We start from the raw sequence: 57,297 nt of genomic DNA on the forward strand, positions 1-57,297 counted from the left end.
TCAGCTCCCTATTCCAAATCACCCTCTTTATTCGTTTAAAGGGGGTGTTTTTTTGTCAAAATAACATGCAGTATTAAGATGTTAATTTTATTCTTTTTATATATGCTGCATTAATAACCTACTTGTTACATAGCTTTACGCATTTTCACACTGTAAATTTTTGAATCCTATATACTAATTACATCAATGTCGATCCTTTTTTAACCTTAGGCGAACATTTGATGTTTTCTAAAAAATTACAAATATAATTAAATATCTAGGATAAAAAATGACACAAAAGCCCGTTAAACCAGAGCCAAATATGAATATTCAGCAAGGCAATGCTGGTGAAACTCATCAGCAGGCTGATAATAATTCAACCAATTTGACTACGCAGCAAGGTATTGTTATTGCAGATAATCAGAATTCGCTAAAGGCAGGTCGCCGGGGTCCTGCATTGCTGGAAGATTTTATTTTACGTGAGAAAATTACCCATTTTGACCATGAACGTATTCCTGAGCGTGTTGTACATGCTCGTGGTACGGCAGCCCATGGTTATTTTGAATTAACCAAATCATTAGAGCAATTTACCACAGCTAAGGTATTAACAGAGGTGGGCAAGCAAATCCCATTATTTGCTCGTTTTTCAACGGTAGCCGGTGGTGCGGGATCGATTGATACACCGCGTGATATTCGCGGTTTTGCCGTCAAAATTTATACTAAAGAGGGAAACTGGGATTTAGTAGGTAATAATACCCCAGTATTCTTTATTCAAGATGCTATTAAATTCCCAGATTTAGTGCATGCTGTCAAGATGGAACCGGATCGTGGTTTTCCACAAGCTGCCTCAGCGCATGATACTTTTTATGATTTTATTTCATTGAGCCCAGAAACATTGCACAATTACTTGTGGGCAATGAGCGATCGCGGCATTCCACGCAGCTTGCGTACGATTGAAGGCTTCGGTATTCATAGTTATCGCTTTATTAATGCCCAAGGTGAAAGCACGTTTGTACGTTTTCACTGGCGTCCACGTCTTGAACTGCAATCGCATGTTTGGGATGAAGCGGTGAAAGTGGCAGGTGCTGACCCTGATTATCATCGTCGTGACTTATTTGAAGCATTACAACAAGGTGATGAGGTTATTTGGGATTTTGCTGTTCAGTTGTTCACCCAAGAAAAAGCGGATGAATTCGCTTTTGACCATCTAGATGCTACTAAACTTATTCCAGAAGAATTGGTACCACTCAAAGTAGTTGGTAAGATGGTATTAAACCGTTATCCCGATAACTTCTTTGCTGAGACAGAGCAAGTGGCTTTCTGTCCAGCAAACATCGTACCCGGTATCGACTTTAGTAATGACCCCTTACTACAAGGTCGTTTATTTAGTTATCTTGATACCCAGCTGTCGCGTTTAGGTTCACCAAATTTTGCGCAGTTGCCAATTAATGCACCAAAATGCCCATTCCATAATATGCAGCGTGATGGTCATATGCAGATGCAAATTCCTAAAGGTCGGGTCGCTTATGAACCACAAAGTTTGGAACCAGAAAAACCACGTGAAAATCCCGCAGTAGGCTTTAAATCATTTGCTGAGGATTTAAGCCAAGGCAATGATACCGTTAAAGGTCGTATCCGTGCAGAAAGCTTCGCAGACTTTTATAGTCAACCACGTATGTTCTATCGTAGTCAAACCCCCATTGAGCAGGCGCACATTGCTTCAGCGATTGTGTTTGAGCTTTCAAAAGTTGAGACACCCTATATCCGTGAACGCATGGTTGCGCAGTTGTTAACGGTTGATGAAACATTGGGTAAACGCGTGGCCGATGGGTTAGGGATGAAACCAGTGCCGAAACCGATTGAGCCGGCTGTTCCGGTGCAAGATTTGCCATTATCGCCAGCTTTACAGTTGATTGGCAAAGCTAAACCAACGCTTGAAGGTCGTAAAGTTGCTATTTTAGTCGCAGATGATTCAAATGCAGAAATGCTTGAAAAATATAAAGCGGCGATTACCGCAGCCAAGGCAACACCCTTTATAGTAGCGCCAAAAATTAGTATTACGTTAAACAATGGTGAAACCATTGCTGCTGACGGTCAATTGGCGGGTTCTCCTTCTGTCTTGTTTGATGCAATCGTTAGTATCATTATGCCAGAGCAAGCGAAAAAATTAGCCAAAGTGAGTGAAGCGATTGCGTGGTTTAAAGACGCGCACGCCCATCTAAAAGCGATTGCTTATTGCGGTGCGACGGATGAATTTATTCTAATTCCTCAGCACATTGAGAAAGATGCCAGTGTGGTGGCTTTAAAGGAAATAGATACCTTTATTGAGAAGGCCAAATCGCGTGAATGGGATCGTGAGCCTAATGTGCGTGATTTAGCATAACTCATCAACCCCGCAACAAAAAAGCTAGCTTAATAATAAGCTAGCTTTTTATTTATTTGGCGGAAACGGAGGGATTCGAACCCTCGATACGCTATTAACGTATACACACTTTCCAGGCGTGCGCTTTCGACCACTCAGCCACGTTTCCAATCGAGTTGCAATTCCAAAATATAGGTAATCGCAAAACGGACGCCTATTTTACCCAAAATAATGCCAAATGTCATGTATAATTAATCAATTTTCATCGATGGCTAGAGTTGGTAAGTTATAGCGTATGAGTTGTCATCAGCGTTTTTCCCACAAATCACTGTCACAGATGCTAGTAGTGATAGCTTTATCCTTATTGCCCTTATGGGCACATTCAAGCACCGCTTTAGATTATCGCAAACAGCACCTCAATCAATGCGGCAATACCTATGCTAACCAACAAAGTCCGCAGCCACTCTCGAATCAACCACTTGAGATTTATTATCTATGTCTAAATGGCTTTGCTGTGGGCTATTCGTCACTCAGTAAAACCGCTTTGTGGTCAGCGGAGTATTTGACGCGAGCGCGTATTGAAAAAGCGAGTGAACTAGCTAGGGTTGATAATTTTCACGAGGAAAGTCAGCTGCCTAATCGGGTTAAAGGCTATTTAGCTGATTATCGTAACGTACCTTATGATCGTGGACATCTAGCGCCGAATGCAGATATGAGTACGCTTGAATCACAATATGACAGTTTTAGCCTTGCCAACATTGTACCGCAAAATCCTGTCAATAATCGTAGCACTTGGCGAGACATTGAGTCCCGTACCCGTTACCTAGCGATCAAACACAACCGTATCTATGTGGTGACAGGGGTGGCTTTTATCAGTAATCGGGTTAAGAAAATTAATAACAATATATTAGTACCCAGTCATCTGTACAAAGCGATTTATATTCCAAGTCTACAACAAGCAGGGGTTTATTTTGCACCTAATGATGATAGTCAGCGAGTGGAAATCATTAGTCTGGATGAGCTTGCGGTAAGAATAGGCGTGGATGCCATGCCAGGCTTGTCAGGAAAGGTACAAAAAACGGCAATGTCGCTGCCTATCGATGACTATTCGAGCGCTACAAAAAACAAAAACACGCCAAAATCAGAACCCGATAACCAGCAAATTTTATTAGTCTTAGTTAATTTAGTCTTGACCATTTTTGAATGGATAATCAGCCTATTTAAATCCTAAAAATGGTAATTATACACAAATGACTGATTAGTCAGTTTACGCTTTTGGGATTTTTTCAAAAAATAATCATTTAAAAATCAAATACTTAATTATAAAAAAACGAGAAATTTTGCCCTGTAAGGATGTAGAAAACTATTAGTAACTTTTGCGTATTAAAAAATATCTTTACCTCAAAACCATTTTGGCTATAATGATTGTCAATGGCACTGCATCTCACTTCCCTTACTTTTTTGCAGTGCACTACAGAAGGAACTGTTATGAAAATTTCTCTTAAATCAATCAGCGTTGGTGTTGCTCTTTCTACTTTAAGTGTTGCTGCTATGGCTGCCGATCCAATCGTGGGTACCTGGCAAACTTATGAAGACAATCAACCAAAAGCCCAAGTTCAAATCTCACAAACAGGTAGTACTTTCACCGGTAAAATCGTTGCGGGTAATACTGAAAAAGCAAAATCTTTTGTTGGTAAAACTGTGTTAACAGGCGTTAAAGCAGCGGGTAATGGCAAATATGCGGGTAAAGCAAAAGACCCACGTTGGGGCTTTGGATTAGGCGCAGATATTTCAGTAAGTGGTTCAACCTTGACTTTATCTGTTCCAGTCAAAGGCAGCCAAACTTGGAAAAAAATTAAATAATCGCTACTGATTTGAAATCTCAAAAAAGCTAGATATCACTATCTAGCTTTTTTATTTGTCTAATCCCAAGTTTTGTAGAGTCTTTTAGTATGCTTATATAAAAAAATAGGCTGATTGAATCAGCCTATGTTTACCATTCTTTGTCTATTCGATACGTTCACCATGTACAGCCAAATCAAGACCTGTGTATTCATCTTCATCAGTGACACGTAAGCCCATGGTTAATTGAATCACTTTAGCAATAATGAAAGTCACAATCGCGCAGTAAATGATAACCGCAAACACGCCTTCTAATTGTACCCATACTTGACCCATAGTGGATAAAGCCAGTGGTTTGCCAGTGATAGCAGGACTCACAAAGACACCTGTCAATATGGCACCGACGATACCACCAACGCCATGCAATCCAAACGCATCCAAGCTATCATCAATTTTTAACAGACGTTTGAGATAGTTGACTGCATAAAAGCAAACCAATGAGGTGATGATACCAATCGCTAATGCGCCTGCTACCGTCACAAAACCTGCCGCTGGGGTGATACCGACTAAACCCGCCACTGCGCCTGATGCACCGCCCAATACAGAGGCTTTACCACGGACTAATTTTTCGATGGCAAACCAAGTCAATGCCCCTGCCGCTGCGGCTACTTGCGTGACGAGTAGGGCATTACCTGCCAATGCATTTGCCGCCAACGCACTCCCGCCATTAAAGCCAAACCAACCTACCCAAATCAAACCCGTACCAATTAAGGTTAAAGCCAAGTTTGAAGGTGCCATTGGATCACGGTTATAGCCATTACGTTTACCTAAAACAGCCGCCAACACAATACCTGCTACACCTGCATTAATGTGCACGACCGTACCGCCTGCAAAGTCTAGCGCACCATCTGCCATCAACCAGCCGCCGCCCCAAACCCAGTGACAAATCGGTGCATACACCAATAATACCCAAAGGGCAGTAAACACCATGAAGCTACTAAATTTAATACGTTCAGCAATCGAGCCTGCTAAGATTGCCACAGTGATAATGGCAAAGGTCATTTGAAAAGTGACAAATAACAGGGTGGGTACGGTACCGGTTAAATCACCTAACCCAATATTAGATAACAGGGCATTATCAAAACCGCCAACAAATTGATTAAAATCGCTGCTGCCAAACGCCAGCGAATAACCCAACACAATCCAAATGATAGATACTAACGCCGTGGCACCATAACTGTGTGCCATCGTCCCTAAAATATTCTTTTTGCGCACCATACCTGAGTAAAACAATGCCAACCCTGGAATAGTCATTAGGAGTACTAATGCAGTAGAAATTAATACCCAAGCGGTGTCGCCCGCATTTAGCGTAGGCGTGTCAGCAGCATGAGCCACCAATGGAGATAACAACAATAATGATAAAATTGATTTAGTAGATACTAGTGGCTGTGAAAATTTGGCAAAAGCTGCCCTTGTAATGACGGCATTCATCGTAACCCCCTTAAAATTATTTGAGATAGTCGTTAAGCGGCTTGATAAGTCTGCGTTAATGTTTAAAGGATGGTCGACTTTAAAGTTTAACAAGCGCTGCGGCAACGACAGTCATGATAGTGTTAGATAGCATTAGCGCCCGTTTCACCCGTACGGATACGAATCACTTGTTCTAATGGTGATACAAAGATTTTGCCATCACCGATTTTGCCCGTACTAGCCACGCGAGTGATAGCTTCAATCGCTGCATCAACCATTTCGTCAGTCACTGCAATTTCTAACTTAACCTTCGGTAAGAAATCAACCACATACTCAGCACCACGATACAATTCAGTATGACCTTTTTGACGACCAAAACCTTTTACTTCGGTAACAGTGATACCTTGCACACCAATCTCAGAGAGTGACTCACGCACATCATCTAGTTTGAACGGTTTTAAGATAGCCGTAATTAATTTCATAATAATTTCCTTTTAAGTGCCGCTTATGGTTGGGTTAGTTACTAGCTGCTGTAGTGGCTTAATAGCGGTTACCCTAAACAGCATTCGTATAGCGAGTTGAAAATGGTAGTTTCGATAATTCAAAAGCTATGCCAACTTTCAAAAATGTCCTATTTTTAAGGGGGTAAAAAATACAACTTATTGAAAATAAAGCAAAAACTTTTTTGTGGTTTCAATGCGACCATCACACAGAAAACGTAATTTTATTATAACCAAAAAATAAAAATTCCTCTAATGTAAATCAGCTATTGCACCAAAAAGGTTATTTGGGTGCCATTAACGATTTTGTAGATAAATTTTAGAATTATTTTAATAATTAGCGATAAAAATAAAAAGATTGCACTAAAAAAGTGCATTTTACTGGCTAAAATCGTTAAATTTGTTGGGTAAGACAGATACAAAGTATATCCGCATCACAAAAATCATAGCATTTAAACTGCCTTTTATTGCAGCAACTACAAAACATGAAAACTCACATTTAATCGCAAAACTTTTTGTCATAAAATGGTATGATAGAAAACGTTTTTTAGCTTATGCGGCAAGTATGGTTATTGCCTTAGTTAGCGGTACCTTTATTTAAGTGTTACAAGTTTAAGTGTTACAAGGAATTCTCGTGAGCCAACTCTCTGCCACCCAATCACCCGTTTCACCTGCTTCAACCAACCAAAGCATGCCATCAGCATCAAGCATGATTCAACGTGGCAATGGATTACAAGTGGTGGTTGGACTTGGCAAATCAGGCTTGTCGGCAGTCAACTATTTACACGCGCTTGGCTACCCCGTAGCTGTCACTGATGCAGGTCTGCCCAAACTTGCCGAGCATTTGCCAACCGATATAGTGACCAAATTTGGGGCATTAGATGCCGAGCTGTTAGCAGTGGCAGATCGCATTATCATCAGTCCTGGTATTGACCCTTATTTGCCGGTGTTTGATGGCGCACGTGCGAGAAAAATCGCGATTGTCAGTGATATTCAATTGTTCCATGAGGTAGCTAAACAGCGACATATTCCGATTATTGCAATTACCGGCTCTAATGCCAAAAGCACTGTCACCACACTGGTTGGCGAGATGGTCAAAAATGCGGGGGTTAAAGTCGGTGTCGGTGGTAACTTGGGAACGCCCGCGCTTGATTTGTTACTTGAGCCCATACAGATGGCGGTGCTTGAGTTATCCAGTTTTCAACTACAGACCACCACCAATTTGGCCGCTAAAGTAGCCACCGTGCTTAACATGTCGCCTGACCATCTAGATCGCCATGGCAATATGCTCGGCTATCACCAAGCCAAACACCGAATATTCCAAGGCGTGCAATCCATTGTGGTCAATCGCGAGGACTTGCTTAGTCGCCCGTTGGTATCCGATGATATGCCCACCATTAGCTTTGGTAGTAACGCACCGGATATGAATCAGTACGGATTGATAAAAGATAGCGATGGTGAAATCTGGCTAGCACGGGGTCGCGAGCGGTTGCTCAATGAAAAAGACGTGCCGATCAAAGGTGAGCATAACTTGATGAATGCGCTGTCAGCCCTAGCAATTGGCGAACTAGCAGGTCTGCCGCTAGACAGTATGTTAACAACATTAAAAAACTTTGTCGGGCTGCCACATCGCTGTGAATTTATCACAACCACCCATCAGCTCGATTGTTTTGACGACTCCAAAGGCACTAACATTGGCTCGACCATCGCGGCAATTTTGGGGCTAGGTAAAGTATATGCGCCCAAAGGCAAAAAACTCGCTGTGATTTTGGGCGGGCAAGGTAAAGGTCAAAACTTTGCTGAACTGGCAAAACCCCTGATGGATTATGCGCAAGTGGTGTACTTTATCGGTGAAGATGCCGATAAAATCGCGGCTGATTTGGCATCAGCGGGGTTGGATAGTCACAATCCTACAGGGATTGTGTTAACCAAATGCCAAACCCTAGAACAAGCGGTCAATCAAGCTTGGCAAGACCAGCCAACATTCCCGGCTTTAGGCGTATTGCTGCTATCACCTGCTTGTGCAAGTTTTGATCAGTTTAGTGGCTATGTGGAACGTGGACAAGTTTTTCAACGCTTAGTCAAACCCCAATAATCATTCGCTAGTGTATTTTTAATATTTAGGTTGTGTTATGCCCGCGCCCCATTCGACTTCTTCGTCACTTTCTTCATCCCTCTCAGCTAATAGCGTTTCTACTAAGAAAAGCCGCCAGTGGATTCCGCCCATCAATTCGGTGCTATTGACCACGGTAGCAACCATCATGGTATTTAGTCTGTTGATGGTGGCGTCCGCGTCAATACCTTTTGCACAAACCAAAAAACTGGGTGATTTTTACTTTTTTTATCACCAATTGGCGTACATGGCAATCGGTGCAGTTCTTGGTTTACTGGTATATTTTATCCCGCTTCGCAAGACGTTTCGCTTAGATTTTATTATGTATGCGCTGCTGGCTTGTCTTTTGCTGATTATTTATACCCTAATCGGTGGGTCAGTGATTAATGGCAGTAAACGCTGGATTGAACTGGGTGGTATCAATTTTCAGCCCTCTGAATTGGCAAAGTTGTTGATGATTTTGTACACCTCAGATTATCTGGTGCGCCGATCAGAAGAGATTCGCAACCATTGGAAAGGCTTTTTGCGGCTAACACTGATAGCCATGGGGCTGATCTTATTTATCATGTTGCAGCCTGACTTTGGCTCGGTGGTGATTATTGCGACCTGTATTGCGGCGATGATTTTTGTCGGTGGCTTACCCATGCGCCAGTTTTTTATCATCATGGGTGCCATGTTTTTGGCAGGCACCATGGCGATTATGGGGGCAAGTTACCGACTAAAACGGGTAACCTCGTTTTTAGATCCGTTTGATGACTTAAAAAATAGTGACTATCAGTTAGGTCGCAGTATTGTAGCCTTTGCCCGCGGTGAATGGTTTGGTGTCGGCTATGGGGAAAGTATCCAAAAACTCTCCCATTTACCGGAGGCGCATACCGACTTTTTACTAGCGATTACCGGTGAAGAGTTAGGCTTAGTGGGTGTGTCGTTTTTACTGGTGTTACAAATTATTTTGGTCACTACGGTTATGCGCATTAGCTACCAAGCGCTAGCACGGCACCAAACACGCTTAAGCTATTTTGCGTTTGGGGTTGGGATTTTGTTCTTTGGGCAAATTTTCGTCAACGCTGGCATGACCATGGGGATGCTACCTACCAAAGGGTTGACCATGCCATTTTTTAGCTATGGGGGTTCTTCTATGGTGGTTAATCTGATTATCGTCGGATTATTGATGCGAATTATCAAAGAAAGCCCAACGATTCCTGCCAATCAATGTCGTTATTATTAATGGGTTGCCAAAAGATTTTGTAAGCTATCGACTTCAATACGCTGTTTGCCTTGCAGCGGCGTATGATTCCATTGGTAAACCGCCTGCTCGAGCATCGTGGTTGGTTTATCCATATCAATCGGTGGCTGTTGTAATAATTGCAGTGCGGTCTTAATAAGTTGGGGTGCAGGGTAGGATTGAATCGGCTCAGCAAGCGTTTGTTTAGACAGTTTTTGCCCTTGTGCATTCACCAAAATGGGTAAGTGATAATACTGCTTGATAGGCTGAAAATTTAAATAATCGGCAATCACCATTTGTGGTATCGTCAATGGTAATATATCCAGACCTCGCACGATTTGATTGACGCTTTGTTGCGCGTCATCAATTACCACCGCAAGCATATAATTAATCATGCCTTTGTTGGCTGTTTGAGCCTTTGAGAAAGACCGCCCAATGCGCCGCCTTCTGACCACAATATCACCCTGTTCTCGTTGCGGATTGCCTGAAATCACCCCTTGCAGCTGATCGAAAAAAAGCATTGGGTTATCTGGCATCACTAAGCGAATGGCATGATCGCGCGATAGCCGCTTATGGACACAGATTCTAGGATAAGGGTATTGGGTGTTGCGGTGGGCGAGTTGATAAGTTTGCAGGGATTTACGACTGCAATCACAGCCATAACTGACTGCTTTTAGCTGCTCATCCAATAACGCGTGATACGTGTTTAGGTGTTGCGACTGGTAACGAACGTTACCATCCCAGTGCAAACCTAATCGCTCTAAATCTGCTAAAATCAAATCGCTAAATTTTGGATGACAGCGCTCCGTATCAGTATCTTCAATGCGTACTAGCCACTTGCCTTGCGCTTGTTTAGCGATACAGTAACTGGCGATCGCAGTCACCAGTGACCCCAAATGCAAAGCTCCCGTCGGAGAGGGAGCAAAGCGACCAATAACAGGAGATGTTGATAAATTAAGCATGACCCCATGCTTGTTTTTCTTTAATCTCTGATAAGGTTTTGCAATCGATACATTGGGTCGCGGTTGGACGGGCTTCTAAACGACGCAGACCAATCTCTACACCGCAAGTCTCACAAAAACCGTAATCGCCACTGTCAATCTCAGCAATCGATTTATCAATCTTGCGAATCAGTTTACGCTCACGGTCACGCGTGCGCAGTGCCAACGCAAACTCTTCTTCTTGGGTAGCGCGGTCATTAATATCGGGCATCGCCGTTGATTCATCTTGAATATAAGATTTGGTTGATTCAGCTTCGCTAATTAACTGCTCTTTCCAATCTAATAAAATTTTTCTAAAATGCGCAAGCTGTGCGTCATTCATATATTCTTCTTCAGCCGCTGGCTGATATGGGGTAAAGCTTAATTCACGTTCATTTTGGGCAGATGCCATAGCTAATTCCTTTAAAAACCGATAGTGATACAATTTTAAGTTTACAATTTCATTACGAGTTCAGCACTTAAGCCAATGACATCGCGTTATTAACGCTTTAAACACTGCAATTCGCCAGTATATGAAATCAAACTAAAATAAACGCTAAAACCTTAATAAACAAGCTAACCAAACTTTCACGACATTAAGTTTATGAACATAAGTTCAACAACCATGAAAAATTAGTCAGATAGTATCTGTTCTTTTGATACCAGTTGCAAGTAACCCATTGTTATATAAATTTATCCAACGTAAACCAGGCGCAATTTCGTCAATGGTATAATCTTTACACAAGGGTTTAAACTGTAGGCTAGTTGATGGGCAGCCAAACACAGATATCCCATAAGTAATCTTATGCATTTCTTGGTGAATATGACCGACAAATATAGCTTTAATGCGGTCTAGATACGGCATTACCACTTCCCAAAAACGGTCCGCATTGATTAGGGTGTACTCATCAAGCCATGTTGAATCGATTAATACCATCGGATGATGACAAAAAATTGCACAAGGACGATTGGCGTTCGCTAACTGTTGCGCCAGCCACAGCAATGACTGCTCGTCAATTTTGCCATGACTGTGTCCCTCACAAGAGGAGTCTAATAACAGTAAGTCCCAATAATCGGTGGCAATACTATAGCAGTTTTGCAGACGAGAATCTGATTTGACTGGCAAATGACGGCGCTGGGCAAAAGGTAGATGATTATCAAGCTCTAGGGTCACATCATGATTGCCTGGGATGGCTATAAACGGAATGTTGACGTCGTCTAAGGTTGCAAATAAACGGTCATAATTTTGTGGGGTGGGTTCATGGCATAAATCCCCCGTCAGTACCAATAAATCAACATCATTGCGCTGTTGTCGAACTAAGGATAATACCGACTCAAATGTGTCTGCGGTATTAACGCCATTCATTAACTTATTTGGGTCATCAAAGAGATGCAGATCACTTAATTCAATAATTGAAAAATAATCAGCATGGTGTTGTGATATCGAACTTGGCAGTAACGTCACTCAGTTATCCTTAGAATAATGACGGTAATCGTGGCAGTACAACTTTATCAAACAACGGTTAATTGACTTAAGTCAATCAAATAAGGCATGTTTTATATCACAAATGCGCATAATTGACAAACACAATAGCAAAATAATTGTTGGCAGAGTCTCCTTCTAAGCATTCGATAAAAAAAGGTGACTATTGGCAGCGCTGACAAACACCTGAAAGCTCAATAATACTTGACTGAGTGGCAAAATTGGTCGATTGCTCAACCTCAGTTAGCATGGTCTGGATAGATGGGCGGCTAAACTCTTGTACCTCGCCACAGCATCGACAGACCAAAAAAGCGGCAACATGGCGATCGGTGGGCTGAGAGCAAGCAAAAAATGCCTTGCTGGAATTTAATTGATGAACCAAGCCATGCCTGAGCAAAAACTCCAAACTACGATATACAGTTGGCGGTGCGACGACTTTTTCGCTCGCTGATTGCAGTAAATCCAATAATTCATACGCCCCAATGGGCTGAGCGGCAAGTAGAATCAAACGATACACCTGCTCTCGCAGTGCAGTAAAACGTAAACCTTGCGCTTGGCAATCTTGTTTTATCTGAGCAATCTGTGCTTCAATCTGCTCGGCGGTCATTTGTGGCATACACATAGACATAGATAGGTGGCGACAATTTACGTCGTAACTATTGGTTGATTGACTATGGGCTGATTGAATAGAATTTCTAGCTGATTGAATAGAACGTTGGGTCATATCACATAAAATCATCAATAACTATCAAATTACTTTAGCATGAAAACCGCATAATTTGTCTGAGAAATTAGCAGTTCGGCTATAAAACTACCCGACAATATAACAAGTCTAATAACACACTATTCATAATGATTAGCGATTAACGTCAGCGTAGATAAAACAACCTTTAGCCAAATTTTTAATCAAGATTCTGCTATACTACTTTTATCATTCCTGCCCATAATCAGCTAGCCGTTATTTTGCTATGTCAAAACCTGCCAAGCCATTTGACCCACAGTCTATCCAACAATCTATCAACAAGCAGTCATGGCTGATACTTGGGCTGGTTGCCATCGGTGTTGCGTTGGATGTTTGGCAAGGCAATAGCCAGTATACCGTGAGTAAAAATTTGCTAGCCGGTAGTGTGCTAGGGTGGGTGAGTCAAATCATCTTTGCTAAAATTTCCCTGAGCAAATCGGGCTATCAGCAGCGTCGTCAAATTGTTCATCGTTTTTACCAAGCGCATATGGCAAAGTGGGTGTTGACCATTGTTGGGTTTGCACTGATTTTTTTGCTGTTAAAACCGCTAAACGCCATTGCGGTATTCGCGGGGTACTTAATTTTGCAAATGAGTTACCTCATTATCACTTACCGAAATCCTTGGTAAAAAAAGGCTATTTACAATTATTTGGTAATAACAGAAATAACCTAAACTAAATCACAAATAAATCCATTTAATCCTTTACAAAAAGGTAACAGTTGAATTAATATAGTGAAAATTTTTTAAAGGTGCGATTGCTCAGCGCTAATTGGCTAAAAAGAATTAGTTTTCAAGCAATTGCATATATGTTTTACTGATGACCCACTTATTTGAGTCAAGCAAAACACAGTAGGTCGATAGCCTATATTATTACGTTGATAAACAAGTTGTTTATTCACGGTTCATCACCTTAGTTAAGCAGATTGCTTAAACGCCTCGATGTGCCTTTGACGTCATGTTTGCACTTCTCATTGAGTATCATCAGCTCAGTTAGATACGATTATAGTGTTAAGTTACAAATTTTTGTGATTAGACAAAATATCTGACGCTAACTCCCTCTATTATCGGCTCAATATAAAAAAGAAGTTAAGATTATGGCAGAAGCAAACGCAGAAATTACTTCAAATGAGTATATCAATCACCACTTGACAAACTGGACTTTCGGTAATCACCCAACAGAAGGTTGGATAGTTGCCGAAACCAAACAGCAAGCTTCTGAAATGGGTTTCAATGCGATTCATTTAGACTCAATGCTGTGGTCGATTGGTTTAGGGGTTCTTTTTTGTGCCATTTTTTATATGGTGGCAAAAAGAGCGACCTCGGGTGTACCCGGCAAAATGCAAGCTTTTATTGAAATGATTGTGGAGTTTGTTGATAGTAACGTTCGTGATACTTATCATGGCACATCAAAGGTTATTGCGCCATTAGCACTGACAATTTTTGTGTGGATTTTCTTGATGAACTTCATGGATCTTCTGCCAGTTGATTATTTGCCTGTCATTGCACAAAAAATTGGTGGTCTGCTAGGACATAACCCACACCATGTTTACATGAAAGTCGTACCAAGTACTGACCCAAATGTGACGCTTGGTATGTCGTTCTCAGTATTTGCACTGATCATTTTTTATAGTATTAAAGAAAAAGGTTTTGGCGGTTTTATTGGTGAATTAACCCTTCATCCATTTAGCGCAAAAAACCCAATCGCTAAAATCTTATTGATTCCAGTGAACTTTATCCTAGAGTTTGTAACTCTAATCGCAAAACCTATCTCACTTGGCTTACGACTTTTTGGTAACATGTATGCAGGTGAATTAATTTTTGTGTTAATCGCCCTTATGCCATTTTGGATTCAATGGGTGTTATCAGTACCGTGGGCAATCTTCCACATTTTAGTAATCACTTTGCAAGCGTTCGTTTTCATGATGCTAACCATTGTCTATCTTAGCCTTGCATCACAAACTGAACATTAATTTCAAAACAGTAATGAGGATACATCAATGACTCTAGAAGGTATGACCGTTCTTGCCGTTGCTTTGCTAATCGGTTTAGGTGCACTAGGCACAGGTATTGGCTTTGCAATCTTAGGTGGCAAATTCTTAGAGGGCGTCGCTCGTCAACCAGAACTAGGTTCACAATTGCAAACTCGTATGTTCATCGTGGCAGGTCTTCTTGACGCCGTACCGATGATCGGTGTTGGTATTGCAATGTTATTGTTATTCGCAAATCCTTTAGCAGGTTAATAGGTACACTATCAGTACAATGTCCACATCATCTTATGTGGACAAGGATTGAAGAAACTTAATTAACGAGGGATTCTAAGTGAATATCAATGCAACCCTAATTGGACAATCGATTGCATTCGCCATCTTCGTGATGTTTTGCATGAAGTTTGTGTGGCCGCCTTTGGTTGCTGCTATTTCGGATCGCCAACGTAAAATCGCAGATGGCCTAAATGCTGCCGAAAAAGCCAAAGCAGACTTAGCAACTGCATCACAAGCTGCAGAGCAAGAGCTTATCGCAGCAAAAGCAAAAGCCGCTTCACTCATTGACCAAGCGAACAAAAGCGCCAATCAAATGATTGAAGATGCCAGAGTGCAAGCACAAGTGGAAGGCGAACGTATTCGTCAACAAGCGCGTGAAGCAATTGATCAAGAAATTAATAAAGCCCGTGAAGGTTTACGCGCGCAGGTTGCAGAACTTGCCGTACTCGGTGCCGAAAAAATCTTACAAGAAAAGGTCAATCCAGAAACTCATGCCAATATGTTAAACCAATTGGCAGCCAAGTTATAAGTAGCAACCGTACAGTGAGGATATGATGGCTGATTTATCAACCTTAGCAAGACCCTATGCAAAAGCAGCATTTGATTATGCTAAAGAGCACACGTCAGTCAATGAGTGGCAAGATTACTTAAACGTGATGAATGCCATCGTTAGTGATAAAGCATTTGCCGATTATATCAATAATCCAGCAGTTGCTGCACAAGCTAAAGTCGCTACTTTAAAAGACCTTTATAACCAAAGTTCACCTGAAGATAGCAATACCGTGTTTAAAACTTTAAGCACCGCTATTGAGGGTGGGGCACAAGCAGATTCCAATGCTTTTGTTAATTTTTTGACGCAACTTGCAGAGCAAGATCGTTTGGCATTATTACCCAGTATCAATGAGCGTTTTGGTTTATTAAAAGCCGCTGATGCAAAAGAAGTTCATGCATATGTCACGTCGGCATATCCATTAACGCAAGTGCAAGAGCAACTCATTGAACACCGACTTGCTACCTCCCTAGGCGCGAAGGTCGTACTACATGTCAATGTAGACCCTGCCCTAATTGCAGGTGTGACGATTAAGGTCGGTGACAAAGTAATCGATGACTCTGTACGTGGCAAATTAAAACAGTTAAAAACACAGCTGACGGCATAAATTTCAACAAAATTGATTCTAGTCAGTAAAAATTAAGGAACAGTGCAATGCAACAATTGAATCCAGCGGAAATCAGTAATCTGATTAAGCAGCGAATTCAAGACCTGACTGCGGGTGCCACAGCAAAGAACGAAGGCACTATTGTCATGGTATCTGACGGTATCGTACAGATTCATGGTCTTGAAGATGCCATGTACGGCGAAATGATTGAGTTTGAAGGTGGCGTATATGGTATGGCGCTAAACCTTGAACAAGACTCAGTCGGCGCGGTTGTTCTAGGTGAATACTTAAACCTCCAAGAAGGACAAAAAGCTTACTGTACTGGTCGTATTTTAGAAGTACCAGTTGGACCCGAGCTTTTAGGTCGTGTGGTAGATGCACTGGGTAATCCTATCGATGGTAAAGGCCCAATTAACGCCAAGTTGACGGATAAAGTTGAAAAAATCGCCCCAGGCGTTATCGACCGTCAGTCAGTTGATGAGCCAGTAATGACAGGTTATAAAGCCGTTGATACCATGATTCCAATCGGACGTGGTCAACGTGAGCTTATCATTGGTGACCGCCAAACTGGTAAAACAGCCATGGCAATCGATGCGATCATCGCGCAGAAACACTCGGGCATTAAATGTGTGTACGTAGCCGTTGGTCAAAAACGTTCAACCATCGCAAACGTGGTACGTAAACTAGAAGAAACAGGCGCACTAGCTTATACAACGGTTGTGGTTGCATCTGCTTCTGAACCTGCAGCGCTGCAGTACATCGCGCCATACTCTGGTTGTACTATGGGTGAATACTTCCGGGACCGCGGTGAAGATGCACTTATCATTTATGATGACTTATCAAAACAAGCCGTAGCCTATCGTCAAATTTCATTGCTTTTACGTCGTCCACCAGGACGTGAAGCTTACCCAGGTGACGTATTCTACCTTCACTCACGCCTATTAGAGCGCGCTTCACGCGTAAACGCTGAGTATGTAGAAAAATTCACCAACGGTGCTGTAACAGGTAAAACAGGTTCATTAACTGCCTTGCCAATTATCGAAACCCAAGCAGGTGACGTATCAGCATTCGTACCAACCAACGTGATTTCAATCACTGACGGCCAGATCTTCCTAGAGTCAAGCTTGTTTAACTCAGGTATCCGTCCAGCGGTGAATGCGGGTATTTCAGTTTCTCGTGTGGGTGGTGCAGCGCAAACTAAAATCATCAAAAAATTGTCAGGTGGTATCCGTACCGCATTGGCACAGTATCGTGAATTGGCAGCTTTTGCACAGTTTGCTTCTGACTTAGATGACGCGACCCGTAAACAGCTTGACCATGGTCAACGTGTGACTGAATTGATGAAACAAAATCAATACGCACCAATGAGCATCGCTGAACAAGCTGCGGTAATTTATGCTTCTAACGAAGGCTATCTAGCTGATGTCCCAGTGAACAAAGTGGGTGCATTTGAAGCAGGTTTGTTACGTTACCTACGTGACCAACATGGTGATTTTATGGCAGACATTGATAACACTGCCAACTATAATGATGATATCGCAAACCAATTCAAATCAGCGATTGAAAACTATAAGCAAAATCACTCTTTCTAAGATTTAGTGAAATTTTAGAACTGCATTGTCATAGAATAAATGAACAAAGGGGTTATGATTACTTTGTTCATTTTTCCAAATTTCGTCCATGTTATATCAATGGGCGTGGACTGAAACTAAACATGGCTGTATGGATTATTTATGGCAAGTTTAAAAGAAATTCGAGCAAAAGTTGCTAGTATTAAAAGTACCCAGAAAATTACTCGTGCCATGCAAATGGTTGCAGCGAGTAAGATGCGACGTGCCCAAGAACGTATGCAACTAGGTCGTCCTTATGCTGATAGCATGCGTCGAGTGGTTTCTCATCTAGTTAAAGCTTCACCAGACTACAAACATCCTTATCTAGTGCCTCGTGCGGTTAATCGTGTTGGCTATATTGTAGTCAGTTCTGACCGTGGTCTTGCAGGTGGTTTGAATATCAACTTATTCAAAAAATTGATGCAGCATGTCAAACAACAAAAAAGCCAATCGGTTGAAACGCGCTTTGCGGTGATTGGTCAAAAAGGCGTGAGCTTCTTTAAAACATTCGGTGGTACGGTGATTGCTGCGGAAGCTCACTATGGTGATAACCCAAGCTTTGAGCAACTTAGTGTGCCAGTTCAAGTAATGCTTGATGCGTATAATCGTGGCGAAATTGATGAGATTTACATGGTATATAACGAATTTGTGAATGCCATGACCCAAAATCCCAGTGTGCAACGCTTAGTACCGATTGCGGCTGAGTCTTTGGTTGATGAAACGATGGCAAATCGTGAACACAGCTGGGATTACATCTATGAGCCAACTACCAAAGAGCTGCTTGATGGTTTGATGGGACGTTATGTTGAATCAATCGTCTATCAAGGTGTGGTAGAAAATATTGCTTCTGAACAGTCTGCACGTATGGTTGCTATGAAAGCAGCAACGGATAACGCAGGTAACTTAATTAACGAATTACAATTGGTTTACAACAAGCTGCGTCAAGCGGCGATTACCCGAGAAATTTCGGAAATCGTTGGCGGTGCTGCTGCTGTTTCATAATTGACCTACATTCAAGGAGAGCGTAATGAGTAGCGGTCGTATTGTACAGATTATTGGCGCGGTTATTGACGTTGAATTTGACCGTCAAAGCGTACCAAGAATTTATGATGCCTTAAAAGTTGAAGGCACAGAAACTACATTAGAAGTACAACAACAATTGGGTGATGGTATCGTACGTACTATTGCCATGGGTTCTACTGAAGGTCTAAAACGTGGTTTACCAGTTAGCAATACTGGCGCACCAATCTCTGTACCTGTGGGTAAAGGTACCCTAGGTCGTATCATGGACGTTTTAGGACGTCCAATTGACGAAGCAGGTCCGGTAGAGCATAGCAACACTTGGGCTATTCACCGTGAAGCGCCAAGCTATGATGAACAATCAAACTCTACTGAACTTTTAGAAACGGGTATTAAAGTAATTGACTTACTATGCCCATTTGCTAAAGGTGGTAAAGTCGGTCTGTTCGGTGGCGCAGGTGTTGGTAAAACCGTTAACATGATGGAACTTATCAATAACATCGCAAAAGCACACTCAGGTTTATCTGTATTTGCTGGTGTAGGTGAGCGTACTCGTGAAGGTAATGACTTCTACCACGAGATGAAAGACTCAAACGTACTTGATAAAGTTGCGATGGTGTATGGTCAGATGAATGAGCCACCAGGAAACCGTTTACGTGTTGCCTTGACAGGTTTGACCATGGCGGAATACTTCCGTGACGAAAAAGATGAAAACGGTAAAGGTCGTGACGTATTATTGTTCGTTGACAATATTTATCGTTATACACTAGCGGGTACCGAAGTATCAGCATTGTTAGGTCGTATGCCATCTGCGGTAGGGTATCAGCCAACACTTGCAGAAGAGATGGGTGTATTACAAGAACGTATTACTTCAACCCAATCAGGTTCTATTACTTCTGTTCAAGCAGTATATGTTCCTGCCGATGACTTGACTGACCCATCACCTGCGACAACATTTGCTCACTTAGATGCAACAGTGGTATTGAGCCGTGATATTGCCTCACAAGGTATTTATCCAGCGGTTGACCCACTCGACTCAACGTCGCGTCAGTTAGACCCACTAGTCATTGGTGAAGAGCACTATGCTGTTGCTCGTGGTGTCCAAGAAGTGTTACAACGCTTTAAAGAGTTGAAAGACATTATTGCGATTTTGGGTATGGACGAATTATCAGAAGATGATAAATTAGTGGTATACCGTGCACGTAAAATCCAACGTTTCTTGTCACAACCTTTCCACGTTGCAGAGGTATTCACTGGCTCACCAGGGAAATACGTACCAATCCGTGAAACCATTCAAAGCTTTAAAGCAATCTTGAATGGTGAGTATGATGACTTGCCAGAACAAGCATTCTACATGAAAGGTGGTATTGAAGAAGTGGTTGCTGCAGCAGAAAAACTACGCGGCTAATTTCTCAATCAAACCCTGTTAGTTTAAAATAAAGTAACAGGGTTTTATCAACCTAATTTTGCAATACCATAGGAGAGAACTGTGGCAACTTTACAATGTAATGTCGTCAGTGCGAAAGAAACTATCTACTCTGGTGAGATTAGTATGTTAATTGCTACTGGGGTAGAAGGTGAAGTCGGTATTTTGCCAGGACATATTCCTTTTATTACGCTATTAAAGCCGGGCACCATGCAGATCAAAACCAGCAATGGCAATGATGAAATGGTGTATGTATCAGGTGGTGTTTTAGAAGTACAACCGCATTTAGTGACGGTATTGGCAGATACAGCAGTACGTGCAAATGACTTAGATGAAGCCAAAATTTTGGAAGCACGTCGTCATGCAGAACAAAGCTTGCAAAATCAAAAAGCCGATATCGACACCTCTGCGGCTTTGGCAGCATTGGCAGAATCTTTGGCACAATTGCAAACCTTACAAAAATTCAAAAACCGTGCCTAATTTTGATGGTACTATGTTTAAAGACAGTGGCTATGACCACTGTTTTTTTTATGAGTGCTTAAAGATATAAATGCTTAAAAAAAGAGCGATTAAAATTTTACTAATTATCTTTTAAACCAAAGCTAGCAAAAAATTTTTATCAGTTATTGAATAGATAACCTTATATCGTATGCTTTTGCATCTTATTATATGTGGTATTTATACTTTTTTTATGTTTAGTTACGTTTTAACAATATTAAATTGGCTATTTTTTCGCTAAATTAATTCAATTATATTGTAGTAGTACAGGTAATGCGTAAACTTTCATTACCTATTGCTGATAGATAAATAAAGATATATTCTGATATAAGTATTAAGAGTATGTATAAAATTTTTTGGAGGAAATTATGTCAGAAGAAGAGTTGATACCCCGCGTATTGATTGTAGAGGATGATGAGCGTCTTGCAACCTTGACCCAAGATTATTTGCGTAAAAATGGTCTAGATGTGGCAATTGAAACTGATGGTAACCGTGCGATTCGTCGTATCGTGGCTGAGCAGCCTGATATGGTGGTGCTTGATGTGATGTTGCCAGGTAGTGACGGTTTGACGGTATGCCGTGAAGTACGTCCTCATTTTCATAACCCTATCTTAATGCTAACCGCGCGTACCGAAGATATGGACCAAGTATTAGGTCTAGAAATGGGTGCGGATGACTACGTGGCAAAACCCGTTCAGCCGCGTGTGTTATTAGCGCGCATTCGTGCGCTATTGCGCCGCTCTGATACCGCGCCAACTGATGAAGTGCCGCAGCGCCTTGAATTTGGTGATTTGGTTATTGATAACGGCGGTCGTTCGGTTACTTTGAACGATGAGCTTGTTGACTTTACCAGTGCAGAATATGATTTATTGTGGTTGTTGGCATCAAATGCAGGTCGTATCTTATCGCGTGAAGACATTTTTGAACGTCTGCGTGGTATCGAGTATGATGGTCAAGACCGCTCGATTGATGTACGTATTTCTCGTATCCGTCCAAAAATTGGTGATGATCCAGAAAACCCAAAACGTATCAAAACCGTTCGCAGTAAAGGCTATCTGTTTGTCAAAGAAAACTAACATAGTATTGATAAACACAGTATTGAAAAAAGTCAGCATCAGGCTGGCTTTTTTTATCGCTATCACTGGTAACTTTGCTACCTAGCAACTGGTAGATTTAGCACAACAATTTGCTACGTTACTAGACAATCGCTTCATGAATTTTACATTGTAATATTAATTTTGCTAGGTAATAATACGGCTATTATTTTTCGACCTTAACCCTAGATTTTTATGCCACTATTATCGTCCTTAAACCAATCCATCTTTCTGCGGATTTATGCAGGTCTGTTACTTATCTGTTTGTTAGTTGCGTTGTTTGCGCAATTGCTTATCACCACTATCAACGCAGAGCGCGTACAGACTTATCGCGAGGATATGGCATCAGCGGCATTTTATCTCATTGACTCAGGGTTGTCGCGCCAAGTAACGGCGCAAGAGCGTAATTTTTGGCTCTCTGATGTCAGTACCTTATTTGATACTAAGTTTGAAATCGAACCGACCTCAAAAGCGGATTTTAAAACCAGCGAAATTAATCGACTCAACAAACAACAAGCCGTAGTACGTTTTAATGGCGATACCAATACCGCAGAGATTTATCATAAAGTATCGGGTGAGAACAACGTCTTGCATGTCAGCGTCAATAAACTCAATGAGCAACAAATTAAAGGGATAGGCGTGTTGCTGCTCGATGATTTGTCTTACTATCGCACCTTGGCAGAAAAACAGCAACGCTTGCAACAAATTCAAAAATTTTTCCCTTTTAAGCTCACCTTGCAATCCGTTAATAAACTGCAACTTGATACCGACCAAAAAGCGCGACTGTATCGCAAAGATATCGTGATTATGTTCCGTGACAATACCAGTGTAGAGAATTCATCGATTCGGGTACTAGCGCCGACTGAACTCCAAGATACTGTGGTGGATTTGGGACCCATTCCACTGTTTAACTGGTTTCCGCTTAATCTGATTATTAGTATCACGCTCATTAGTATGTTCTTAATCAGTCTAGGGGTGTATGCGCTGATTTTCCCATTAGAGCGTAAACTGCAGCTCATTCAAAGCGGTATCACCAAAGTGCGCGAAGGTAAGCTCAATACCAAAGTAAAAGTCGTGGGCGAAGATGAAATTGCCCATCTAGCGGCAACCTTTAATAGTATGACTGAGCACATCCGCCGTTTGATTGAATCGCAGCGCGAGTTGACTCGTGCAGTATCCCATGAGCTGCGTACCCCAGTAGCACGTATTCGCTTTGCTGTGGATATGCTGGCTGATACTGATGATTATGACGATCGGATGAGTCAGCGTGATTATATCGACCAAGATATCGAATCGCTCAATGGCTTGATTGATGAAATTTTGACCTATGCCAAGCTTGAAGAAGGCTCACCTAAAATGGACTGGGAAGATGTCGATTTGCAAGAACTCGTTTCGCAGATTGTCCGCGAGACCAATGCGCTTGGTAAACCTGTCACCGTCAAAGTAGGTAAGGTGCAAAAAGGTGCGTTTGCACAAGCCGATAGACGCTATTTACACCGCGTGTTGCAAAACTTGGCAGGTAATGCCACCCGGTATGCCGAAAGCACTATTATCATCTCAGCCGGCTTAGAAAAAAACGAAGCTTTTATCAGTGTGGAAGATGATGGACAGGGTATTCCAGAAAAAGACCGTGAAAAAGTCTTTATCCCGTTTGCGCGTCTGGATGATAGTCGTACCCGTGCCTCGGGTGGTTATGGTCTCGGCTTATCAATCGTGTCTCGAATTGCGTTTTGGTTTAATGGTCGCATGTCAGTGGATGAAAGCCCTACCTTGGGTGGGGCGCGATTTATCATGACTTGGCCGAAAAGCCAGCTAGCGTCAAGTATTGAAGCCGATGAAATTACCCAAAAAAGTAGCGAGAAAAAATACACGCAAGTGCAAGGGTCATAAGCTCGTTACCAGTGATGCTTGCAAATTTGCTCAGACTGGGCTAAATTTTAGTGAGTAACTCAATGGTTTAGCGAAATTTGCGCACATCAATTAACCGATGAGCGAAATCATCACAAGCGAGGATGGCATGCGTTACTTATTTTTAGCCTTGGTGGCACTCAACATGGCGGTTTTTGGTTATTATAGTTTTTTGCGCAAACCTACTGAAAGCCAGTCCGTCTCACAGGCGCGTGCAGCATTGGTTCACCCTGTCACAGCCACCAATGTGTCAAATGAATTACCCCCCATGATTGGTACTAAAAAGTAAAAATGGCTACCTTAACCAAAGTTATCAAAACCAAAGCTACCAAAACCAAAGTTACTAAAGAATCATGGTTAGCCTAACCTATTAAGTAACCAATTAGTCTTCTGTCAGCTTTATTCTATAATCGGAATATTCACCACCACTTCTAAGCCGCCGCCATTGGGCTGATTACGAGCGATGACGCTACCATTGTGCAGGTGAGTAATGCGGCTTACAATCGCAAGCCCAAGCCCACTCCCTTGCGTGGTACGTGCCGTTTCGCCCCGCTCAAACGGCTGCATAATCCGCTCAAGCTGATCTTCGGCAACGCCTTGCCCTTCATCGCTAACTTTAATGGTTAAGTATTTTTGTCTAGAGGTTATCTCTGGCGTTAGGGTTTCATCGGTGACCACTTGCTCAGTAGGCTGTAGATCATCATCAATGCCAATCTCAATATGAATCGGCGGCTGACCATAGCGACAAGCATTATTGACCAAATTAACAATGAGACGTTTGATGGATAAGGGTCGTAATGGCACACTAGGCAAATCGTCTTGGATATCGATAATAAATGGGGTAGGGGCAAACTGCACCACAATCTCGTTAATGATGGGACGCATATTGGTCAATCGTACCGCTTCATCTGAGCCATCTTTCATAAATGAAATAAACTGCTCCAAAATCGCGTCCATGTCCTCAATATCATACACCAACCCTTCCCGCAAAAACTCATCGGGTAGCATCTCAGCTGTGAGTCGCATCCGCGTCAGTGGCGTGCGCAAATCATGGGAAATACCAGCGAGCATAATATTGCGTTCTTTTTGGGTTTGGATCAGGTTATGAAACAGTCGGTTAAATGCCAAATTCACCTGACGAATCTCTGTTGAGCCTTCATTGGTCGCCAAATTGTTGGCGTGCCCAAGGGTGATGTAATCAATTGCCACTTTTTGTAGGCGTTTGAGCGGGCGATTTAATTGTCTTACCAAAAACAAAATAGTCAGCAACGTGGCAAGCGGGATCCCCAATAAGAAAAAATAAATCGACGTTGGGCTATATTTGGCATAAAACTTGACAGGCTCTTGCAGCCAAACATCCGGATGCGCACTGTCTTGAATATACAAAATCGGCACGGGTTTGAATTTAAAATTGACCGATACAGGACGCTGCATCACGGTTTCCATCTGTGTTGCCATCCGCTGGGTAAAATAATCTACCAAGGTTTTTTCTTGAAAAGAAGGTATCTGTTGTGGGTCAGTAATCACGTTAATATGCGAGGCATCAATAATCCAATTTTTAAGCTCGGGATTGTTTTTAAAATCTTTATCCGCTTTATCAATCATCAACAGCTGATTGGCAAGATAAGTTGCATGGTTTTGTAGCTCTGGTAAATACAGACTGCGCCAAAAAAACCACAGCGACAACGCCACGCTCACCAGTACCATCAACATCACCATCAAGGTGGTTTGCCAAGTGTGGCTATAGCCTTTAAGTTTGGGTAAATGCGGTTTCATGCTGGGGTATCCTGATGGTGGCTGTACAGCTAAGTCAAAACGGGCAACGGCACTGGCATCCTGTTATAATACGCAGATAGCTTGGCAAAATTAAAGGGGCAATCATGCAGTTTTCAAAGTTTGGTGAAAAGTTTACCAAAAACAGCGGTATTTTGCAGTTAATGGATGATTTGGGCAACGCGCTTAACAGTGAGCAACCGATTAATATGCTCGGCGGTGGCAATCCAGCACGTATTGATAAAGTTAACCAAACCTATTGGTCGGTGTTTAAAACCTTAGCTAAAGGTGATATGGGCTCAATGGCCATCGAAAATATCGGAAACTATTCAACGCCGCAGGGCGATGCCAAGTTTATTGCCGCATTGGTAGATTTTTTTAATCGCCATTATGATTGGGGACTTACCACAGACAATATCGCCCTGACCAATGGCTCACAAAACGCATTTTTTTATTTATTTAACTTGTTTGGTGGGCAGTTTGACGATCAAGCACAAGGCAGCATTGATAAAAAAATTCTATTACCACTTGCTCCAGAATATGTGGGTTATGCCGATGCCCATGTGGATGGGCAGCATTTTATCGCAGTGCCACCCAGCATCGAATTTGTGCAACATCAAGGTGAAGACGGCTTTTTTAAATACCGAGTCGATTTTGATACGCTAGAAAATTTGGCTGAATTGCACGACGGTGAAATTGGGGCAATTTGCTGCTCACGCCCCACCAACCCAACAGGCAACGTGCTGACCGATGACGAAATGGCGCGCCTTGAAGCAATTGCTAAGCGTTTTGATATCCCACTGATTATTGACAATGCGTATGGGATGCCATTCCCCAATATCATCTATAGCCAAGCCACGCTCAATTGGAATGAGCAAATTATTTTGTGCTTTAGCTTATCAAAAATCGGTTTGCCTGGGGTGCGTACAGGGGTTGTGGTCGCCAATCCGCAGGTGGTCAAAGCGATTAGCAGCCTAAATGCGATTGTTAATTTAGCGCCGACCCGTCTTGGCGCGGCGATTGCTACGCCACTGCTACAAGATGACCGGCTAAAAGATTTGTCAGACAATCATATTCGTCCGTTTTATCAAGGACAAGCCAAATTAGCGGTGCAGCTGCTAAAACAAGAACTGGGCGACTTGCCAAGCCCCTATAACAATGCGATGAAAATCCACAAGCCTGAAGGCGCGATTTTCTTGTGGGTATGGTTTAAAGATTTGCCGATAACCACGGTTGAGCTGTATGAGCGACTAAAAGCCAAAGGCACGCTGATTATCCCAAGCGAGCATTTCTTTGTGGGCGTGGATACCGAGAACTTTAGGCATGCCCATGAGTGTATCCGCTTAAGCATCGCCCAAGATGATGATACCTTGAAAAAAGGGATTACTACGATTGGGAAAGTGGTGAGGGCGGTTTATGCCAACCAGTAAAAACAAGCAATAAAAAAGGGCATACATCGCGCCCTTTTACTGTTGTTTTGAACAACTAAATTTTCCACTCCACAAAATTCTTCAATAGTTGCAACCCTGCGGTATGGCTTTTTTCGGGGTGGAACTGGGTCGCAAACAAATTATCTTTAATCACGCTGGCACAAAACTCAACGCCATAATCACAGGTTGCCGCCACAATCGAAGTATCAGACGGCACACAATAAAAACTATGCACAAAATAAAAATGGGTATTATCTTCAATCCCTTGCCATAGCGGATGCGCCAAATCCATATGGGTGATAGTATTCCAGCCCATATGCGGTACTTTAATGCGTTCGTTTTTATCATCTAGCCAATGATCATCAAAGCGTTTGACGTCACCACCCAGTACCCCTAGACAGTTTACCCCATCATTTTCTTCTGAGCGCTCAAACAACGCCTGCATCCCCACACAAATCGCCATTACAGGCTTATTAAATACAGCCGTTTTGACAGCATCAGCGATACCCGCTGCCTGCATCTCTGCCATGCAGTCGCGCATTGCCCCTACACCAGGGAAGACCATTTTGTCTGCCGCCGCAATGACTGCAGGGTCACGCGTGATCGACACATCAGCGCCCACTGCCGTCAAGGCTTTACCCGCCGAATGTAAATTACCCATGCCATAATCTAGCAATGCAACCTTTGTCATCTGTTATCCTGTTGTCAAAAAAAGCCCAAAACTGCGATTAAGCGCTGATATCACTTGGCGCTCATCATCGTCAATTACCAAAGAAGTTTTGAAAAATACCAAAATAGCCATTATATTAATATCATCACATTGCTGCGCGAATAGCACTATTCGCAAAATCGTAAGGACAATAATAATGGCAGAAAAAAACTATTATGACATTTTAGGCGTCGATAAAAAAGCCAATGAAGCAGATATTAAAAAAGCCTATCGCAAACTGGTGCGACAATATCACCCTGATATCAACGACTCACCCGATGCCGACGCAAAAATGGGTGAAATCAATAACGCCTATGAAACGCTCAAGGACGCTGAAAAACGCGCCCAATACGATCTGATGCTCGACAATCCTTATATGGGTCAAGGCTTTGGCGGCGGTCAGGGCTTTAATGCCAATATGAGCCAAGCGGATTTGGATGAAATCCTCCGTCAGTTTGGCGGTGGGGCTGGCGGTCGTCAGTCGCAAGGCGCGGGTGGCTTTAGATTTGATGATATTTTCTCGACATTCGGGGGCGGTGCAGGCGGGTTTTCAGACGGATTTGGTGGCAGACAGTCGCAACGCTCGACCAAAGGCGACGATCAGCACGCCGAGTTATCAATTGATTTGAAAGCCACTTATGAAGGCGATACCCGTAAAATTAGCCTAAATTTACCCATACAAACCGCGACAGGGCTGGATTATCAAACCAAGACTATTGAAGTCAAAATCCCCAAAGGTATTGCCGAAGGACAACAAATTCGCTTGGCAAAACAAGGCAATCCAAGCCCATATGGCGGTGATAATGGCGATTTGTACCTAAAAATTAAATTTAATCACCCAGACAATATCCGTGTAGAAGGCAAAGACGTGTTCCAAACGGTAGATGTTGCGCCTTGGGAAGCAGCCATGGGCGGTCAAATCACGGTCAACACGCCTGCTGGCAAGGTCAATGTCAATGTACCAAAAAATAGCCGTACTGGTACCAATCTTCGCCTTAAAGGTAAAGGTATCCCAGCTAAAGAAGCCGGTGATTTATATTTAAGTTTAAATATCGTGTTGCCAAAAATCGATACAGACGCAGATATCCAAGCGTTTGAAGCGTTCAAATCGGCATTTGCCTCATTTGTGCCAACGCGCTAATCTATTGATAATTAAGCGCTATTAATAACTAAGCAAAAAAAACAGGCAGTACAATAAAAAAAAATGACAAACAAGCACCAAACATAACTATAGATACACAACAGGAGTGCAACATGGCTCAAACCACCAATACGGATTTATCATTACGGTTAACCCTAGATGACTTGATTATGGCGAGTAGTTGGGATAAAAGCTGGGTATTAGCGCTAATGGATGAAGATATTATTTATGCTGAAACGCCTGCCATCGACAGCCAGCCCTATTTTAATAGCGCACAACTGACCACAGTGCGCCTTGCCTCACGCCTACGCCGTGATTTTGATGCCAGTCCGCAAGCGATTGGCTTAATACTATCGCTGCTTGACGAGCTAAGACCGCTTCGGCAGTTACAGCGGCAAATCACGCTCACGCGAATGGTTCATGATGTGGATGACAGCTAGCAAGCATCAAGTTAGCCAACATCAATTTGGGTGAATTTAATCCTAAAAAAGGGTGGGTTATCGCGCTATAATCCGCCCTTTTTATTTGCTACAGCAAACGATTATTGGGCGTACCCATGGTTACGGAGCCAATTTTGTAGAAGTTGAATTTCGGCTTGTTGGGTATCGATTAGGGTATTGGTAAGGCTACGCACTTTGTCATCGTTACCATATTTGGCAACCACTTGTGAGAACGCAATCGCGCCTTTATGATGAATCAGCACGGTTTGGGCAAACGCTTGGTCGGCGTTTTTAGTCATGACCGTGTCCACCATTTCTTGCTGCATATCATCGATAATACTATCGATTTCTTGCTGGGCTGCTACACTATCTGCCATCGGCTGATTAGGGTCCGCGGTGTTTTGAATCAGTTGCATGGCAAGCCAATTCTGTAATATTTGTGATTCATTTTGGCGTGAGCTAATAATGTCTCGGGCTAAACCTAGCAGTTCAGGATTTTTGCCGTATCGCTGCTCAATACTGGCAAGCGCGATGGTTTCATCAAAATGACTCAGCATAGCTTTGACAAAAATCATATCAGGCGAGATGGGTATATAGTCAAATTGATTAAGGGCGGTTGGTTCACTGGCTGCAGCCGCATCGATACTTGGCTGCTTGATGACAGTAAAATACGCTTCTTGATAGTCGTTGATGGTACTTGATGCCGGCATCACATAACCTTGCGCCAATTGACTGACGGTAAGCATGTTTTTATTGATTGCCTGTGTGTCTAATACTTGGGGCAATGGTTTATCATCGAATTCTTGGGGCGCGCTCACGGTGGCAGCGGTAGGGGGTGCTGGCTGCTGAGAATCAGATTGCTCACAACCAATCATGCTGATAACTGCGATGACAAGCAAGATTGGTGGTGCGGTGTTGGCCATGTATCGGCTCCCATGCCTTGATTTTATACGGTGTGTTTTGAAATGATGATTGTAAGCATTAACGGTAAGCGTTGACTGTCAGCATTGATTATCAGTCTTAGGCAAGAGTATAAAGTAGGGTCATCACAGTGACTATATCAATTGTGTCATGGCAGCTTGCTTATCATTTGCTAACTGCTGATTGTGCTAACTGGCGATTGTGCTAACTGCCGCTTGCGAGCAATATCCCCGCCAAAGTAAAAAACGCGCGATAAGCGGCTACTTTTTTCTCCAAGCTTTGCGGATAAGCGCGCGAGGTCGATGGCAACCGATAAATACCAAATGTTCGCCCAAAAGCGTTAACTTCAAGAAACTGATTGGTTTTTGGCAGTTTATAGGGTGTTTGACTGGGATCAAAATAGGGTGACGCGGGGTCACTGATACTTTGGTTGACCAGCGCTATCAGCACTTCTGTGGCTTTGCCACCGGTGGTGTAAATCCACTTGACCTGCTTTAGCTGTGCCAAAACTTTACCCAAATCAACCGTAGCAACCACGGTCAAATGTTCGTCAGCCGCATTGCCTTTTTCGCGGATGACGTGAGTGACTGAAGGACATTCACCGATGTTATAAGCCTGTAAAAATGCTTTGATTTTTTCGGCATCAAAGCGTTTTTCATCACCGACTCGAAAATAATCAATATCATCAAAAAACACCTTACCCATGATACGCCACATATCATTATAAAAATTGGGATAATGAAATGCCATGCACCATTTATCAGGTGTGGGCGGCATTGTACCCATCATCAAGACTTTGGTATCAGCAAAAAAGAAGTTACCAAACGGATGGGCTTCGACACGCGGGTCAGTCAATAAATCAGCAGACATATCAGTTTTTATTTCTAATTAAATACACGCCAAGCGCGGCACTGGCAATAATCGGTAACAGCACCATAAAAAACGGTGAAAATCCCGTGCTTAGACTGACAAACCCGACCAAATCTTGCAGATAACTAAATACCAAGCCAAATAAAAGAGCGATCACAATACGATAGCCCAAGCTTTGGTTACGCAAGGAGCCAAATACAAATGAACAAGCAACCAACACTAGCGATAGCATGGCAAGAGGCGCCAATAGCTTTTTCCAAAAGGCAACTTCATGCTCAAGCGAGCGGCGTTTGTCTTTGGCTAAGAGCTGTTGGTGCTGCCATAATTCGGTCACTGACATGTTATCAGGTCTGCGTGTTAACAGATAAATCGCTGACGGCTCAATGGGTAATTGCAGCGTCATAGTCGGGATGGTAGTCAACTGACTGTGCCCATCGGCGGCGATGGTTAATTGTTTGATTTGTTGCAGCTGCCAGCCCGATGTCTTATCAGCGGTATTTTGACTGACAAAGCTGCCGGTATCGGCCTGCAGCACTTGTTGGATATGGGCGTTGTCGTCTAGCTGCCAAACTTTGATATTTTTGAGCTCGCCTTTGGTATTGGCATGGTCAATATTGATGATGCGGTTGGCTTGTTTGTCCCAATAACCGTTGATGGCACTTGATAGCAAAGGTTTGTCATGCTTGACTTGGTGCGCTAACTGATTGCTAGTTGGCACTACATACTGCCCAAGCAACAAACGGATAATGACAAAAATAATCGCTGGTTGCATCACCCAACCGACTATTTTAAAGCGGCTGATGCCTGCTGCTTGAATCACCGTCAACTCACTGGTGTTGGCAAGCAAGCCTAGACCTACCACTGCGCCTAATAGTGTGCCAAATGGCATATAGTCGAGTAAATCACGGGGTGCACTATAGGCAATAAAACGCAAGGCATCTAAATAATTGTAATGGTCATTGAGATCCTGCAACTCTGCCAGATAATCAAAGACGACTTTAAGTAGCCAAAGACCAATGATAGCCCCTGTCATGGCAAAAAGCGCTTGTTTTTTAACGTAACGAGATAAAATCATGGCTGACCGCCTGCGGACAACTGACGACTTTGGCGACGATAGCGGACACGATGTACCACGCGGCTTTGCCAATTTAACAACAATGCAAATGCGATAAAACCAACGATTAGCCAAATATACGCGTACTCACTAATGCGCTCTTTACCAATGGCAGTGCGTAGCGAAATGATACTAATCGCACAGCTAGCAAATATGAGCACTGAAGGTAACAGACGAAGCCAGCGTCCTTGACGGGGGCGTACTTGTGCAAGCGGGGTAGCAAGCATCGCCGCAATGATAATCAGCCACGGCATGGTAAAGCGATAGCCAAGCTCGGCTTTGACTTCGGGTTTTTGGGTATGGGCGAGCAGTTTGGCAGTGGTTTGGGTTTCAACATTGGTTTCGGTAATTGTTTCGCTGGCAGGTTTTTCTAGGGTAATGCGATATTTTTCAAAACTGGCTTGGTTGTATTTGGCGTTGTTGGTGCCAAGCTCATAGCGACGACCCTGAAACAAATCCAGCTGCATTGAGCTATCCGTGTCTTTACTGGGTACTTGATAGGCGCGCGTGGCGGTGATGATAACATCGTTTTTGGCGATTTTGCCGCTTTTGTCGGTTTGCTGTTGCACCACGTATAGGTTTTTGAGTTCACGTTTTTCTTTATTAAACTCATCGACATACAGGTGATAGTTGCCACTGCTGATAAAGGTTTTTGGACGCACTAAATCAAGCAAACTACCGAGCGACTGGGTTTGCCAAATCTGCTTACTGTTAGACAGTCCCCATGGTTTTGCCAAAAGACTAATTCCCATTTGAAATATAAATAACCCAGTAATCAGCGGAATCATCAAACGCGTCAGACGACCGCGACTGATACCACTGGCAAACAGGACGCTCATCTCCTGATCCACGTACATACGACCGAGCACGAGCATCAGTGCGATAAAAAATGACAGCGGTAAAATTAGCTCAAGAAAGGTTGGAATGTTATAGCCAATAATGGCAAATAGCAAACCCACATCCAGCCTGCCTTCTGCAGCGATACCAAAATAGCGTATTAAGCGACCGCCAAGCATCAGCGCCATCAGAAATAACAGCACAATCGCAGTATTAGCGGCGACTTGTTGCGTCATATAGCGTCGTAATATCACAAGTAACCACCTAATATTACTCAAAAATTAATCAATTCAAACAGCTAGGGAAGTAAATGCCAATATTGTACGACATCATACCATTGAGCGCATCTGTTAATCGGCTATTTTAGCGCGTTGCCGAGAGATTATGAATATGAATACTGTAAGGTAACATTTCACAATGACTTTTCACCACCACTTTTTACAGCCGCTTTATCAAAGCCAATTTTTACAAAGACTTTTTACAACCGCATTTTACCCTACACAATGACGCCTGCTATTCCATCACGCAGTGATAACCCAATGCTATAACCCAAATACCATAATAGGTATGCTATGATAATAGTTATTTCTTGATAACAATAATTAAGGAGCTTAAATGAGTTTGACATTGACACTAGCGACCGCGCTTAAAAAAACGGTCAAGAACAGCTATCACGTGGTATTGGTAGATGACAATAGCCAAACTATGGGGCAACTAACGAGCGAACTACAAACCGCTGTCAGTCGCTTGATTGAAGCGAGTCGTTTTAAGGGTAAGCTTGCCGATACCGCAATCAATTATGGTACTGACAACAATGTGGGTTTATTGTTGGTTGGCGTGGGCAGTCAAGATAAATTAAACGGCGGTAGCTTGCAAAAAATTGCCAAAGCAATTTATGCAAGTTTGAGCCGTCTTACCAAATCTGCGGTGATTAGTTTAGGCGATAGTATGGATGAAGTGAGTTTTGGTCAGTTGGCGTTAGCCCTGTTGAATCAAAGCTATACCTTTGATATTTATAAATCGCAAAAAGCGGATAAACCGACGCTAAAAGACGTGACCTTATTGGTCAGTGCAGACAACCAAGCCGCGTTTGACAACCTACTACAGCTGCAGCAGGCGACTGCCCAAGGTCAATCACTCACCAAGGATTTGGCAAATCAGCCACCGAATGTATGTTTCCCTGCCTATCTTGCAGAGCAAGCGCAAAGCTTGGCAAATCAATACCCAGAGCTATTGACGGTCAAGGTATTGGGTGAAAAAGACATGCAGCAATTAGGGATGAACTGCTTTTTGGCAGTCGCTCGCGGCTCCGCGCATGAAGCTAAGCTAGTATTACTTGAGTACAATGGCAAAGCCGCCAAAAAAGACAAAACCAGCAAAACCAAAGGCAAAAAATCAAGCCTAGAGCAACCGATTGTACTTGTAGGTAAAGGCATCACCTTTGACAGTGGTGGTATCTCACTCAAACCAGGTCTGGGCATGGGTGAGATGAAATACGACATGGGCGGTGCAGCGGCAGTCATGGGCATGATTAAAGCGCTATGTGAAGCGCGTCTACCGCTGCAAGTCGTTGGCGCACTCGCTTGTGCGGAGAATATGCCATCAGGAACAGCGACTCGCCCTGGCGATATCGTCACCGCCATGAATGGTAAAACCGTCGAAATCCTCAATACTGATGCCGAAGGTCGTTTGGTACTGTGTGACACCTTGGTGTATGTACAGCGCTATCAGCCAAAAGTGATTATTGACATGGCAACCTTGACGGGGGCGTGTATTGTGGCGCTGGGTTATGTGCGCTCAGGTCTATACAGTAACAATGAAGATGTGATTTTTGAGCTTGAACAAGCTAGCGAATCAGCGTATGACCGTGTTTGGCACATGCCACTGGATGATGACTACCAAGAGCAGCTTAAATCCAACATGGCAGATATGCAAAACATTGGCGGTATGCCAGCAGGGTCAGTCACAGCGGCGTGTTTTTTATCCAAGTTTGTTGAAGATATTCCTTGGGCGCACTTGGATATTGCAGGGACAGCGTGGCAGTCGGGCAAAGAGCCAACCGCAACGGGTCGTCCAGTACCGTTATTGATGCATTATCTTTATCGCCAAGCTGCCCAAGATGCAGTCTAGGTGATAGGACGCTGACCCCTAATGATGGCATCACAAATTAGTTTTTATATTTTATCCCCGCAAAAAAAACAGCTGGCGTTCGTCTGCCAGCTGATTTCAACCGTGCTAGCCAAAAGCGAGGATAGCATTATCGTGGTGGCAGCGTCCGAGATATTACCCTCACTTGATGAGCGATTATGGTCATTGAGTGATGTGGCATTTATTCCCCACCAAATTATCCAGCGACTTGATGCCTTTTACCACCAAAAACTCCCTGCCAGTGTGGTACTTACTGATAATATCGAACTTGTCACCTTATTTGATGGCGTCGTCATCAATCTCACTAACGAAGCAATTGTAGATACCCAAGCTAGCCGCCTGCTAGAAGTCATCGACGCCGCCCCCGAACAGGTTGAAAGTGGTCGTCACAAATACCGCGTTTATCAAGCGAAATTACAAGCCCTAGCAACCAGCAGCCAGGCTACCATCCAAGTTTTTCAAATCCGATAACTTCTCTACCCAACACTTTGATAGCTTTAAATTAACAAGTTGACGATTTTAAAAATAATTTATGCAAATTGTTAAAAAATGTTAATATATCAGCCATTTTTGCGGTGAAATATTAAGAGGTTATTATGTTAAAACTTATCCAAGCGTATCAGCGCGTGGGGTTGGTGCCTTTGATTGTGATTGGATTGATACTTGGTATCTTAGTCGGTTCATTAGCCAATCCGACTATCATCGGCGGTTTATCGATGAGTGTGGCGCAAACCATCTCAATTTTGGGGGCATTATTTGTCGGTGCGTTAAAAGCGATTGCACCGTTGTTGGTGTTTATCTTAATCATTGCCGCTATCAGTCAGCATAAATCAGGCACTCAGGTCAATGTCCGCTCAACCTTGGTGCTGTATATGGCAGGTACGTTCTTGGCAGCTTTGACGGCCGTCGTGGCAAGTTTTTTATTCCCAACCGAATTGATTTTAAAAGCCGGTGAAGTCAGCCAAGCGCCACCGTCATCTTTAGCAGAAGTGATAAAAGTACTCTTGACCAACATGGTGGAAAATCCTATCAAATCGATCGTCAATGCCAACTACATGGGCGTGCTATCTTGGGCGGCGATTTTGGGTTTTGCCTTGCGCCATGCCTCAGACAATACCAAGCAAATGATTAACGATTTGGCGGAAGCGGTCTCAAGCGTGGTCAAATGGGTGATTTGGTTTGCGCCATTGGGCGTGTTTGGCTTGGTGACACAAACCATCGCTGAAACGGGTCTGTCGGTGTTATTAAGTTATGCCCGTTTGTTAGCAGTGTTGGTCGGCTCTATGGTGTTTATCGCTTTAGTTGTAAACCCATTAATTGTATTTGTCAAAACCCGCAAAAATCCTTATCCATTGGTGTTTACCTGCCTTAAAGAAAGTGGCATCACCGCCTTCTTTACTCGTAGTTCAGCTGCCAATATTCCTGTGAATCTAAACCTTGCGCATAAGTTGGGTTTGCATGAGGATACTTATTCAATCACTATTCCGTTAGGTGCCACCATTAATATGGCAGGGGCGGCGATTACCATCAATGTCATGACATTGGCAGCGGCACATACGTTAGGTATTCATGTGGACTTCGGGTCTGCGCTATTGTTAGCGGTGGTGTCTACCTTAGCTGCGGCGGGGGCATCAGGTGTTGCAGGGGGGTCATTGCTATTGATACCATTGGCCTGTAGTTTCTTTAATATTCCTGACACCATTGCCATGCAGGTAGTCGCGATTGGCTTTATTATTGGGGTAGTACAAGACTCGGTTGAGACAGCACTCAACTCATCAACGGACGTGTTATTCACCGCGGCAGCAGATCCCAAATATGCTGCTTATCACCGCTAAAAGTTGCTAAAGATTTTGAGTCATATAACAATAAAAAAGGTATTCAGAGTGTCTTTTTTATTGACCAAATAATCAATCCACTAATTAGCCACAAAAAAAGATGCCACGCAGGCATCTTTTTTTATAAAAATCGTTTAACAATTAGCGATTATGGGTTTACTACAACGGGTACAGTTTGTACGTCAACAGGTACGGTTGTCGTTGTTGAGGCAATCGCTGTGTTATCATCAACCGGTTGCACGGTGACTGATTAAACCGCAGGACCTGTTTGGGTAACTTGCGCTACTGGTACCACCCAGGATTTGATTGGGCATTTCTAGGCGCGACTGGCGCAACAGATTTGTTGCTGCTTTCGTCGATTTTTAGGTCAGCTGGGATATCAATGTTTACTTCACTGGTTCTTGGAGCTACTTTGCTGCCTTTTTTAGCCTTGGCTGAAGCTTTGGTGCTGTGAGTATTTTTTGATGCTTTTGTGGATTTTTGGGTAGCTTTTTGCGGTTTTGCTTTTGCCGTTGCTACGTTTTTGTGTGTGGTAGTCGATTTGGTCGTAGTCGTTACTTTGGTCGCTGCTTGGGCACTCACGGTAAGACCTGTTGCTATGACTAATGCAGTAAGTGTTGTGGCTAACTTTTTCATAATTTTTTCCTCATTGTTGATTGCTATACTTGTGTCTATAGTTATTCTATAGTTATATAGGTAGTTAGTATAATTCCCAAATATGACAGTATTATAAAGAGAATCACTGTTAAGGGAATACTAAAAGCCTAGATGCCATTATAAAACAATCATCGGCCGCAACAATGTAAGGATTAGGGACAAAATGTTGAGAATACGTAAACAAATCCTAATGCCATTAAGGAAGTCATTCGGTGGCGTTAACAATCAGTGAGATTGTCAATGCAAGCTACAGCTACATTAACACAGCATTGCAATACTTACTAATGCTTACCAGAAGCATGAACATCATTAACCATGCATGGTTTTTTTTGCACTTTGTTATACACAGGCTATGAGAAAGCCACAAACCTTACAAAAGTGCTCGTTACAACGCTATAGAATTATTTTAATATGTACTCATGCAATAAAGCATAGGTTAACAGGCTTTAACTAAAACTAAAATGTAAAGTGTTAAAGTATCTAAATGCAAAATGTCTAACTGCAGCGCATGACATTTAAAACAATAAAAAAAAGGAGAGTTATCATGTTTCGTTGGGCTATTATTTTTGCGGTAATCGCACTCATTGCGAGTTTCTTAGGGTTTGGTGGTGTCGCAGGACTATCAGCAAACTTGGCATATGTATTCTTGGCAGTGGCGGTGATTTTATTCATTGTCGCCTTTATTAGCCGAAAAGTTTAAACACTAAAGTGATAAGATAGGTCGATTTAACAGGTCTATTTAATCTGGTATGATCATACCAAACATGCTTAAAATAACCTTTTACGATATGAAAACATGTTTGTTTGATGCAAAGTGTTAACAATGTAAAAGGTTATTTTTTTTTGTCAGAGTTTTCACTCAAATATAGCTTTGCCTCATATGCCAATAATGCCAGTAAGGCAACCAAAAATGGCATGATGTAATACAGTAATCTAAAAATCAATAACACTGCCAGCATCTGCGTCCGATCGACTTTGGGCAAAGCCGTAATCATGACCACTTCAAATACGCCCAATCCCCCAGGGACATGACTTAAAATACCGATTGCCATTGATTGAATAAACGCAGAAAAGGTCGCCCAATAGCTAATATGCTCAGAAGGCGGCAATAGTAAGTACAGTACCAACGCCACGGTACTTAAATCTAAAATGGCAATCGCAATCTGTTGCAGCACAATTTTGGCGGGCGGTAAGTCAAAACGCCAACCGCGAATCACCACATGTTTGCCTTGCCTGCCAGCATACACAATAATCGCAGCAATCATACTTAACATGGTGATGCCAAGCACCCGTACATAAAAAGTATGCTCAAAGATGCCAAGGGATTTATCCAGTTCGGATAATAGTTGAATGGTAATATCAGGATGGCTAGTCAAAGACGCCCCAATCAACGTGGTAATACCAAAGGTAAATGCCATTGACACCATCCAGACGATGTTGGCAATTTCATTATGACTCAGATTAAAACGGCGATAGTTACGATAACGGATACCACTCGCGGTGACAAGATTGAGCCCAATGGTGTGGCTAATGGCATAAGCGGTAAAAGAGGTGAGGGCGACATGCGGGTAATCAAGTTTTTTGCCGATTTGGCGTAGTGCAATAAAATCATAAATGGTGAGTACTAAATAACCAAAAGCCACCACGATGGCGGCGATAATAAGATGGAAAGTAGGAATATGCGCGATAGCGTCTAGAACGTCTTGATAGTGCACAGTTTTGGTCAAACGGTAAAGCGCACGAATTGCCATGAAAAAAATCAATACCGTAATCGCTGTTAATGCAAGTCGCCAAACCTGCTTAAACCAAGAACTATTCATGCATTCAACCTAATTTTTTTTAGTAGACATTACGATCAATTAATCAATTAGTCGCCAACATTATTTTCATTATCTTCAAACAATGTCAAATTTATCTCATCTTCTTGCGCAGTTTGAGTGGGGGTTTGGTGCGCCAAACGCTCGGCACGCAGTCGTTTGAGTCGTCGGATAGTCAATAACTTAAGTACTTGCCGCTTTTGGGAGTCATTCATCATAAGCCAAAGGTCACGCTCGGTACGATTGCGCAAACAGCCTTTACAATACCCCTGTTTATCAAGCTCGCAGACTTGAATACAAGGACTGGCAATCTCAAATAACTCTTGCTGCTCCATCGCGGTGATAACTCCTGACTACGCCATACAAATGGACGCGTAATCCACCTATGCAGAGATAGGGTTAACTGGGCTGAAAATCAAATAACACAGACAAAAAAGTACCACCAAACACGGCTATCTAACTAACACGACAAATTTTAACGTGTTGAAACCTCGCATCATGGCTATTTTAGCCAAGCAATGCTAAGATTAAATGTTAGCCAAACCAACAACAGTCGATATGATAATTTACTATAATTAAAAAATAGCGAGAAAACCATGCAAATTGTGTATATTCACGGACTTGATAGCAATCCAAACGCCGAAAAAGCGCAAAAACTCAAAGATTTTTGTGCCAAATATTTCCCACAAATCAAAGTTGTTGCGCCCGATTTGAATCGTTCACCCAATGAGTCGATTGCTTTAATCCAAGAAATTATTGCCAAAGACCCCAATACAGGTTTGGTCGGTAGTTCGCTCGGTGGATTTTATGGCAATATTTTGGCAAATTTGACAGGTAAAAAAACGGTATTGCTCAATCCAAGTGTGCACAGTGGCACAAGTCTCAAGCGTTTTTTTGGGGAAGATTTTGACGGTTTGCCCGATGATTATATCGGTCACGTGACCCCCGATGGTTGGCATATTAGTAAAAAAGATATTGAGTGGCTGGTAGCAAATCGCCCCGAACAATCGCTCAATCCGCAGAATTTATTGGTAATCTTGAAAAAAGGCGATGAGTTGCTCAATTTCCAAGATGCGGTCAATTATTTTAGTCAAAGCGCTTTGGAAAAAAGCAATGCCCAAAGCCATATCATTGTGGAAGAGGGTGGCGACCATGTGATGAGTGATTTTGAAACCAAATTACCGCAAATTGTGAAATTTTTGTTTGGCTTGCCGTTGATTCAATAAAAAATGTTGGTCAAATTAAAGTTTAGTGTTATTTAATGGGAAAAAAATGAGCAATTATACATCCACCTCACTTGAAGTATTAGAAGGTCTTGACCCAGTACGCCGTCGCCCTGGTATGTACACTGACACCACACGCCCCAACCACCTTGCCCAAGAAGTCATCGACAACTCGGTGGATGAAGCCCTTGCAGGTCACGCCAAAAACATTACTGTCATTCTACACACCGATGGTTCGTTGTCGGTCGAAGATGACGGACGCGGCATGCCGACCGACATTCACCCCGAATTTAAGCAATCGGGCATTGAATTGATTCTGACACGCCTACACGCAGGCGGTAAATTTTCTACCGACAACTACCAAGTCTCAGGCGGTCTGCATGGCGTGGGGATTTCAGTCGTCAATGCCTTATCGCACAAAGTCGATGTCACGGTGTGGCGAAATGGCGAAGCATTCACCATGCAATTTGTTGATGGTAATGCGGTTGCTCCGCTTGCCATTGCTCAAGCTAGCAACAAGAAAAAACGTGGCACACTCGTGCGGTTTTGGGTCAATGAAACATACTTTGATTCACCAAAATTCAACATCAAACAACTCAAACACCATCTTAAAGCCAAAGCCGTGTTATCGGCAGGGCTGACCATTACTTTTATCAATGAAATTGACGGTGACAAAGACGTTTGGCAATTTACCGATGGGCTATCGCAATATCTCACCGAGCAACTGGTCGAAGAAATCACCCTCCCAGAACAGCCATTCGTGTTTAATTACGACGCCAAAAAAGGCGAACGAGCAGGGTTAAGCTTTGCCATTTGTTGGCTTAGCGAGGGTGGTACGCCTGTGCAAGAAAGCTACGTTAACTTGATTCCTACAGCACAAGGTGGCACCCACGTCAATGGACTACGCACAGGCATTACTGACGCGTTAAAAGAATTTTGTGAACTGCACAATCTACTGCCGCGCAACGTCAAACTCGCTCCTGAAGATGTGTGGGATGGGGTCAATTATATTTTATCGCTAAAATTCTCCGAACCGCAATTTAGCGGACAGACCAAAGAGCGCTTATCGAGCCGAGAAGCGGCGGGCGTGGTACAAGCCTTTGCCAAAGATGGCTTTAGCCTGTGGCTCAACCAACACTCGGAGATTGCCAAACAAATCGCTGAATTGGCGATTAATAAAGCAGGCAAACGGCTCAAATCTGCCAAAAAAGTTGAGCGTAAAAAAATCACCCAAGGACCTGCACTGCCAGGCAAATTGGCGGATTGTCGCGGTGATTTGCGAGATGGCGCAGAGCTGTTTTTGGTGGAAGGGGATTCGGCAGGTGGCTCGGCAAAACAAGCCCGTGACCGTCATTTTCAAGCGATTATGCCCTTGCGAGGCAAGATTTTGAACACGTGGGAAGTGTCGCCCGATACGGTGCTTGCCAGTGAAGAAATCCACAACATTGCCATTGCCATTGGCGTTGATCCTGATTCGGACGACTTGAGCGAACTGCGTTATGATAAAATCTGTATTTTGGCGGATGCCGATTCGGATGGATTGCATATTGCCACGCTGCTGTGTGCGCTGTTTGTCAAACACTTTAAAGCGGTCGTTGATGCAGGGCATTTGTATGTCGCTATGCCACCACTATACCGCATTGATATTGGCAAAGATGTGGAGTACGCCCTTGATAATGACGAGCTTGAGCAAATCTTGAAAAAAGTGGCAAAAAATAAAAAGCCGCAAATTACCCGTTTTAAAGGTTTGGGCGAGATGAGTGCCGAACAGCTACGTGAAACCACGATGAATCCTGATACGCGACGTTTGGTGCAGCTAGACCTTGATGACCCAACTGCGACCGATAGCGTGATGGATATGCTGCTTGCCAAAAAACGCGCCAGCGACCGTAAAGTATGGCTTGAGCAAAAAGGCGATTTGGCGGAAATTGGGGTTTAATGGCTAGGCAAAAATGATTGACGTTAAGCTTACACTGATAGCGTGTACTTTTGACAGTGTATGGCTATCTGATACGTTTAAACATTATCAAGTAGATAAATCCTATGACGCGTTAGACTTTTCAAAAGAAAATGACGCTCGTGATGCGATTTATCAACTTTCTCCTTCAGCCTAACATCTAACATGGGGCAAATCCGCGAATATGACTAAACTGTTGATTACCCTGCTTTTATTCTTTATCACCGCCATTGCCGAGATTGTCAGTTGTTATCTTGGCTATCTGATGCTCAAACAGCACAAACCGCTTTGGCTCATTGTACCTATGACCATCACGCTCGCCGTGTTCGTATGGTTATTGACCCTTCATCCCACAGCGACAGGGCGAGTGTATGCCGCATATGGTGGCATATATATTGCGACGGCTTTGGTATGGCTAAAATTTGTCGATGGCGTTTCTCTGACGCACTGGGACAGCATTGGCGGTTTGGTAATATTGTTGGGTGCAAGTATTATCATCCTTCAGCCCAAAAGTTTGTTATAACTCTCTTCAATCAACAAATTTGCTAATTTCAGTGAACTAATGTAAACTGAAAATTTTAGCCTAGTATTTTAATTCAATCTAGTATCTCAAAGAGTATATTCATGGATATCAACCAAACGCCAGTAGACCCTAGCCAATTTGGGTCTAACGTGCCGCGCCGTCATGACCCAAAAATCGCCAAACTTGCCGCAAAATACTTAAAAATAACAGGTTGGCAAGTGGTCGGTGACGTACCTGATGTCAAACAACTAGTGATGCTCGCTGCCCCTCACACCTCCAATGAAGATGGCTGGAATGCGGTCATGGGCATTTTATCGGTTGGCATTGATTTTAAATTGATGGGTAAAAAAGAGCTGTTTCGTCTCCCGCTCATCGGGCCTTTTTTAAAGTGGGGCGGTATGATCTCAATTGACCGTCAGAAAAAAGGTTCGACTTTGCAGGCGGCCATTGAACAATTTAACCAACAAGAGCAGCTTTGGTTAGGGTTGGCACCTGAAGGGACACGCAGTTATACCGAAAAATGGAAAACAGGGTTTTATCATATTGCCGTAGGGGCAGGCGTACCCATTTTACCGATTGCGATGGACTATAAGACCAAACAAATGCGCTTTATGCCCTTGTTTTACCCAACAGGCGACTATGACGCCGATTTACCCAAAATTTTAGAAAACTATCGCGGCGTCAAAGGCAAATACTTTGAGAAAATGTCACAGCCGTTGCAAGATTTGCATAGCTAATTGTCTTAGCTACCTCATAAATTTCTCATGCTGTCTCTACGTTGAGCCGCTCTCACTTAAGGTAACTTTATGTCAAGGGCTTAACAAGTCTGCTGTCACATTCATCCCATTTATCATTAGCGGGCTAATACGGTAAAAAAAGGGTAAAAATGCGCCATGAAAGTCCTTTTGCTGCCGATACAGTCAACAAAAGGGTATAAATCTAAAGACCGTTTTGCTATCGCCGCTATTTGCCCACAAAAAAACCTAAACCTGACGATGCCATAGGTTTTACAAACTATTTCTGCTATGATAGATACAATTTTTTAGTCGTTATTAGACCTTAATTGGACATATCAGATAGGAAATTTTATGAGCAATAATACAGTTCCCGTATTGGTAGCAGTTGTGTTAGGTGCTTTGGCATTATCACCCGTTTTTATCAAAAGTTTTGGCAACGACCCACAAGTAGCCGCCATCGGTAGCCGTCAGTTGGCAGGTAATTCAGCCACTATCAATGCCCAAAGCAGTGAAGTGGCAAAGGTAGGTTATAGCCTAGGTTATATGATGGGTCAAAACCTCAAAAAAGACGCCAAAGACCTCAATCCTGCTGATATCAATCAAGGTATCAATGACGGTTTTAATGGTAAAGAATCGACCATGACCCGTGAAGAAATGATTAAAGCGGTACAAACCTATGAGCAAAACCAAATCCAAAAACGCCTACAAGACAACCAAGCCAAAGGCGAGGCTTTCTTAGCGCAAAACGCTAAAAAAGCAGGGGTCAAAACTACCGCGTCTGGCTTGCAGTATGAAGTGCTCAAAGAAGGTAGCGGCGCGCAGCCCAAAGCCACAGATATCGTAGCAGTACAATATGAAGGTAAATTGCTAGATGGTAAAGTGTTTGATAGCACTGCACAGCATGGCGGCGAGCCTGCGGTATTCCCGCTTAACCAAGTTATCCCGGGTTGGACTGAAGGCTTACAATTGATGAAAGAAGGCGGCAAATATCGCTTCTACATTCCATCAAAACTTGCTTACGGTGAGCAAGGCGCCCCACAAGGTGGTATTGAGCCAAATAGTGTGCTCATCTTTGATGTTGATTTGCTAAAAGTCAATCCACCCGCTGATGCCGCACAGCCTGCCGCAGCAGATATCCAAGCCCAACTACAACAACAAATTGAAGCCATGCAGTCAGCTTCTCAACCTGCCCAATAGGTTGGGTTGGCGTCAGATAGGTGATCTCAATCAGCTGGGCAAGCGCAACTATCGAATTCGCTCGCCCTACTCATCGACACGATGGCAAAGGAACATCCCAATGATTTTAGGATATAAAAAAGTAAATTTAGTGACTGGCATCGCTACTGGCATGCTGTTAGCGGTTACGTCAATCAGTGCAAATGCCGCACCCGCCAGCACGGGCACAAACAAAGCTGCGTCCTCTGTTTATGTACCAAAATCCACAGTGACGGCAACTAGCCCAGCATTGGCACAAGTCGGCTATAGCTTTGGCTATCTGATGGGTGAGAGCAATAAAGACAGTATTGATGACTTAAATCTTGATGCGTTTTTTCAGGGATTTCGGGATGCATACTCAGCGCAGTCGCCCAATCTTGACAAAAAACAAATGCAAAAAGTATTGCTAGACTATCAAAAAAACAAAGAAATTGCCTATGCCAAAGAAGTACAAGCGTTAGCAGCTAGCAATGCGGCAAAAGGCAAACAATTCTTGCTACAAAACGGCAAAAAATCAGGCGTGATGACTACCGCGTCGGGTCTACAATATCAAGTGCTAACACAAGGGAAGGGCAAATCGCCTAAAGCGACGGACAAAGTCAAAGTCCACTACGAAGGGCGCTTGATTGACGGTACCATTTTTGACAGCTCTTATAAACGTGGCGAACCTGTGACTTTCCCACTCAATCAAGTGATTAAAGGTTGGACAGAAGGGTTACAGTTGATGAAAGAAGGGGGTAAATACCGTTTGTTTGTCCCCGCTAATTTGGGGTATGGCGAAGCAGGCAATGCCGATATCCAGCCCAATAGCGTGTTGATTTTTGATATTGAGCTGTTACAAGTCAACCCACCTGTGACCCAACCCGTCAAACTTTAAGTTTTCTCCTATCTTAAAGTTTTGTCCCGTTTGGCTATAAAAAAACGCTCATATTCCTATTGAGCGTTTTTTATATGATGGCTTGAAAAGCGTACCTTTAAAGCACCTTTTTTAATACTTTAGAGTTGCGGGTATTGTCATAAAAGGCATAGCGGTCAGCCGGTAGCGATTCAGCAGGGACTTCCATAAACCCATGCTCGACAAACCAATGTGCGGTGCGAGTAGTCAAGACATAGAGTTCATGGATGCCACGGCTACGCGCTTGTTGCTCTAAGAATGCTATCAAATCTGCGCCACGGCTACCATTGCGATAATCGGGATGGACAGCCACACAAGCCACTTCCGCGGCTTGGTCGTTGAGTGGGTATAAAGCCGCGCAGCCTAGCACCATACCATCACGCTCAATCACGCTAAAGTTCTCGATATCGCTCTCTAAACGCTCACGCGAACGACGGACCAAAATACCTTGTTCTTCGAGTGGCTCTAGCAGTTCAATCAAACCTACCACATCGTCGATATCGGCACGGCGAATTTCTTCATAGGGATCATGGGAAATTAGCGTCCCTGAGCCATCACGGGTAAATAACTCTTCAAGTAGTGCACCATCTTTGGCATAGGAGATGATATGGGTACGGTGGATGCCGTATTGACAAGCATCGCTGGCTGCCCGTAAGAAACGCGCGATTTCTGAGCTTTCAGGAACATCACGTAAGAAGCGTGTCACTTCATGCGGAATCATTTCTTTAAGCAGGTGAGTGCCATCTTTATAGATACCTGTTTGCTCACCCAAGAAAATTAATTTATCCGCTTTTAGGCTAATCGCCGCTTGTAGTGCCACATCTTCAGCCAAAAGGTTAAATACTTCGCCGGTCGCAGAATAGCCCATACTACCCAAAATTACCACATGATCATGGATTAAATTGTTGTGGATGGCTTCGGCATCAATCGCGCGCACTTCCCCAGTAAATTGATAATCGATGCCATTACGGATACCGTAAGGGCGGGCGGTGACGAAGTTGCCTGAGATGGCATCAATACGAGAGCCATACATCGGCGAGTTGGCAAGTCCCATCGATAGCTGCGCTTCAATTTGCAGGCGAATTGAGCCAACAGCTTTTAGGATATACGGCATGGCTTCTTTTGTAGTGATGCGCACATCATCCGCCATCGGTGTTTCGATATGGTTCTCGGCAAGATTGGCATCAATTTGCGGACGCGCACCGTGGACGAGTACGAGCTTAATGCCAAGACTATGTAGCAGCGCAAAATCATGAATCAAATGGCTAAAATTGTCGTGATTGACCGCTTCGCCATTGAACATAATGACAAAGGTCTTGCCACGATGGGTGTTGATATAGGGCGCAAAGTTACGAAACCATAATACATAAGGCGGGGTAACATAAGCTGGGGTTGTGGCAGCGGCATTTTGTTGGGCAGTATTGGGTAAATCAATCATAGCGTGATAGGCAAGTATAGGGTTATTATCAGTCATGGTTTCGCCATCGGCAAGCGGTGCATTGCCATGGGTAAAACTTGCTGAAGTATCGGTTGAAGTTGGCATGATAACAGTAGACATGATAAAAAAAGTAGACGTACAAACAGCGCACGATAAAGTTTTTGTCTCTTTTAATTAAACATACATGTAAGTTTAACAGCGTGATTGCGCGCATCGCTCAGAGACTAACGATAAGGCTATCAATAAACCTTACAAAATACAATAGTTAATCTTACTGATTTTGGCTGCGCTGTTTGTATTTAGTAAATTCATCCCGCAACTTTCAACTTGATAGTGAGTTAAATTGTAAAGTTTGTTATGCTAATCTATAGTCGAGCATTAACCTATTTGACCACCCAATCAGCGGTGTATGCCAACCTGCCAAAAAAAGAGAATACGCTAACACCCGCTGACACAACAATTTTGAACATTTGAAAATCATGATTTAATGGAGAATATTCATGCAAAAGCTTTCAGTATTCGCGCTAATGACCGCCTCACTTGGGGCATCAGCCGCCGCAATGGCTGTGCTACCAACGGTGGCATTAGACCCTGTTGATAATAATCAAGCAGCGCCTATCTCAGCACCCGCTGCTGGTCAAGTTCAAACCCGCATTTTAGCCTCTGTTGTTGGTCAGGATCCACAAGGTCAAGAAGTGTTAAGCCCCGTCAATGCACAAACGCGCCTTGCATCAGGCAACGTCGTAGAGTATCGCGGCTACTTAACCAATAACAGCCCCGACCGTATCCGCAACATGAAAGTGACCATGAACATTCCAGCCAATATGGAATTAGTGAGCACAAGCGATGTGGAGCCAACCCGCGCGTTTGGTAGTATGGACGGTGCCAATTTTCAATATATGCCACTAAAAACCAACATGAATGGCGTGCTACAGAACCTACCGATGGCTTACTATAAAGCCATACAGTGGGATGTACCAGGTTTGGGTCTTAATGAAGTAGCGATGGTGAAATATCGTTTAAAAGTAAAATAATAAGCGCTCAACGCATAAAACCGCTCAATTGAATGAGCGGTTTTTTTAGTTACAATTTTTGAAACTTGCCGATTTTTTGCTCGATATCGCTGAGCTTTGCTAAGGTTGCAATTTCGCCTGCTTTTATCGTCGCCTCTCTGGCTACGGTATTGGTCGTGCCAATATCACCAACGGCTGGGCGTATCACCACGTCCGCCCATTTGATTTCAGCAGCGTTTGCTTGATTGGGCATGACGGCAAATGTCTTATCCAGTAGCGCCCAAAAATCTTGTGGATGGCTATTTTTTGGCGGGCTTGAAACATCTACCGCGATGATAATATCTGCGCCCATTTGTTTGGCAGTTTGCACAGGCACAAGGCTTGTCAGACCGCCATCGCCATAGCGTTTATTGTTGATGCGTGGCGGTACAAAAACGCCATACACGCTACTGGACGCACGCACCGCAAGACCAGTATTGCCTTTATCAAAGACGGCTTTTTGCTTGGTGGTTAAATCGGTGGCAACGCTGGCAAAACGGATGGGGAGTTTTTCAATCGGTTGATTATCGACTTGAATATTTACCCAGTTTTGTAATTTGATGCCTTCGATAAAGCCTTGTTTGCTCCAGCTATAATCAAGCAATTCATTATTGCTAACATGGGTCGCGATGTCTTCAAGTTCGCTAGCGGACTTGCCACTGGCGTATAAACTACCGACTAGACTGCCGCTACTGGTACCGACGATTAAGTCAGGGGTGATGCCATTTTTTTCCAGTACCTTGATGACGCCGACATGGGCAAAGCCTTTGGCACCGCCCCCGCCTAATACAAGGGCGATTTTGGGTTTTGCTGATGGTTGAACGGATGGTTTAGTAGGTTGTGTGGGTATCAATGGCGTTTTAGTGCAAGCGGTAACCGTAAAGTAAATACTAGTAGTTATCAAGGCAAAGAAAGAAAACGGTTTCATAGCAAGCCTAAGTACGTAGAGCAATCATAATGACACTGGGTTGTCTTTTAACTTTTAAAATGCCAATATTTTCTGCCAATTTGGTAAAATTTTTAACCCCAAATTGGGTGGGGTTATAGCCTTTACTCTTAAGCTCGCTGCCAAATTGCCCAATATGTAGCCAGCCTTGGTTTTTAGTCAATAATTTTTTGATTATGGGTTTGGCGAAAATCTCATAAATATCATCGAGCAATTTTTGCTCTTGAATGAGCGTAGTCGCATCGGTTGGTAGATTTTTTGTCTTATTTTGACTCGGTTTTTGCCGAATCATTAACAGATTGTTTTGCATTTGGGTTTCAAATAAATCTATCTGATTAAACAAGCTGCGCCACTTACTATAACCATAATTTTTGGGCGAAATTTTCGGGTAATCGCTATTTAAATAACTGACAACGTTGGAAAAATTTGACCAACCATTATTTTGTCGATGATGTTGGATACTTTGCCGACAGGCATTTAATAAAGCTGTGTCTTGTTTTAGTTGCTGCGGCATTACGCGAGCGATAGGCGGCTCAGATGGACTTTCATTCATAGCCAACTTTTGAGTAAAAGATGTATCAGTTAACTGTTGACTTGGGGTTGGTTTGGTCGCGCTATTGCTTGGCTCTGGCGGTATTGTATCATCCATTACAAAATAATCATCGCAAGCGACTTTAAACGATTCTACAGTAGTCGATTTGCCAAAGCCAAACACTTTCTTGCCTTTAGTACGTAAGTTTTTGGCTAATATGCTAAAGTCACTGTCTGATGAGATGATACAAAAACAGTCGTAATCAAGATAAGATAAGTCAACGGCATCAATAGCTAAGGCGATATCAGTCGCATTTTTACCTTTAACGTAGGCGGGAATATGCACTTGTTCAAGTAATAACTTCAGTGATATATCATCCCAAGTTGTTAGTTTGCCTTGTTTAAAGTCGCCATAAATTCGCTTGCAGGCGATTGTGCCAAGGGTACTGACTTTAGCTAGAATACTTTCAATATTTTTTGCATTGATATTATCGCCATCAATCAAAACAGCAATATTATTAAATGATAAATTTGTTGAGTTCATCGGTTATAAAGCGTAAATTGTGTCGCTATGTATTCTAACTTAATTTGGTGTTTTTTCATGCTATTTTTATTATAGGCAGATAAGCTAACTTTATAATATGACGCTAAAACCTGACATCTTTAATCTCCCCGTCACCGCGCTTGCTGGCGTAGGTAGCAAAATCGCTGAACAGCTTGACCAACTTGGTATTGAGCGCGTGTTTGATTTGTTGCTACATTTGCCGCGTGATTATGAAGATCGCAGCCGACTGGTCAACATGTGTGATGTCGTCGATGGACAATCGGCATTGCTACAAGGAACCGTTGTCCGCGTCGAAAACAAAAAGATGGGCCTAAGCGTGACATTGCAAGATAAGACAGCGCAAACAACATTACGTTTTTTCAAAGTCTATCGTGGACTGACCGAAACCATGGCAGTGGGCAATACCTTACGTGTGTTTGGCGAAATCAGTATCAGTAAGTATGGCACCCAAATCAGCCACCCTGAATATGAAATTATTACTGGACATCAACCCCTGACCAATACAGGGCTGATACCTGTTTATCCAACGGTCAAAAACTTGCATCAAAATAAACTGCGTAGCTTGATTCGACTTGCGCTGCAAACGGTTAAACAAGCCAATCCTGTGATGGCTACTATTAGTGATGCTGAGTGGCAAATCGTACAAAGCGCGCTGAGCCAACAGTTTCCGTTACTGGCAGGTAGCCACAACCCATTTGAGGCATTTAGCTTACTAGAAGCCATTAGCTTTATTCATCAGCCACCGATTTATACCGATTTGAACAAGCAAATTTTGGTATTAGAGGCATTAAAAAATCGCAGCCATCCGACCTGTCAGCGGCTTATTATCGAAGAAATGCTCGCGCACCAGCTGAGTCTACTGTACCGCAAACAACAACTTTATCAGCACAAAGCACCGCGCTGCGATGCCACAAGCGCGCTTGCCAATCGGCTGTTAGCCAATTTACCTTTTACCCCGACCCATGCCCAAAATCGGGTAGTGGGAGAAATCGTCAAAGATTTGTCAACGTCAGTACCCATGCTGCGACTCGTGCAAGGCGATGTTGGCGCAGGCAAAACCTTGGTGGCAGCTTTGGCGGCATGCTATGCGCTTGATAGCGGCTGGCAAGTGGCGGTGATGGCACCGACAGAGATTTTGGCGGAGCAACATCTTAATAACTTTAAAAACTGGTTTGAACCGCTTGGCATCGGTGTGGGTTGGCTGGTGGGTAAGCAAACAGCCAAAGCGCGTGAAAAAGCCTTGCAACAAGTACAAGACAACGAAGTGCAAATCGTGGTCGGTACGCATGCGCTATTTCAAGAACATGTCAGTTTTGCCAAGTTGGGCTTGGTGATTATCGATGAGCAGCACCGTTTTGGGGTGGAGCAGCGAATGGCACTGGTCGATAAAGGCTTGGCGCATACCACACCGCATCAGCTGATTATGACCGCCACACCCATACCGCGTACCCTTGCCATGAGTGCATTTGGTGATATGGATACGTCCATCATTGATGAACTGCCGCCCAACCGCACCCCCATCACCACCGTCACCATAAGCCGTGACCGACGCGATGAAGTGATTGAACGTATCGCTGCCAACTGCGAGCAAGGCAAACAAGCTTACTGGGTGTGCCCACTGGTCGAAGAGTCTACCGTGCTTGATGCGCAAGCCGCTGAAGCGACCTATGCTGATTTGAATGACAGGCTCAATCTGAACATTGGCTTGGTGCATGGCAAAATGAAACCGAATGACAAACAAGCAGTCATGGCGGATTTTAAAGCGGGTAAAACTGCTTTGCTGGTGGCTACCACCGTGATTGAAGTCGGGGTCGATGTGCCCAATGCCTCGCTGATGGTGATTGAAAATGCTGAGCGATTAGGGTTATCGCAATTGCACCAGCTACGCGGACGCGTGGGACGTGGCACCCAAAAAAGCTTTTGTGTATTGCTTTATCAAACGCCATTGTCAGAAACGGGTATCGAGCGGCTCAATGTGCTACGAGATAGCAACGATGGCTTTGTGATTGCGCAAAAAGATTTGGAACTGCGCGGTGCAGGGGAGCTTTTGGGTAAACGGCAGACGGGGTTTGATAGTTACTATGTCAGTGACCTAGCGAGGGATGAAAGCTTGCTAATCGTGGCGCAAGCGATTGCTAAGTACCTAATTGCTGATGAAAATCGCAAATCACAAGTGCAGCAATATATCAGCCATTGGACACCCGATGCCATCAAATACATTAACGCATGATAGCGCATAGTAGGCGCTTGAATTCTGATAGAGCGTTGTTTTTACGGATAAAGCGACTATTCACACCTGCAATTTTTTGTTATGTTATACCCTATGTACTTATTGATTAATTAACACTGACTTAACTATCGTAACTATTGGTTTTAATTAATTTTTTATCCATTGCGCAATATTACTGTTATTTATTAATATAGAATTATCAATATGAAGGATACCTGTTATGCCACAAACTAAATACGATTTACCTATCGCAGACCAAGCCACTGCTGATGAAATCATCAAAAAAACCGAAGACATCAAAGGGGTCAAATTTGTCAACATTAACCCTAATGGTACCATCGTTGTGACCCATGGTGACGACTTTGATGAAGCTGCATTTAAAGCGGCTGCAGGTATTTAGCTACTAGTATTGATAAGCGACTAGGTATTATGCCTAGTTTTATTGCCTGTATGTTTTATGACATAGATTTTTGACTGCGCAAAAGCTGACTTCGGTCAGCTTTTTTATTGGCTAAAATTTGCCGTTAATTGTTCATTCAATCGTCATACGGTTGTCACCTTAGTCAGCTAATGTTTCCTAGCGATAGCGTATCTTTTTATCACGATTTGACTTTTCATATTGTTGCTTTGCCTTATCTAGAGGAAACCCCATGACCAAACCGCCTGCTGAGCAAACTTCTCCTATTCACAATTTGCTTAAAGACACCCAACCATCAACCCCAGCTATCAACCGTCGCCGTTTTTTACAATCAACATCGCTTGCGACTGTCGCAGGTGCATCAATGATGCTAGTGGGCTGTAATAATGACAATGATGATAATGATAACACAGCGCAAGTTAGCTTTTTACATGGCGTAGCCAGTGGCGACCCGCTTGCTGACAAAGTGATTTTATGGACTCGTGTGACACCGACGAACAGTGGCAGCAGCCTTGATGTCGAATGGCAAATTGCCAGTGATAATACGTTTAATACTATCATCAATAAAGGCATGAACAAAACAAACGGTGGGCAGGATTATACGGTTAAAGTGGATGCCACGGGTTTACAGCCAAATACGCCTTACTTTTATCGATTTATATGTGGTGGTGTCACCAGTCCGATTGGCAAAACCAAAACCCTACCTGTCACGAATGTCAGTCAAGTGAAACTTGCGGTGGTGAGCTGTTCAAACTATCCTGCAGGGTATTTTCATGCGTATGCCGATATTGCCAAGCGCAGCGATGTCGATGTGCTGCTGCACTTAGGTGATTATATCTATGAATATGGTCGTCATACCATCGATGACCAAGGTAAAACGGTGCCTGCTTATGCTTCAAGCCAGGCCGCACAGCTCAAGCGCGAAGTCATCCCAGTGGAAGAATTGCTCACCATTACTGGCTATCGCTTGCGCTATGCCCAATATCGTACCGATAAAGATTTGCAAGCTGTACATGCCGCCATGCCAATGATTGCGGTATGGGACGACCACGAGATTAGTAATGATGCTTATAAAGCGGGTGCCGAAAACCACCAATCCAATGAAGGCGATTGGAATCAGCGCAAAATGGACGCCATGAAAGCCTATCATGAATGGATGCCCACGCGTAATAGTGTGATGACGCAAATTTATCGCAGTTTTGATTTTGGTAATTTACTCAGTCTGCATATGCTAGACACCCGTGTTATTGCCCGGGACAAACAGCTAGATTACAATAATTTTTTAGTTAAAGATGCCAATGGTCAGCTCACCTTGGATGGCACGAAATTCACCGCAGCAATGCGAGATACCAGTCGCCAATTGATTGGTTTGCCCCAACAAAATTGGCTGGCAGGTCAATTGCAAGCGTCAAAGTCGACTTGGCAAATTCTGGGTCAGCAAGTGGTGATGGGGCAGATGTTTATTCCTGCCCCCGTACTGCTCAACTTTATGAACCCTGCCTTGGGGGTAGATGCCGTCACTTATCTGACCCTAATGCAAAAAGCGCAGACCGCGCCCACGACCTTGACGCCGCAAGAGCAGAGTATGGTACAACAATTGCAGCAAGCCCCATTCATTCCTTATAACCTAGATGCGTGGGATGGTTACGCGGTGGCACGCGAGATGATTTATGGTATTGCCAACGCTATGCAAAAAAACTTAGTGGTATTGGCAGGCGATACCCATAACGCTTGGGCAAATAATCTAGTCAATGTCAAAGGTGAACCCGTCGGGGTGGAATTTGCGGTACAATCAGTGACATCGCCAGGTTTTGAAGAATACTTAGCGACAGTTGACCCAAAACAGCTATCGCTGGGGTTACCCATGTTGGTCAAAGGCGGTACGTTAAAATGGTGTGACACCTCTCAGCGCGGTTATATGATTGTGACAGTCACCCCTGAGCAATGCACCAGCGACTGGGTGTTTGTCAGTGATATCACCAAACCCACTTATTCAAGCAGTGTTGGTAAAACCATGCGTGTCAAAGTGGGTGAGCCTTATTTGGTTTAAACAAGTTTGACAAAACCCAGTAAAAAAGCCGCTAACGTTAGCGGCTTTTTTTGATACATCATTACATATTTGGGTAGTTTGGACCACCACCACCTTCTGGCGTGACCCACGTGATGTTTTGTGAGGGGTCTTTGATATCGCAAGTTTTACAGTGCACACAGTTTTGTGAGTTGATTACAAATTTTGCGCCGCTGTCACTTTGCACCACTTCATATACCCCTGCTGGGCAGTAACGCTGTGCAGGCTCAGCAAAGATTTTGAGGTTACGCTTAATTGGTACCTCTGGATCGGTTAATTTTAGGTGACACGGTTGATCTTCAGCGTGGTTGGTATTGGAGATAAACACAGAAGATAATTTATCAAAGGTCAGCTTACCATCGGGTTTTGGATACTCAGGGATATAAGCGTGGTCTGCGCGCTCAAGCACATCGTAGTCTGGCATTCTGTCACGAATAGTCAGTGGCATTTTACCCTTAAATATATTTTGCTCTAGGAAGTTGAACGCACCGCCCATCCAGATACCCATGCGGTGCATCGCATTTGCGAAGTTACGCGCTTGGTACATGTCGTTGTAGAGCCATGATGCTTTGAATTTCTGCTCATAGGTTGGCACTTCGTCATGTTGACGGCCGGCAGCAATCGCTTCATACACGGCTTCCGCGGCTAACATACCTGATTTGATGGCGGTATGAGTACCTTTGATTTTTGCTGGGTTTAGGAAACCTGCATCGTCACCCACTAACACACCACCGGCAAAATACAGTTTTGGTAATGAATTTAAACCGCCTTTGGTCAAGGCACGCGCACCGTAAGATAAGCGTTTACCGCCTTCTAAAATATTGCGAATGAGCGGGTGGGTTTTTAGACGTTGTAACTCATCAAATGGCGATAAGTAAGGGTTGTGATAAGACAAGTCAATCACCATACCAAATGACACTTGGTTGTTTTCATCAAAGTATAACCACCAACCACCATTACTATGCGTCTCGCTAAGTGGCCAACCTGAACCGTGCAGCACCATGCCTTCTTGGTGTTTGGCAGGGTCAATTTCCCAAAGCTCTTTTAAGCCAATACCGTAGTGCTGCGGGTCTTTGCCTTCTGATAGGTTAAAACGGCTGATTAAGCGTTTACCTAAGTGACCACGGCAACCTTCAGCAAAAATGGTGTATTTCGCCAGTAGCTCATAGCCTGGCTCATAGCCTGATTTTGGTTGACCTTCGGCATTGACGCCCATGTCACCTGTCAATACGCCACGAACAGAACCATCTTCGTTGTAGAGAATTTCAGCGGCAGAAAAACCTGGGAACATCATCACTTCAAGCTCTTCGGCTTGGGTAGCTAACCAACGTACAAGGTTACCCAATGAGATAATATAGTTGCCGTGGTTGTGCATCAAGCTTGGGACGATTTTTTCTGGCAATTCGCGGTATTTGGTCTCATTTTTGAGCATATAGACGCGGTCACCTTTGGTTTGCACGCGAACGGGCGCACCTTTTTCTTTCCAATCAGGAATCAGTTCAGTCAGTGCATTAGGCTCCATGACCGCACCTGATAAGATATGGGCACCAAATTCTGACCCTTTCTCAACGATACACACGCTAAAATCAGGATTGCCAGCAGCAATGGCAAGTTGACGTAGACGAATTGCCGCAGATAGACCTGAAGGTCCGCCACCTACGATAACTACGTCAAACTCCATTTGCTCGCGTTCGATGTCTTGCATACAAACTCCTTAGAAAAATAAAATTCAGTGATGACAACTTACTTAAACTTGTGCGCATTGGGTTAAAAAATGCGGTTTATCAGCTTACATCTGACAATACACATAAGTCGTATCACGATGATTTTTGCAAGGCTAGTGATTGGGAAGGTTAGCCTTTGATTATCAGTTCATCAAATAATTGCTGGCACAGGCTGGCAATGTTATCAATGGTTTTCTTGATTTTAACATATAATGAATCGTTATATGAATTCAGAAAAAATACTACTTAGTATAATAGATTAACCGTTTAACCACCTAATATTTTTGCAGGAGAAAATGACTGCCGGGCTTAATTTATCGCATCCAATCTGACTTGTCTTATGCTATCTGTCACCTTTATATATAGTTAAAGAAATCTAGAAGTGCTACAATAACAAAATGGCATACTCAAC

54 protein-coding genes and 1 tRNA gene are annotated in these 57,297 nt (G+C 43.3%); 35 read left to right on the forward strand and 20 right to left on the reverse strand.

Features of this window, described 5'->3' with window-relative positions; all coding sequences use genetic code 11:
• The first annotated feature begins 268 nt into the window (after positions 1-268).
• Positions 269-2,362 carry a catalase gene (locus RT084_RS09600; RefSeq protein WP_312385812.1) on the forward strand — a complete coding sequence of 698 codons (2,094 nt, stop codon included), beginning with the start codon at positions 269-271 and terminating at the stop codon, positions 2,360-2,362.
• Between the two features lie 57 nt (positions 2,363-2,419).
• Here RT084_RS09600 and RT084_RS09605 read toward each other — a convergent pair.
• Positions 2,420-2,510, reverse strand: a tRNA-Ser gene (locus RT084_RS09605).
• A gap of 126 nt (positions 2,511-2,636) precedes the next feature.
• Between RT084_RS09605 and RT084_RS09610 the strand changes: the two genes are divergently transcribed.
• A complete protein-coding gene (locus RT084_RS09610; protein WP_313099598.1) occupies positions 2,637-3,572 on the forward strand; it encodes a DNA/RNA non-specific endonuclease in 936 nt (311 codons plus the stop codon).
• A 257-nt stretch (positions 3,573-3,829) separates the two neighbouring features.
• Positions 3,830-4,204: a DUF2147 domain-containing protein gene (locus tag RT084_RS09615; RefSeq protein WP_138017827.1), complete on the forward strand. Its 375-nt coding sequence runs from the start codon at positions 3,830-3,832 to the stop codon at positions 4,202-4,204.
• 144 nt (positions 4,205-4,348) lie between these two features.
• On the opposite strand, the gene RT084_RS09620 is transcribed toward RT084_RS09615, so the two are convergent.
• Together RT084_RS09620 and RT084_RS09625 are read right to left on the reverse strand one after the other, a co-directional pair.
• Complete coding sequence (locus RT084_RS09620) at positions 4,349-5,674, reverse strand: ammonium transporter (RefSeq protein ID WP_409519597.1); 1,326 nt, start codon at positions 5,672-5,674, stop codon at positions 4,349-4,351.
• Between the two features lie 122 nt (positions 5,675-5,796).
• Positions 5,797-6,135: a P-II family nitrogen regulator gene (locus RT084_RS09625; protein WP_007115809.1), complete on the reverse strand. Its 339-nt coding sequence runs from the start codon at positions 6,133-6,135 to the stop codon at positions 5,797-5,799.
• A 709-nt stretch (positions 6,136-6,844) separates the two neighbouring features.
• Between RT084_RS09625 and murD the strand changes: the two genes are divergently transcribed.
• On the forward strand, positions 6,845-8,248 hold the full coding sequence (gene murD / locus RT084_RS09630; RefSeq protein WP_313099664.1) for a UDP-N-acetylmuramoyl-L-alanine--D-glutamate ligase: 1,404 nt from the start codon (positions 6,845-6,847) through the stop codon (positions 8,246-8,248).
• 37 nt (positions 8,249-8,285) lie between these two features.
• Positions 8,286-9,494 (forward strand): putative lipid II flippase FtsW, encoded by a 1,209-nt coding sequence (gene ftsW, locus RT084_RS09635; RefSeq protein ID WP_180949439.1) that lies wholly within the window; start codon positions 8,286-8,288, stop codon positions 9,492-9,494.
• Here ftsW and gluQRS read toward each other — a convergent pair.
• From gluQRS to RT084_RS09655, 4 genes are all read right to left on the reverse strand, one after another.
• Positions 9,491-10,453 carry a tRNA glutamyl-Q(34) synthetase GluQRS gene (gene gluQRS, locus RT084_RS09640; RefSeq protein ID WP_313099605.1) on the reverse strand — a complete coding sequence of 321 codons (963 nt, stop codon included), beginning with the start codon at positions 10,451-10,453 and terminating at the stop codon, positions 9,491-9,493. The genes ftsW and gluQRS overlap by 4 nt on opposite strands.
• Positions 10,446-10,883 carry an RNA polymerase-binding protein DksA gene (gene dksA, locus RT084_RS09645; protein ID WP_036594643.1) on the reverse strand — a complete coding sequence of 146 codons (438 nt, stop codon included), beginning with the start codon at positions 10,881-10,883 and terminating at the stop codon, positions 10,446-10,448. The genes gluQRS and dksA overlap by 8 nt, the downstream gene beginning before the upstream one ends.
• Before the next feature lie 225 nt (positions 10,884-11,108).
• A complete protein-coding gene (locus RT084_RS09650) occupies positions 11,109-11,936 on the reverse strand; it encodes a metallophosphoesterase (RefSeq protein WP_313099608.1) in 828 nt (275 codons plus the stop codon).
• Positions 11,937-12,117: 181 nt separating this feature from the next.
• Positions 12,118-12,570 (reverse strand): Fur family transcriptional regulator, encoded by a 453-nt coding sequence (locus RT084_RS09655; RefSeq protein WP_313099611.1) that lies wholly within the window; start codon positions 12,568-12,570, stop codon positions 12,118-12,120.
• Positions 12,571-12,922: 352 nt separating this feature from the next.
• Here RT084_RS09655 and RT084_RS09660 point away from each other — a divergent pair, with 352 nt between their 5' ends.
• The 12 genes from RT084_RS09660 (at position 12,923) to RT084_RS09715 (ending at position 23,960) form a co-directional block, all read left to right on the forward strand.
• Positions 12,923-13,324 (forward strand): ATP synthase subunit I, encoded by a 402-nt coding sequence (locus RT084_RS09660; RefSeq protein ID WP_313099614.1) that lies wholly within the window; start codon positions 12,923-12,925, stop codon positions 13,322-13,324.
• 467 nt (positions 13,325-13,791) lie between these two features.
• Positions 13,792-14,667 carry a F0F1 ATP synthase subunit A gene (gene atpB / locus RT084_RS09665; RefSeq protein ID WP_007115819.1) on the forward strand — a complete coding sequence of 292 codons (876 nt, stop codon included), beginning with the start codon at positions 13,792-13,794 and terminating at the stop codon, positions 14,665-14,667.
• Between the two features lie 27 nt (positions 14,668-14,694).
• Complete coding sequence (gene atpE, locus RT084_RS09670; protein ID WP_007115820.1) at positions 14,695-14,937, forward strand: F0F1 ATP synthase subunit C; 243 nt, start codon at positions 14,695-14,697, stop codon at positions 14,935-14,937.
• A gap of 79 nt (positions 14,938-15,016) precedes the next feature.
• Positions 15,017-15,487, forward strand: a complete 471-nt coding sequence (locus tag RT084_RS09675; protein WP_036594652.1) for a F0F1 ATP synthase subunit B — start codon at positions 15,017-15,019, stop codon at positions 15,485-15,487.
• A gap of 25 nt (positions 15,488-15,512) precedes the next feature.
• The gene (locus RT084_RS09680; RefSeq protein ID WP_007115822.1) at positions 15,513-16,115 is read left to right on the forward strand and encodes a F0F1 ATP synthase subunit delta; all 603 of its coding nucleotides are present in this window, start codon (positions 15,513-15,515) and stop codon (positions 16,113-16,115) included.
• A 47-nt stretch (positions 16,116-16,162) separates the two neighbouring features.
• Complete coding sequence (gene atpA / locus RT084_RS09685) at positions 16,163-17,707, forward strand: F0F1 ATP synthase subunit alpha (RefSeq protein WP_007115823.1); 1,545 nt, start codon at positions 16,163-16,165, stop codon at positions 17,705-17,707.
• Positions 17,708-17,848: 141 nt separating this feature from the next.
• Positions 17,849-18,727 carry a F0F1 ATP synthase subunit gamma gene (gene atpG / locus RT084_RS09690; RefSeq protein WP_007115824.1) on the forward strand — a complete coding sequence of 293 codons (879 nt, stop codon included), beginning with the start codon at positions 17,849-17,851 and terminating at the stop codon, positions 18,725-18,727.
• A 25-nt stretch (positions 18,728-18,752) separates the two neighbouring features.
• The gene (atpD, locus tag RT084_RS09695) at positions 18,753-20,153 is read left to right on the forward strand and encodes a F0F1 ATP synthase subunit beta (protein WP_007115825.1); all 1,401 of its coding nucleotides are present in this window, start codon (positions 18,753-18,755) and stop codon (positions 20,151-20,153) included.
• A gap of 81 nt (positions 20,154-20,234) precedes the next feature.
• Positions 20,235-20,651: a F0F1 ATP synthase subunit epsilon gene (locus RT084_RS09700; RefSeq protein ID WP_007115826.1), complete on the forward strand. Its 417-nt coding sequence runs from the start codon at positions 20,235-20,237 to the stop codon at positions 20,649-20,651.
• A gap of 386 nt (positions 20,652-21,037) precedes the next feature.
• A complete protein-coding gene (locus RT084_RS09705) occupies positions 21,038-21,745 on the forward strand; it encodes a response regulator (protein ID WP_007115827.1) in 708 nt (235 codons plus the stop codon).
• Between the two features lie 213 nt (positions 21,746-21,958).
• A complete protein-coding gene (locus tag RT084_RS09710) occupies positions 21,959-23,653 on the forward strand; it encodes an ATP-binding protein (protein WP_312385823.1) in 1,695 nt (564 codons plus the stop codon).
• 127 nt (positions 23,654-23,780) lie between these two features.
• Entirely contained in the window at positions 23,781-23,960 is a 180-nt protein-coding gene (locus RT084_RS09715; protein ID WP_159373956.1) for a hypothetical protein, read from the forward strand.
• A gap of 110 nt (positions 23,961-24,070) precedes the next feature.
• Here RT084_RS09715 and RT084_RS09720 read toward each other — a convergent pair whose 3' ends face one another.
• Positions 24,071-25,447: an ATP-binding protein gene (locus RT084_RS09720; protein WP_203171273.1), complete on the reverse strand. Its 1,377-nt coding sequence runs from the start codon at positions 25,445-25,447 to the stop codon at positions 24,071-24,073.
• A gap of 104 nt (positions 25,448-25,551) precedes the next feature.
• Here RT084_RS09720 and RT084_RS09725 point away from each other — a divergent pair, with 104 nt between their 5' ends.
• Positions 25,552-26,874: a valine--pyruvate transaminase gene (locus RT084_RS09725; RefSeq protein ID WP_312385826.1), complete on the forward strand. Its 1,323-nt coding sequence runs from the start codon at positions 25,552-25,554 to the stop codon at positions 26,872-26,874.
• A 55-nt stretch (positions 26,875-26,929) separates the two neighbouring features.
• Here RT084_RS09725 and hisH read toward each other — a convergent pair whose 3' ends face one another.
• Positions 26,930-27,565, reverse strand: coding sequence for an imidazole glycerol phosphate synthase subunit HisH (gene hisH, locus RT084_RS09730; protein ID WP_159675682.1), 636 nt, complete (start codon positions 27,563-27,565; stop codon positions 26,930-26,932).
• A 175-nt stretch (positions 27,566-27,740) separates the two neighbouring features.
• On the opposite strand from hisH, the gene RT084_RS09735 reads away from it, so the two are divergent.
• The gene (locus RT084_RS09735) at positions 27,741-28,724 is read left to right on the forward strand and encodes a DnaJ C-terminal domain-containing protein (RefSeq protein ID WP_099833316.1); all 984 of its coding nucleotides are present in this window, start codon (positions 27,741-27,743) and stop codon (positions 28,722-28,724) included.
• Positions 28,725-28,837: 113 nt separating this feature from the next.
• Complete coding sequence (locus RT084_RS09740) at positions 28,838-29,164, forward strand: chaperone modulator CbpM (RefSeq protein ID WP_050325155.1); 327 nt, start codon at positions 28,838-28,840, stop codon at positions 29,162-29,164.
• Positions 29,165-29,265: 101 nt separating this feature from the next.
• Here the strand turns inward: RT084_RS09740 and RT084_RS09745 are convergent, their stop codons facing one another.
• From RT084_RS09745 to lptF, 4 genes are all read right to left on the reverse strand, one after another.
• On the reverse strand, positions 29,266-30,087 hold the full coding sequence (locus RT084_RS09745) for a DUF305 domain-containing protein (RefSeq protein ID WP_312385829.1): 822 nt from the start codon (positions 30,085-30,087) through the stop codon (positions 29,266-29,268).
• A gap of 202 nt (positions 30,088-30,289) precedes the next feature.
• Positions 30,290-30,955, reverse strand: a complete 666-nt coding sequence (locus RT084_RS09750; RefSeq protein WP_312385831.1) for a DNA glycosylase — start codon at positions 30,953-30,955, stop codon at positions 30,290-30,292.
• 1 nt (position 30,956) lies between these two features.
• Positions 30,957-32,030, reverse strand: coding sequence for an LPS export ABC transporter permease LptG (gene lptG / locus RT084_RS09755; protein ID WP_203171281.1), 1,074 nt, complete (start codon positions 32,028-32,030; stop codon positions 30,957-30,959).
• Positions 32,027-33,142, reverse strand: a complete 1,116-nt coding sequence (gene lptF, locus RT084_RS09760; RefSeq protein WP_050772855.1) for an LPS export ABC transporter permease LptF — start codon at positions 33,140-33,142, stop codon at positions 32,027-32,029. The genes lptG and lptF overlap by 4 nt, the downstream gene beginning before the upstream one ends.
• Positions 33,143-33,521: 379 nt before the next feature.
• On the opposite strand from lptF, the gene RT084_RS09765 reads away from it, so the two are divergent.
• The 3 genes from RT084_RS09765 (at position 33,522) to sstT (ending at position 36,889) form a co-directional block, all read left to right on the forward strand.
• On the forward strand, positions 33,522-35,036 hold the full coding sequence (locus RT084_RS09765; protein WP_312385832.1) for a leucyl aminopeptidase: 1,515 nt from the start codon (positions 33,522-33,524) through the stop codon (positions 35,034-35,036).
• A gap of 24 nt (positions 35,037-35,060) precedes the next feature.
• Complete coding sequence (locus tag RT084_RS09770) at positions 35,061-35,525, forward strand: DNA polymerase III subunit chi (RefSeq protein WP_313099635.1); 465 nt, start codon at positions 35,061-35,063, stop codon at positions 35,523-35,525.
• 125 nt (positions 35,526-35,650) lie between these two features.
• Entirely contained in the window at positions 35,651-36,889 is a 1,239-nt protein-coding gene (gene sstT / locus RT084_RS09775; RefSeq protein WP_312385992.1) for a serine/threonine transporter SstT, read from the forward strand.
• Positions 36,890-37,171: 282 nt separating this feature from the next.
• Here sstT and RT084_RS09780 read toward each other — a convergent pair whose 3' ends face one another.
• Positions 37,172-37,525, reverse strand: coding sequence for a hypothetical protein (locus RT084_RS09780; protein WP_065253561.1), 354 nt, complete (start codon positions 37,523-37,525; stop codon positions 37,172-37,174).
• 565 nt (positions 37,526-38,090) lie between these two features.
• Here RT084_RS09780 and RT084_RS09785 point away from each other — a divergent pair.
• Positions 38,091-38,246, forward strand: a complete 156-nt coding sequence (locus tag RT084_RS09785; protein ID WP_065253562.1) for a DUF1328 domain-containing protein — start codon at positions 38,091-38,093, stop codon at positions 38,244-38,246.
• Between the two features lie 133 nt (positions 38,247-38,379).
• Here RT084_RS09785 and RT084_RS09790 read toward each other — a convergent pair whose 3' ends face one another.
• Positions 38,380-39,366, reverse strand: a complete 987-nt coding sequence (locus RT084_RS09790) for a putative bifunctional lysylphosphatidylglycerol flippase/synthetase (RefSeq protein WP_312385994.1) — start codon at positions 39,364-39,366, stop codon at positions 38,380-38,382.
• A 47-nt stretch (positions 39,367-39,413) separates the two neighbouring features.
• Positions 39,414-39,698, reverse strand: a complete 285-nt coding sequence (locus RT084_RS09795) for a DUF1289 domain-containing protein (RefSeq protein ID WP_312385996.1) — start codon at positions 39,696-39,698, stop codon at positions 39,414-39,416.
• A gap of 261 nt (positions 39,699-39,959) precedes the next feature.
• On the opposite strand from RT084_RS09795, the gene RT084_RS09800 reads away from it, so the two are divergent.
• The 7 genes from RT084_RS09800 (at position 39,960) to RT084_RS09830 (ending at position 45,895) form a co-directional block, all read left to right on the forward strand.
• Positions 39,960-40,589 (forward strand): YqiA/YcfP family alpha/beta fold hydrolase, encoded by a 630-nt coding sequence (locus RT084_RS09800; protein WP_312385997.1) that lies wholly within the window; start codon positions 39,960-39,962, stop codon positions 40,587-40,589.
• A 46-nt stretch (positions 40,590-40,635) separates the two neighbouring features.
• On the forward strand, positions 40,636-42,525 hold the full coding sequence (gene parE / locus RT084_RS09805; RefSeq protein ID WP_312385998.1) for a DNA topoisomerase IV subunit B: 1,890 nt from the start codon (positions 40,636-40,638) through the stop codon (positions 42,523-42,525).
• Positions 42,526-42,538: 13 nt separating this feature from the next.
• Positions 42,539-42,700 carry a hypothetical protein gene (locus tag RT084_RS09810; protein WP_203171288.1) on the forward strand — a complete coding sequence of 54 codons (162 nt, stop codon included), beginning with the start codon at positions 42,539-42,541 and terminating at the stop codon, positions 42,698-42,700.
• A 27-nt stretch (positions 42,701-42,727) separates the two neighbouring features.
• Positions 42,728-43,066, forward strand: coding sequence for a YnfA family protein (locus RT084_RS09815; RefSeq protein ID WP_065253566.1), 339 nt, complete (start codon positions 42,728-42,730; stop codon positions 43,064-43,066).
• Between the two features lie 101 nt (positions 43,067-43,167).
• Positions 43,168-43,803 (forward strand): lysophospholipid acyltransferase family protein, encoded by a 636-nt coding sequence (locus tag RT084_RS09820; RefSeq protein ID WP_312385999.1) that lies wholly within the window; start codon positions 43,168-43,170, stop codon positions 43,801-43,803.
• Between the two features lie 351 nt (positions 43,804-44,154).
• Positions 44,155-45,000: a BamJ family beta-barrel-assembly machinery protein gene (locus tag RT084_RS09825; protein WP_312386000.1), complete on the forward strand. Its 846-nt coding sequence runs from the start codon at positions 44,155-44,157 to the stop codon at positions 44,998-45,000.
• A gap of 100 nt (positions 45,001-45,100) precedes the next feature.
• Positions 45,101-45,895 (forward strand): BamJ family beta-barrel-assembly machinery protein, encoded by a 795-nt coding sequence (locus tag RT084_RS09830; RefSeq protein WP_219332053.1) that lies wholly within the window; start codon positions 45,101-45,103, stop codon positions 45,893-45,895.
• 97 nt (positions 45,896-45,992) lie between these two features.
• Here the strand turns inward: RT084_RS09830 and argA are convergent, their stop codons facing one another.
• Complete coding sequence (gene argA / locus RT084_RS09835; RefSeq protein ID WP_065262875.1) at positions 45,993-47,351, reverse strand: amino-acid N-acetyltransferase; 1,359 nt, start codon at positions 47,349-47,351, stop codon at positions 45,993-45,995.
• Between the two features lie 500 nt (positions 47,352-47,851).
• On the opposite strand from argA, the gene RT084_RS09840 reads away from it, so the two are divergent.
• Positions 47,852-48,385, forward strand: coding sequence for a hypothetical protein (locus RT084_RS09840; protein ID WP_065253570.1), 534 nt, complete (start codon positions 47,852-47,854; stop codon positions 48,383-48,385).
• A gap of 49 nt (positions 48,386-48,434) precedes the next feature.
• Here the strand turns inward: RT084_RS09840 and RT084_RS09845 are convergent, their stop codons facing one another.
• Together RT084_RS09845 and RT084_RS09850 are read right to left on the reverse strand one after the other, a co-directional pair.
• A complete protein-coding gene (locus tag RT084_RS09845; RefSeq protein ID WP_313099652.1) occupies positions 48,435-49,331 on the reverse strand; it encodes a patatin-like phospholipase family protein in 897 nt (298 codons plus the stop codon).
• A gap of 7 nt (positions 49,332-49,338) precedes the next feature.
• On the reverse strand, positions 49,339-50,424 hold the full coding sequence (locus RT084_RS09850; RefSeq protein WP_313099655.1) for an NYN domain-containing protein: 1,086 nt from the start codon (positions 50,422-50,424) through the stop codon (positions 49,339-49,341).
• Positions 50,425-50,521: 97 nt separating this feature from the next.
• Between RT084_RS09850 and recG the strand changes: the two genes are divergently transcribed.
• From recG to RT084_RS09865, 3 genes are all read left to right on the forward strand, one after another.
• Positions 50,522-52,675, forward strand: coding sequence for an ATP-dependent DNA helicase RecG (gene recG, locus RT084_RS09855; protein WP_313099658.1), 2,154 nt, complete (start codon positions 50,522-50,524; stop codon positions 52,673-52,675).
• Positions 52,676-52,895: 220 nt separating this feature from the next.
• Complete coding sequence (locus RT084_RS09860; protein WP_101964595.1) at positions 52,896-53,075, forward strand: hypothetical protein; 180 nt, start codon at positions 52,896-52,898, stop codon at positions 53,073-53,075.
• Between the two features lie 250 nt (positions 53,076-53,325).
• Entirely contained in the window at positions 53,326-55,143 is a 1,818-nt protein-coding gene (locus RT084_RS09865) for an alkaline phosphatase D family protein (protein WP_312386007.1), read from the forward strand.
• Between the two features lie 61 nt (positions 55,144-55,204).
• Here RT084_RS09865 and RT084_RS09870 read toward each other — a convergent pair whose 3' ends face one another.
• The gene (locus RT084_RS09870) at positions 55,205-56,866 is read right to left on the reverse strand and encodes an electron transfer flavoprotein-ubiquinone oxidoreductase (protein WP_007115862.1); all 1,662 of its coding nucleotides are present in this window, start codon (positions 56,864-56,866) and stop codon (positions 55,205-55,207) included.
• Positions 56,867-57,297 lie beyond the last annotated feature (431 nt).

Origin of the sequence: Moraxella sp. CTOTU48717, from assembly GCF_032057165.1 — a bacterium.
GTDB lineage: Bacteria > Pseudomonadota > Gammaproteobacteria > Pseudomonadales > Moraxellaceae > Faucicola > Faucicola tetraodonis.

Excerpts from the sequence above, each read along its gene's own strand:
- RT084_RS09600 (WP_312385812.1), top strand. The coding sequence starts at position 269 with ATGACACAAAAGCCCGTTAAACCAGAGCCAAATATGAATATTCAGCAA.
- RT084_RS09610 (WP_313099598.1), top strand. The coding sequence starts at position 2,637 with ATGAGTTGTCATCAGCGTTTTTCCCACAAATCACTGTCACAGATGCTA.
- RT084_RS09615 (WP_138017827.1), top strand. The coding sequence starts at position 3,830 with ATGAAAATTTCTCTTAAATCAATCAGCGTTGGTGTTGCTCTTTCTACT.
- RT084_RS09620 (WP_409519597.1), bottom strand. The coding sequence starts at position 5,674 with ATGAATGCCGTCATTACAAGGGCAGCTTTTGCCAAATTTTCACAGCCA.
- RT084_RS09625 (WP_007115809.1), bottom strand. The coding sequence starts at position 6,135 with ATGAAATTAATTACGGCTATCTTAAAACCGTTCAAACTAGATGATGTG.
- murD (WP_313099664.1), top strand. The coding sequence starts at position 6,845 with ATGCCATCAGCATCAAGCATGATTCAACGTGGCAATGGATTACAAGTG.
- ftsW (WP_180949439.1), top strand. The coding sequence starts at position 8,286 with ATGCCCGCGCCCCATTCGACTTCTTCGTCACTTTCTTCATCCCTCTCA.
- gluQRS (WP_313099605.1), bottom strand. The coding sequence starts at position 10,453 with ATGCTTAATTTATCAACATCTCCTGTTATTGGTCGCTTTGCTCCCTCT.
- dksA (WP_036594643.1), bottom strand. The coding sequence starts at position 10,883 with ATGGCATCTGCCCAAAATGAACGTGAATTAAGCTTTACCCCATATCAG.
- RT084_RS09655 (WP_313099611.1), bottom strand. The coding sequence starts at position 12,570 with ATGCCACAAATGACCGCCGAGCAGATTGAAGCACAGATTGCTCAGATA.
- RT084_RS09660 (WP_313099614.1), top strand. The coding sequence starts at position 12,923 with ATGTCAAAACCTGCCAAGCCATTTGACCCACAGTCTATCCAACAATCT.
- atpB (WP_007115819.1), top strand. The coding sequence starts at position 13,792 with ATGGCAGAAGCAAACGCAGAAATTACTTCAAATGAGTATATCAATCAC.
- atpE (WP_007115820.1), top strand. The coding sequence starts at position 14,695 with ATGACTCTAGAAGGTATGACCGTTCTTGCCGTTGCTTTGCTAATCGGT.
- RT084_RS09680 (WP_007115822.1), top strand. The coding sequence starts at position 15,513 with ATGGCTGATTTATCAACCTTAGCAAGACCCTATGCAAAAGCAGCATTT.
- atpA (WP_007115823.1), top strand. The coding sequence starts at position 16,163 with ATGCAACAATTGAATCCAGCGGAAATCAGTAATCTGATTAAGCAGCGA.
- atpG (WP_007115824.1), top strand. The coding sequence starts at position 17,849 with ATGGCAAGTTTAAAAGAAATTCGAGCAAAAGTTGCTAGTATTAAAAGT.
- atpD (WP_007115825.1), top strand. The coding sequence starts at position 18,753 with ATGAGTAGCGGTCGTATTGTACAGATTATTGGCGCGGTTATTGACGTT.
- RT084_RS09705 (WP_007115827.1), top strand. The coding sequence starts at position 21,038 with ATGTCAGAAGAAGAGTTGATACCCCGCGTATTGATTGTAGAGGATGAT.
- RT084_RS09710 (WP_312385823.1), top strand. The coding sequence starts at position 21,959 with ATGCCACTATTATCGTCCTTAAACCAATCCATCTTTCTGCGGATTTAT.
- RT084_RS09715 (WP_159373956.1), top strand. The coding sequence starts at position 23,781 with ATGCGTTACTTATTTTTAGCCTTGGTGGCACTCAACATGGCGGTTTTT.
- RT084_RS09720 (WP_203171273.1), bottom strand. The coding sequence starts at position 25,447 with ATGAAACCGCATTTACCCAAACTTAAAGGCTATAGCCACACTTGGCAA.
- RT084_RS09725 (WP_312385826.1), top strand. The coding sequence starts at position 25,552 with ATGCAGTTTTCAAAGTTTGGTGAAAAGTTTACCAAAAACAGCGGTATT.
- hisH (WP_159675682.1), bottom strand. The coding sequence starts at position 27,565 with ATGACAAAGGTTGCATTGCTAGATTATGGCATGGGTAATTTACATTCG.
- RT084_RS09735 (WP_099833316.1), top strand. The coding sequence starts at position 27,741 with ATGGCAGAAAAAAACTATTATGACATTTTAGGCGTCGATAAAAAAGCC.
- RT084_RS09740 (WP_050325155.1), top strand. The coding sequence starts at position 28,838 with ATGGCTCAAACCACCAATACGGATTTATCATTACGGTTAACCCTAGAT.
- RT084_RS09745 (WP_312385829.1), bottom strand. The coding sequence starts at position 30,087 with ATGGCCAACACCGCACCACCAATCTTGCTTGTCATCGCAGTTATCAGC.
- RT084_RS09750 (WP_312385831.1), bottom strand. The coding sequence starts at position 30,955 with ATGTCTGCTGATTTATTGACTGACCCGCGTGTCGAAGCCCATCCGTTT.
- lptG (WP_203171281.1), bottom strand. The coding sequence starts at position 32,030 with ATGATTTTATCTCGTTACGTTAAAAAACAAGCGCTTTTTGCCATGACA.
- lptF (WP_050772855.1), bottom strand. The coding sequence starts at position 33,142 with ATGACGCAACAAGTCGCCGCTAATACTGCGATTGTGCTGTTATTTCTG.
- RT084_RS09765 (WP_312385832.1), top strand. The coding sequence starts at position 33,522 with ATGAGTTTGACATTGACACTAGCGACCGCGCTTAAAAAAACGGTCAAG.
- RT084_RS09770 (WP_313099635.1), top strand. The coding sequence starts at position 35,061 with ATGGCATCACAAATTAGTTTTTATATTTTATCCCCGCAAAAAAAACAG.
- sstT (WP_312385992.1), top strand. The coding sequence starts at position 35,651 with ATGTTAAAACTTATCCAAGCGTATCAGCGCGTGGGGTTGGTGCCTTTG.
- RT084_RS09780 (WP_065253561.1), bottom strand. The coding sequence starts at position 37,525 with ATGAAAAAGTTAGCCACAACACTTACTGCATTAGTCATAGCAACAGGT.
- RT084_RS09785 (WP_065253562.1), top strand. The coding sequence starts at position 38,091 with ATGTTTCGTTGGGCTATTATTTTTGCGGTAATCGCACTCATTGCGAGT.
- RT084_RS09790 (WP_312385994.1), bottom strand. The coding sequence starts at position 39,366 with ATGAATAGTTCTTGGTTTAAGCAGGTTTGGCGACTTGCATTAACAGCG.
- RT084_RS09795 (WP_312385996.1), bottom strand. The coding sequence starts at position 39,698 with ATGGAGCAGCAAGAGTTATTTGAGATTGCCAGTCCTTGTATTCAAGTC.
- RT084_RS09800 (WP_312385997.1), top strand. The coding sequence starts at position 39,960 with ATGCAAATTGTGTATATTCACGGACTTGATAGCAATCCAAACGCCGAA.
- parE (WP_312385998.1), top strand. The coding sequence starts at position 40,636 with ATGAGCAATTATACATCCACCTCACTTGAAGTATTAGAAGGTCTTGAC.
- RT084_RS09810 (WP_203171288.1), top strand. The coding sequence starts at position 42,539 with ATGATTGACGTTAAGCTTACACTGATAGCGTGTACTTTTGACAGTGTA.
- RT084_RS09815 (WP_065253566.1), top strand. The coding sequence starts at position 42,728 with ATGACTAAACTGTTGATTACCCTGCTTTTATTCTTTATCACCGCCATT.
- RT084_RS09820 (WP_312385999.1), top strand. The coding sequence starts at position 43,168 with ATGGATATCAACCAAACGCCAGTAGACCCTAGCCAATTTGGGTCTAAC.
- RT084_RS09825 (WP_312386000.1), top strand. The coding sequence starts at position 44,155 with ATGAGCAATAATACAGTTCCCGTATTGGTAGCAGTTGTGTTAGGTGCT.
- RT084_RS09830 (WP_219332053.1), top strand. The coding sequence starts at position 45,101 with ATGATTTTAGGATATAAAAAAGTAAATTTAGTGACTGGCATCGCTACT.
- argA (WP_065262875.1), bottom strand. The coding sequence starts at position 47,351 with ATGATTGATTTACCCAATACTGCCCAACAAAATGCCGCTGCCACAACC.
- RT084_RS09840 (WP_065253570.1), top strand. The coding sequence starts at position 47,852 with ATGCAAAAGCTTTCAGTATTCGCGCTAATGACCGCCTCACTTGGGGCA.
- RT084_RS09845 (WP_313099652.1), bottom strand. The coding sequence starts at position 49,331 with ATGAAACCGTTTTCTTTCTTTGCCTTGATAACTACTAGTATTTACTTT.
- RT084_RS09850 (WP_313099655.1), bottom strand. The coding sequence starts at position 50,424 with ATGAACTCAACAAATTTATCATTTAATAATATTGCTGTTTTGATTGAT.
- recG (WP_313099658.1), top strand. The coding sequence starts at position 50,522 with ATGACGCTAAAACCTGACATCTTTAATCTCCCCGTCACCGCGCTTGCT.
- RT084_RS09860 (WP_101964595.1), top strand. The coding sequence starts at position 52,896 with ATGCCACAAACTAAATACGATTTACCTATCGCAGACCAAGCCACTGCT.
- RT084_RS09865 (WP_312386007.1), top strand. The coding sequence starts at position 53,326 with ATGACCAAACCGCCTGCTGAGCAAACTTCTCCTATTCACAATTTGCTT.
- RT084_RS09870 (WP_007115862.1), bottom strand. The coding sequence starts at position 56,866 with ATGCAAGACATCGAACGCGAGCAAATGGAGTTTGACGTAGTTATCGTA.